The following is a 57,671-nucleotide window of genomic DNA, read 5'->3' as shown; positions in this document are numbered from 1 at the left end:
AAAAATAAAGGAGAAGGCCAGCACCATAGAAGCGTAGCCGATAAGCATGCTGTGTTCCAGGCTCGGGTCGCTGTAACATCTGGCCATAGAAAGTACCATTAAAACAGAGACAATTAAGCCAGCGATCAATCCGAATACAATTACGTTCTTTTTCATCAGTATATAGTTTGTTTTTTAATTGTAATGAAGCTATCATGAGTACTATTCATGTCTGTCTGTGAGCGTTTGCTCATGATGGTTTCATTTGTTTATAATTAAGAGATTAGACCACAAAATTGCTCCCATTATTTGTTTTAACCCTCATACTTTAGGGTGATTTTTAAAAAATAGCGCTATTTTAATACTTAAGTACGAGTTGTTTAAGGGATGATGCTGAGTTTTTTAGCCATTTCTATGGCTTGTGTTCTGCGCTTTACTTCTAGTTTTTCGAAAAGCCTGGCATTGTGTGTTTTGATGGTATTTAGCGAAACGAATAACTTTAATGCAATTTCCTGGTTGCTCAATCCTGCTGCCATCAATTGTAAAACTTCTAATTCTCTTTTACTGATATTAAGCCTGATGAGTTCTTTTTCGTTAAGGATAAATGTTCCCCGTTCGGTAAAAATCTCCTTTTCAATTAATATGGTTTTAGGTTTGGTTAATTTAAGCGCCAGCCATATACCCAAAGCAGTAAAAATAACTGCTATTGAACCCGCATAAATTTCGAAGGCATGGTTAATAATGATAAAACGAAGCTCAAGCCACTTTAATAAAAAAAGTAAAACAGCCAAAAAAACGCCATAAAGGATAATGCTTTTGTTTTTAACCAGAAAATTCGAAATGCCTGCCATGGGGATAATCCTTTAATCAAAAATAAGGAATTTTGCCAGAAGACGAACGTCTAATCTTATCATAGCAAAGCCGAGCTGCAGAAGTTAAAATGCAACTGATTCATTTTGAATTATTTTTTTCAATTGATGCGGTAATTTTCTGGTGACTTTGATAACAGAAAAGCAATAAAGATTATAAATTAGCGAAAAATATATAAATAGCTATACTCATGAAAATTACGCTTTATGCACTCTTACTTTCCGTTGTTTTATTTGGCTGCGGTAAATCAGAAAAAACCTACAAAGCCAGAACATTTGCTGCAACTGACGATTTTAATGTTTTTCCGAAATCGAAGAAAAATGTCCTGACTATCGTAAAAACAGATTCAGGTGCTGTGACTACAGCCGATCGTTTCGCTATTCAATACAAGGATACCACGATTATTGTTGATGACGCGCCAAATGCTGCTGCACAGAAATTTATTGTTGCATCATTCATCAATACACAAAAAACTGCCGTATTGGTTCAGGTAGCAAACGAAACCGGAAAAATGGCGCCGTTTTATATCATTGCTGTTAATGATGGAAAAACCGAAGTGGTAAGTCTGAACAAGCCATCAAAAGGTGCTGAAGATAAAAAATATACAAATGGCTTAGAGGAATTAACCCGTAGCAATATTTTGGTTAATAACGATTTCTTTATCACAACGATCAATTCGAGGGTTTATCCGGTTAAAAGACAAAATCCTGATGAACGTATCCAGGGGAAATTTTTTATGTATTCCAGCGATAAAACAACATTAGCCTTTTTAACCGCTAATTCTTTGTACCAGGTAAATACGGCAACAGGCGAAACTTTTAACCTGCCATTACCAGCAGCATTAATCAATGAACCTGAAACCCTTGTTGGAAATATTCAAAGAGATTATACCTGGGTAGTAAATGCAAATGGTACTTCTTTTTTAAAGAAAGGTGCTGATGACGACCGCATTGTAGATATTAAAGAGTTTAACCACTAATCTAACTGCCATAGTATCTTAAGAACAGATAACAATGAGCTTTTACAACAGGTACAAAAATGGAGAAACGCATCGTGTTTATACAGACATTGAAAAACTAGGAGAAGAGGCATTTTCTCCTAGTTATTATGCTGACGTTGAAAAAGTATTGATTGAAACCTTTCAAAGGGTTAGGTTCAATCTTGAGATTATCTACCAAGAACTTAAAAATATTGATTACGTTTTCTGGAAAGATAAATCGGGAAATGACGAAGCATTATTAAAGCCATTCTCAGATACAGACGAGCTACTTGATATATTGGAGCGAAACATTGAGCCAATCGGAAAGTTACCGATATCAATGAAAATGTTCTATCAGATTGTAGGTTCCTGCAATTTTGCATGGAATTATCAAAGAGATCCAAACATTCTATGGGAGATGTCAGATGCTATCCAGATAGCCCCTTTAACAGATTGTGTTTCACAGGTAACCAATAAATATTGGTTGGAAGAAATGGAAGAATATATTCAAGATGACGATTTTGGTTTTGCTTTTCTGGATCTTTCGGCTGATGATCTTCATAAGGATAACGTTAGTGGGGGAGCACCATATGCTTTGCAGTTAAATAAGGGGAAAAGTATTGATAGTCAGTTTTTAAATGAACCTAATGAGACAACATTTATCAACTATTTGAGAATTTGCTTCGAGAGTTGTGGATTCCCCGGTATGACTTATGCTGATAATAAAGTGTTTCAAGAATTTTATGATAAAGTAAAGCCTCAATTGCAAAAAATATAAGCTTGCAATAAAATTGGTTTATGAATACACAAGTCATGGTGTCCTTAAGGTCGTTAAAGTTTTAAGTGGTTTTAATCGCCAGGACTAAACTACCATTGTTCTAAAGGTGAGGTTTATCCTTGGTTTACTTACTTTTTTCGTTGGCGGAAGGCGGTGCAGCCAGTTCGTTTGCGTTTCATCTTTCATCACCAATAAACTTCCATTTTCTAAAAATAAGGTTACGGTTTCTTTAGTTTGTTTGTGTTTGAAAAGAAATCTTCGCTCGGCACCGAAACTGAGTGATGCAATGGCCGAATCTTTTGCTAAAGCCTTTTCATCATCGCTATGGTAGGCCATTCCTTCATCACCGTTGTGGTATAAATTAAGCAAACAAGAGTTAAAAGTAGTACCTGTTTGCTCCTCTGAGATTTTTTTTAAATCCAGTAATTCCTTTGTCCATGGTAAGGCCATTTTCGATTTATTGGAGTAGGTATAGGAATAGGCTTCATCTCCATACCAGGCTACTTTTCTTTTGGTAATAATGTGTTTGCCCATAATAAAAGCTTCGTCATTCTTCCATTCAATGGTACTCATCAGCGCCTCGAAATAATGATCGGCTTCTGATATTGTGAATAATTTGCCATAGTAATTTACGGTGCCGCCATATGGGAGCAGATTTTGATTAATATCTATTGTGGTGTTGAATAAATCCATTGTTTGTATGCTGTTTTTAAGCAATGCCCGCAGGGGCGGTAGCCATGTTGAAGTACTTCTTCTACAGAACGGAAAAATACACGGTTTTCTTTCTTCATCCGTTTTCCCGAGCTGCATTTAAGTAACCCGTAAATCTTCAATCTGGCATTTCCGCCTAGGCAAATAGCTTTGCTTCTCAAATACTTTTTTAGTTCTTCCGTTGAAATATCGACATGTTTGATCATACAGGGCTAAACATTTGTTTTTGCTGCTTCCCAACCAATCATGGCCGTTTTTCGGTTTAGCCCCCAATGGTAACCGCCCAATGCACCGCTTGATTGTATAACCCGGTGGCAGGGAATGAGAAAGGCTACGGGATTATCGCCAATGGCCGTACCTACCGCTCTGGATGCATTAGGATTATGCAATTGTTTGGCAATGTTGCCATAGGTGGCCAATTTACCCATAGGTATTTTTAGCAAGGCTTCCCAAACTTTTAACTGGAAATCCGTCCCTTTTAAATGTAGTTTAATCTGGTGCAGTTTGCTCCAGTCGTGACTGAAAATGTATAACGCATTTTGCTGTTCTTTATCCAGTATCTGCTGATATTGAGCGGATGGGAATTGGCGTTGCAGATTTGCTAAAGCAATCTTTTCATCATCGTAAAAAGCGATATGGCAGATTCCTTTTGAAGTGCTGGCTACGATAATGTTGCCGAACGGACTTTCTGCAAAACTATAATTGATATGAAGGTTTTCACCGCCGTTTTTATATTCTCCAGGTGTCATCCCTTCGATGTTTACAAAAAGATCGTGCAGTCTGCTGGTTCCTGATAGGCCGGTTTCTAATGCGGTATCGAATAAACTTTGGTTTTCTTTCAGCATTTCTTTGGCATAACCAATGCTAATGTATTGCAAAAAACGTTTGGGCGTAGTGCCTGCCCATTCGCTAAATAATCTTTGGAAATGAAAGGGGCTTAAATTTACTTTCTCTGCAATTTCTTCTAAACCAGGCTGTGTTTTAAAATTCGCCTTGATGTAGTTTATGGCTTCTGCTATCCGGTTGAAATTGATTTCTTCTTGTGCTTTCATGATCTTGAATAATTTATATCCAAAAGTAGTTTGGAAAGAAAAGGTAAACTACCCGAAACTTGCTAAGTTTAACCGTGATTTTAAAACCCGGTTTATTTAATTTCATTTCCAATTAATTTTTTCGCCCTCGCAAGATCGGTATTTCCATTGAGGTCTATCTCAATAAAATATGGTACCTGCCATTGCTGGGTTTTTTCGGCCTGTTTATTTGTTGGCGTATCCCAGGGAGGGTAAACCCTAATCCCGCTTTTACCTTCTACTCCATTTTTGGTAATCATTTTATGTGCTACCAATATGGTTTTTGGAAAAATAAACTGGCCAGCTTGGCCAGCGCTTTTCGCTGATATTATTAACAGGTCGAATTCATCCTGATCGTTAAAAGGTGTTGTAATGCCTGCTTCATTGCGCTTCCATATGGTTACAAATTGTCCGGTTTTAGTTGGGGTGATTTTCGAAAGGCGGTGTCTGATTTTTAAACCGTTTAATTCAAAGGCACAGGCTGCATATGCCTGACTTTCATTTTCTAATTGTAAGTTATTTATTTGATAACCCAAAGGACTATAAACTAAATTGGATGCCGTTAGTAATATCGATGGTAATTGGTTTATGGCACTTTCTTTTGGAGGCATATTGACTGGTAAAATAGGAGGCGAAAGAAATTGGGCGAAAATAAAGACTTTTTATCTCAATAACTTTTAGTGTTATTAACAAATCTGGCATTATTGTCCTTCGATCGATCTCCCGATGATGGGTTTAAATGCTTGTTGTTATCGTTTATCATAAGCTGATAAAGCTAACCATCTCCTCCTGAATAAAAAAATCATATGCTTAGCCTTCTGCAAATTTTGGGTGATTAAATCTGATCAATGAATTGTGTAATGGCTATTCATTTTCCACCTGATCGCACAGATTGCGCGACGTAAATTACAAATCAACGCTTTTCTGCGAAATTTGCGGGATAGGCACGAGTAAGCGAAAGTGTTTTAAATTAGACTAGCCAAAGCTTTTCTTCCCTTTTTACCAACAAGTATCTGTCATCGTTTAAAATCAGATAACCATATTCATAGCAGAAAATGTAGGTGTTCCCATTATGGGTTTCATAACTATAGGTATGGTATTCAAAATTAAAGCCTGCCGTAATTAGCTTTTTACGGGTAATCTTGGTTTTTCCAGTCGGATTCAGACCAGCAAGTATCGCACGATTCTTTTTTAATATGCTATTTACCCGTTTGATCACAAGATTGTCTTCAACCTTTAAACGATTGTTGTAATTGTTGCGACAAGCGTCGTCGCAGTATTTTTTATCGGCCCTTCCTCTAATCAGGGTTCCGCAGTCTAAACATAAACGTTCCATAATAATTTCTTTTTTATTATGGGATGATGACCTAATTTATAAAATAAAACGATGGAATAAAAAAAATATAAAACATCTCCTAGAGGCTTTAAACGCATGTTTTCCGTGTATAAACGTTTATAAACGACTATAAATGTTTACAATCCGACTAATTTTTGATTCTCGTGGCAATTTTGTTCTGTCAGTTGTCGTGGTGACCGCTGTTCGTTAAACATTTAGAAACTTAAAATTTAAAGATCATGGAAAGTGCAGTTAACAAAGTAGTATTGAGCGGATTTGCCGGAGCAGATGCAGATGTAAAGACTTTTGGAAATCAAAAATTAGCGAGGGTTAACCTTGCGATAAATGAAACCTACAAAAATGCTGCGGGTGAAGAAGTTAAAAAAGTACAATGGTTTAATTTAATTTTTTGGAACGCAAAAGCAGATTTGGCCGAAGCCCAGATTAAAAAAGGTACAGGATTAACTGTAGAAGGCAGATTACAGGCAAATAATTATGATGGTAAGGACGGGAAAAAACGTTATGCCGTAGAAATCGTAGTTGGTGATGTAGTAATTAGGGAAAATGAAAAACAAGCTGCCTTTTAGCTTACGAAAAAATCGCATCATGTAAATTTGATTTATGTGATGCGATTTAAAATTACAATTTAATAGATAAGCCTGTGTAAAAATTAATTCCTGCAGCCGGGTTAAAATACCGTCCATTTGCGGCGTTTAAATCGTTGCCCAAACTGTAATTAACATTTAAGAGATTGTTTAAACCTGCAAATAAATCAAGGCGAGTGTTACCTAACCTTAGGTTTTTTATTCCAGCTTTTACTTCCAGCAGATGGTATCTTTTAGAAAAAGCGGTATTGGCATCATTTAGCGGAATAGCTGAGGTATAGTTGTGCTGGGCAAAGAGGTAAAATTCTTTCCAGAAGTTAAATTCGAGACTATTCACCCAGATATTTTTTGGAACACCGGTAAGCTGATTACCCGCATAATTGTTAGTGCCGCTTACAAAATCTTCAAATTTAAATTGGCTCCAGGTATAATTGCTCCTGAGTTGTAATCCGGTTAACCATGAATTATTGTTTTTGATAATCCATAAGGCTGTTTCCAGTTCTATGCCTTCTTGTTTTGTCCCGCCTGCATTGATGAAATATTCAGTGTCATTTTGATTTAGCCTTCTTACAATGGCATTTTTTAACTGATAATGGAATACATTCCCGTTGGCATAAAAACGGTTATCCGCTGTTTTATACCTTAAGCCCAGTTCATAATTCCAGCCTGACTCAGCCTGAAGGTTATTATTGATGTTATTATCAGACGATCTTACCTCTGCGATAGTAGGTGTCGAATAACCTTTACTTACCGAGGCCCTAATCGATAGATCATTTGAAATTAAGTAAGATAGCGCAGCCTTTGGCATAAACTGCGTATTAAATTTACGCTCTTTTGTCGCAATGACTGCAGGGAAGTAACTTTCATAGTTGTAGCCAAAAAAGTTTAAACTTGAAGCAAGTTCGATCAGGAATTTATTGGTGATATCGAAGTTTAACCTGATGTAAGCAAAATCCTGACTGGCTTTTAAGCGATCTGAAGCTTGCATGGCAGTAGCTTCACCGCCATTATTATTAAAGTTTTTAATCTGACTTTTGGTGGCAGCGCTTTCTAACCCAATTTGCGCATTAAATTTAATGTTTTCTTTGGCCTGCGCATATTCTAAAAATGTTCTGAACCCGAGCGTACTTTCGTAGCGCTTTTCGTAATTGGTTATAAAGGGGTTCTTGAAGTCGGTATAAGAGGTGAATAAAGCAATAACATGTTTTAACTGCCTGTTAATCTGATAGGAATTAGCTATTCCCCCGAAAATGGTTTTATTGTAAATGGCAGCTTGCTGCGAAATGGCTCCAGGTAAGGTTGCTGTTGCCGGACGGGCCAGTTTAGGATCCTGATCTAATTGTGCAGCCGTTAATCCACCTGGTGTTTCGTAATTTAAATCGCTGTAAAAAGCAAAAGCCTTTAAACTGCCTGCATTGCTATAATTCCATTGCTGCAAAGTTTGAAAATACTTTCTGTCCATTGCACTGTTTTGCCGATATCCGTCACTTCGCTGATAGGCTTCGCTAAAACTGAAACTGTACTTTTTATATTGCTGTTTGATGGATGCTGTTTGATGAAAGAGACCATAGGAACCTCCAATCGCTGAAATATTAATTTCATTGTGATTCATGGCGGGCGGATTAATCAAAATCGCACCGCCTGTGTTTGCACCAAAAATACTGGCTTCAGGCCCCTTGTAAATTTCCATCATACCTACTGCAGAAACGTCTAAGGCATTGAGGTAGGTATTTCCACCTGCATCAGTTAGTGGGAAATCATCAATGTAAATTTTAATATTTCGGATGCCAAAAGGAGAGCGTAATAAGCTCCCACGGAGCGATAGGCGATAGCTACCTGGCGAACGTTCTTCCATTCTTACACCAGGAACAATATTTAAAGTGCTCACTAAGGAGCTGCTCTGCTGATTTGCGATTAAATTGCTGTCAATCAAATTTACAGCTGATACCGATCTTAATAAAGAATGCGAATTGTAATAACCTTTAACGGTAACTTCTTCAAGTTTTTTTACGGAATCAGGTTTAAGGACCTGCGCAAAGCCAGTAAGTGAAAGAAGGATAAACAGTAAGGTAAAGTTCGATTTCAAAGGGGAAAGGGATTAATAGTTTAGCCACAAATCGGCAGATAAATTTACTGCATATTCTGCTAATCTGTGGCTAATTGATAAACTATTTTGCTGCTACTTTCCAGATTGTACCACTCACATCGTCGGCTAGCAATAAGGCGCCATCTGGTGTTAGGGTAACGCCAACCGGACGGCCATAAACTTCTGCCTTATCCTGATCGGCGATAAAACCAGTTAAAAAATCCTCGGGTTTTCCAATTGGTTTGCCATCTTTAAAAGGTACAAATGTTACTTTATAGCCAGAAATTACCGACCTGTTCCATGAGCCATGTTGACCAATAAATGCACCACCCTGATATTTTTGCGGAAATTTAGTGCCTTTGTAAAAAGCTAATCCTAAAGAAGCGGTATGTGCGCCTACGGCAACATCAGGAGCTATAGTTTTTTTAACCAACTCCGGGTTTTTACCTTTTAAACGGGGATCTTCATTTTGTCCAAAATAAGCGTACGGCCAGCCATAAAAAGCACCTGGTTTAACACTGGTAATATAATCTGGTACCAAATCGTCGCCTAATCCGTCGCGCTCGTTAACAGCTGTCCAAAGCATATTCGTTGATGGAGCCCAATCTATTCCCACAGGATTTCGCAAACCACTGGCATAAATGTTTTCTCCGGTCCCGTCGGGGTTTATTTCTAATATATTGGCCCGTCTTACTTCATTTTCCATTCCATTTTCGCCAACGTTGCTGCCTGATCCAACGGTAATATAAATTTTGCTTTTATCTGCATTGGTAATTAGATTTCTAGTCCAATGATTGTTGTATCCACCGGCGGGTAGGCTTAGGATTTTTTTTCCTGTAGCGGTGATTTTAGTGTCGCCGGTTTTATATGGATATTGCCATAAGCCATCGGTATTGGCTACGTAAAATGAATTACCAATAATCAGCATTCCGAAAGGTTGATTAAGACCATTCAAAAATGTAGTAACGGTTTCAGGCTTGCCATCTTTATTTTCATCCCGGTATAAGAGAATGGTATTGGCACTTTTTCCTGGTACTTCTGATTTTGCTTTGCCTGTTATGGTATTGGCAACTGCTTCTACAGTGCTTCTTTCCGAATTAGAAAGCGCCACCAATACATCGCCATTTGGGGCAATATAAGTATGGCGTGGACTTTTAATGTTCGAAGCAAATTTGGTTACCACAAAACCTTCAGGAGCAATAGGGGTTTTACCTTCTGGCCAACCGATAACTTTGCTAAATTTGCTTTTGGCTGCATTGGTATCGGGTGCGGGCAAATCTACAGCGCCATTTTTAGTCGTAACGGTTGTATCTTCTCCCTGTTTTTGTGAATTAGAATTGGATTGACATCCAAAAAGGACCGCAGTAGAAAGCATTGATGCGTAAAAAATATTGTTTTTCATGTTAACCGGTTTTTGATTAAGAACTTATCTCAAAAAATATAACATCGAAAACGGAGAGAAGTTTTTAGCCAGGGCAAAATTGCCACAACCCTAAAACCGTAAAAGGAAAGTACCCTGTGAGTACCTTCCTGGAGAGCGCATATTATTTTCCCTGGCGTGATGCGATGAGGATTAACAGGGAAGTACTATTATATAATCTTTTAAAATTGAAATATTACTTCACAACGAAAATCTGACCACAGACAAGATGATTTACTTTTAAGTTAGTAGGAGTGGAGAAAAGGAAGTTGAGCATAATTTCGAGTTGTTAATTTGAAAAGCGATTCGTTAAAACTAAATTACAGTATTACACCTAATTTTTTAGTTAAATTTTGTTAAATCGTTTCGCAGCTTAAAGCCGGATTATTTCTGGTCTTTATTTAACCAGATTTTCCTGTAATTTTTTCTCGATGTCTTTGGCGTTTAATATCAGTGCAGAGAATTGTGGGTCTGATTTTACCAGTAAAAACTTTCCGTTCGGAAGGATGATTGCTGAGGTTCCACACGAAGTGGCCTCTTTAAATAATAATTTCTTAAGAAAGCCCGAATCGGTTTCTATCTCTAAACCTTTCGATTTAATCGGACTGAAACTTTTTCCTACCTCACGGTATTGGTAAATGGCAACTTTTGGCCTCGCCTCGGCTTTTTCGAGAATGTTTTTCTGAAAGGCCCACCTTACATTGTTCAGGAACTCTGGGTTCTGATAACTAAGGTCTTTCCAGCAGTCGTCTTTATTTAAATAGTATTTAATGATAATGGTATCTTTTAAAGCAAGCCTTTGGTTTTCTTTTAAAAAAAGATGCAGGGAATCTACCTGTAAATCGGTTAATGTTCCTGCCTGATAGCGCTTAGTTTCATCCAGATATAGTTTTGGTGAACAGCTATATGTCGCAATAGCAATAACAATTAAGGCAAATAACTGCAGTTTGATTTTGTTAAGGTTTTTCATTTGTGTGAGCATTAAAGTTGAATTCTCCTGGTTAAATTTAGTCATTCAGCCAGGAAAATTCTTAAGACATAAATTTATAACTAAAATTTAAGTCTTAAACTGTTTTGATATTTTTTTATAATATTATCACTTAACCTTTTAATATTTTGGTTTTTTCGGCATCAAATTCTTCCTGTGATAAAATACCGGCATCCAATAATTCTTTCAGATCTAACAGTGCCTGTTTTTTTGATGTGATATCATTTTTAGCTGGTTCTGCACTGTTTTCAGCAGGTGCTGCACCCTTGATTGGCTGATTAGAAATGTTTGAGGGGCCAAATTGTAACAAGAGTTCGGTAATTTCATTAAAACCCTTAATGTTAGAATAATCTATTGCTTTTTGTTCCTTTACATTTACAATGGTAGGGTCTGCTGATTTTTCGAGTAAAAATTTTACCGCATCTTTTTTACCATTGGCAGCCGAGTAATGTAAGGCGGTATTCCCGCTTTCATCCTGGATATTAACATTGGCACCTTTTTCTGTTAATAGCTTTAACATACTTAAATGTCCGCTTTTGGCGGCTACATGTAACATGCTTTCGCCGCCGTAGTTGTAATTATTATCGAAAGAGAAGCTGGCCGATATGGAAATGTTATTGGCGGTTTCTACCCATTCTAAATACGAATACATCGAATCATCCTTACCCGAGAGTGGTTTTGCATAGTTTACATCTACCCCATGGCTTAGAAATAAATCGACAATTTCTTTCTGGTTATTGGCGCAGGCATACCAAATGGGAGATAAACCATCTTTTGAAGAAACAAATACATCTGCACCTTTTTCTACCAATATTTTGGTTAACATCCGGTTGGCATCATAACAGGCAATTAATAAGGCCGATTCTCCGGCGTGATTAACATGGTTGATATTTCCACCCTTATCGAGAATAAGCTCAACCATAGGTGTGTTTTTAGATTTAACCGCAAAAATTAATGGTGAATCGCCGTGTTTATTGGTGGTGTTGATGTTGGCGCCAAATTCCAGTAATTTTTGAACAACTTCCTTATTCCTCCAGCTTGCCGCAATAAGCAAAGGGGTTTCTGCCTCGTTATTTTCACCATCCACTTCAAGGCCTTGATCGATCAGTTTTTCCAATACTTCAATTTGTCCGCTTTGAGCGGTGAGGTGTAATAAACTATTGCCTTTAAAATCTTTAATATCCACCCTTGCACCTTTATCCAGAAGAAACAATGCGGTTTGTTTCTGTTTTTGTAAACAGGCAAAGTAAAAAGGTGTTTCGCCGGCATGATCTTCATAATCTAAAGCTGCCCCACGATCTATTAAAATCTGCACGAGGTCTAAATATCCACGATGGGCAGCATAGTGAAGTGCTGTTCTGCCTTTTTCATCTGTATACCCTACCTCTACCTCTTGGTTGGCCAATAAAAGTTCGGCTATTTTGCGCTTGCCGCTCTCGCAGGCAATAATAAATGACATCGACATATCTTAAGATTGTTTCATGAGCAGTTCAACTGTTTTTATTTTCAGGTTATCATCAGCGGCCAGCATCAGTGCGCTTTGATCCTGATCATTTGTAACCGCAATATCTGCACCGTTTTCGAGCAGGAGTTTTACTTTTCGGTAAGTTTCTTTTGCTTTTTCTGCTTCGTAGTTTACATTGTAGGCACAAACCTTATGCAGCAGGGTATTCCCTTCATTATCTGTTCTGTTCACATCTACTTGCCCGCTTTCTAAAACGGCCTGTAAAATATCAGCCTGTTTTTCGGCAATGATATCCAAGGGAGTCGTGTCAGCGCCATACCAGGTACTGGCCTGATATAAATCGGCGCCGTCTTCAATCAGTTTTTTAAGGAAGTTGATGCCACTTTCACTATTCGACATCATCCGCACGTATTCGAATAAAAGTGTTTCGCCGTTTTTATTGATCTGATCGAAAGCTGGTGTGGCATAATTACGCAACGTATCGTATATTTTTTCGCTCTGCAAATGTGCCACTGCATAAAAGAAGGCTGAATTTCCATCACGGTCGGTATGATTGGGATCGGCACCATTTTCGAGGAGATAAGCTATTAAGTCTTTCTTGTTAAATTTTATTGCGGTAATTAGTGGGCTTTCCTGCACCACATTGCCTTCATTAATATCTACCCCCTCGTTTAGGAGGATATCGATATAGCCCTTAAGCAGATCAGTAGTCTGCTCATCGTTCAGGTTATAACGGCGGAAACTGCTTTTCACTACCTGATGGATGTAGTTTTCTTCTGCGTTGTTTTTGAAATTAGCCCTGCAACCTGCATTAATACATGCTTTGATTACCCCTAAATTCACCCCGTTTTCGAAGAGATAACTTAATAGTGTTTTCGTGTTTACCTCATCATTTAAGTTGTCGAAATGGGTAATAAATTCATCAAAAAATGCGATATCTTCATCGTCATGCCCAAGGCTGCGGGCAATGGCCTGAAAAATGCTTTTGTCAAAACTGTCGAATTCGTAAATATCGGTTTCGATGGTTTTATCCTTTAACATGAATTGGAGGATTTCGTATTGTTTCGCTCCGACCAGGTTGTCGAATATGGATGATCGATGGTGTTCTTGTAAGCTTTTGGAGAGTTTTTCGCCATTCAGCATAAGGCTTTTAGCTTCGTCGAATTTGCGGGCGTTTAACTGTTGATCTAAAGTAGGTTCGGCCATTTTCAATTAAAAAGTTTAAAATAGATAGATATATAGTTTTAAGGCTACAAAAGTTTAGCCAAAGAAATGGTTCACAAAAAAATATTGGGATATTGCACTAAAGACAGATAAAACTATACCTAATTATGATATGGTCGTGTTTTTTTTTGAAAAGCAATCGCAGTATTCCATTGGTTAATTTCTTACTGCTCTACCTTTCCCGATAAAAATCCTATCGTATGGACACATGTTTCTTTGACTGGATTTTTTAGTTTCTTTGTCTAGAGTGATCGTCATGCTGAACTTGTTTCAGCATCTTTTTCGCTATTAAAAACATTCTGGCCCAAAAAGAACTACCGTTTACGTACGAGTATTAATTTTTTCCGCTCTATGCCGCGGGGGCATACTACTTTGGAGCGCCAAAGTAGCCAAAACGCTTTGTCAATCCAGCATTGTGGCTTCTCACTACCCCATGCTCATCAAAAAACAGCGGCACTTTGTTTTGCTCGGTTCTGCTAAATGAAAGTTGATGAAATATGTTCACAAAACCACTGCGTTTGAGGTTTGTTGGTGCCATTTGGGCTATTCTGCAACTGTTTTTTTGATTCTTCGGCCACTTGGGATTGACGGCGTCCTTCTGTAAGATTTGTGTTTTATTGAAGTTTGTTAACAAAAGGCCTATACTTATCTTAATTATTTGAGTCCACACGCAAAGCCTTATCCCCGGACTTTTCGATCAGGTTTAGTTACGCTATTTTTCTGCTAATATTCCGGTTTTCTGTGCTACAGGCTCAGGTGCATAGCCCTGATCGAAGCGGCATCCCCGATATTTCATCGGGATAAAGCGGAGAGCAGGACTAACTTTAAATATAGTAAATGACTCTGCGCTCCCTAAATACAATGGTATGTTACATTATTATTTCACTACTAAGAAGATTATCGGTTTTTAATAAAATGAATTGCTGATCCAAACCAGAAATAACATTGTGATGTTCCTTAATTCATTCGATTATTTTATCTTTAGGCGATTTTAAGAAGATCGGTTTACCAACCTGGAAACCCATTGAATAATTAACCTTAATAAGCAAAATCAATATAAACATGTCAAATACATCAAAAATTATCTACACCAAAACCGATGAGGCGCCAATGTTGGCAACCTATTCACTGTTACCTATCGTACAAGCTTTTACCGCATCAGCAGGTATTGATGTAGAAACCAGAGATATTTCTTTAGCAGGAAGAATTTTGGCAAACTTTCCTGAGTATTTAAAAGACGATCAAAAAATTGGTGATGCTTTAGCAGAGCTTGGTGCATTGGCTACCACTCCAGAAGCTAACATTATCAAATTACCAAATATTTCTGCTTCTATCCCGCAATTGGTAGGTGCAATTACGGAGTTACAATCGCAGGGTTTTGCCATTCCAAATTATCCTGATAATGCGCAGAGCGATGAAGAAAAAGCAATTAAAGCTAAATATGCAAAAGTTTTAGGCTCGGCTGTAAATCCGGTTTTACGTGAAGGTAACTCTGATCGCAGGGCGCCTAAAGCGGTTAAAAATTATGCAAAACAAAACCCACACTCGATGGGTAAATGGTCTGCAGATTCGAAAACCAAAGTGGCCAGCATGACTGAAGGCGATTTTTATGGTTCAGAGAAATCTACAACGGTTGCTGAAGCAAGTCAGTTTAAAATAGAATTTGTAGCTGCTGATGGTACGGTAACCGAATTAAAAGGTTTATCGCCATTAAAAGCAGGAGAGGTCATTGATAGCTCTGCATTGAGCTTATCGGCATTGAAAACTTTTGTAGCCAAAGAAATTGCTGAAGCTAAAGCCGCAGGCGTATTGTTATCTGCACACTTAAAAGCTACGATGATGAAGGTTTCTGACCCGATTATTTTCGGTGCTATTGTTGAAGTTTACTTTGCAGATGTTTTTACTAAATATGCCGATCTTTTCAAGGAACTGAACATCGACACCAGAAATGGTTTAGGCGACGTTTATGCAAAAATTGCGGGCAACGCTAAACAAGCAGAGGTTGAAGCCGCTTTGGCTCAGGCCATCGAAAACGGACCAGCTTTGGCTATGGTAAATTCTGATAAAGGAATTACTAACCTTCATGTGCCGTCTGACGTGATTGTTGATGCTTCTATGCCGGCAATGATCCGTACTTCGGGACAGATGTGGAACGCAGCTGGTAAAGCACAGGATACCATCGCTTTAATTCCAGATCGTTCGTACGCGGGTGTTTATACCGCAACAATTGATGACTGTAAAGCAAATGGTGCTTTTGATGTAACCACCATCGGTTCAGTACCAAATGTTGGTTTAATGGCTCAAAAAGCTGAAGAATATGGTTCGCATGATAAAACTTTCCAGGCTACCGGTTCAGGAACTATCCGTGTTACTGATGCAGATGGCAAAGTATTTTTCGACCAGAAAGTAGAAAAAGGCGATATCTTCCGCATGTGCCAGACTAAAGATGCTCCAATTCAGGATTGGGTAAAATTAGCGGTGAACAGATCACGTTTATCAGAAACGCCAGCGGTTTTCTGGTTAGATGAAAACAGAGCACACGATAGAGAAATCATCACTAAAGTTAATACCTATTTAAAAGACCACGATACTACAGGTTTAGACATCCGTATTTTAGCGCCGATTGAAGCGACTAAGTTTACTTTAGAGCGTATCCGCAAAGGTTTAGATACCATTTCGGTTACCGGTAACGTATTACGTGATTATTTGACAGATTTATTCCCGATTTTAGAATTAGGAACCTCTGCTAAAATGTTATCTATTGTACCTTTAATGAATGGTGGTGGTTTGTTCGAAACTGGTGCTGGTGGTTCTGCTCCAAAACATATTGAGCAGTTTATCGATGAAGGTTATCTGCGTTGGGATTCATTAGGTGAGTTCCTGGCACTTCAGGCTTCTTTAGAGCATTTATCTCAAACACAGAACAATACAAAAGCGCAGGTATTGGCCGATGCTTTAGATGAGGCTAATGCTAAATTCCTGGCCACTGACAAATCTCCGGGTAGAAAACTGGGTACAATTGATAACCGTGGTTCTCATTTCTATTTAGCTTTATATTGGGCTGAAGCTTTAGCTGCACAAACTAAGGATGCTGATTTGCAAGCGAGATTTGCGCCATTGGCTAAAACTTTATTCGCAAACGAAGCGAAAATTAACGAAGAGTTGATTGGTGCTCAAGGTAAACCTCAGAACATTGGCGGTTACTATAACCCTAATGATGAGCTGGCAAGCAAGGCAATGCGTCCGAGCGAAACATTAAATACTTCTTTGGCTTCTTTATAAGCTAAATTGAGTTGTCAACTTTAATATGCTTCTAGTATGGAAGTTAACAACTCTTAAAATACTTTGGCGTCCTGATATAAAAATCTGGACGCTTTTTTTATGCTGTAGGTTTGTCAGCTTGATTAGTATTTTGTTAGGCGTAAATATTTTTCATTTGGAAAGCAGATGCAGAAGCTTTTGGGTTACAACAGTCCCGCTCCCGCTTCTGCTCCCGATGAAATATCGGCAGCATCCCGCTTTGATAGGGTTTAACGGACTTAAATGGTACAGCTATTTCGGGTAAAATAAACCCGACTAACCACATCATTGCTTTACTGAAATAAAATAGATCCCAATATTTTACCTAAACTTCTTTTCTCCAGTCAAGTAATTAATTTGTTTCGGTATTAACCGTTACCGTACCTCCTAAACTTGCCTGGGTATTATTTTCGGCCTGCGTGAGGGATAGAAATGGAAAGCCCGCATCCCGATTTTTCATCGGGGAGGACTTGCAGTGTATAGCCCGACCCTTGCGTAGCTTGGGGCACGCCCTAATAATTGGAAGATTCTCTGCTGGAAACAAACCTTATCAATATCATTTTGTTATATTCATATAAATTAATAGGAGACCCATATCATGGCAAATAACGAGAATAAAGGATCGCAGGATAAAATACATAGTACGACAGAAAATAGCGAAATTAATAAAGAAAACCTGGCTTATGATGAACGTAAGCAGAGTTACGAGCTCGATGTGAAAGGTACAGATGCAGATTACGACCATCCGATGGGTTACCAAACCGTAGCTGCCGGTGCTAAAGATGACGATTCTACTTACGATGAGGCCAATCCTTATGTTGGGGATGAATATGCCAGAGATGAAGATATCGTAAACGATGAACTGGAAGAACTGGGTATGCACGTAGATAACGGAGAAAGCGTAAAACTAAGCCCCGAAGATGAAATTCTTGCCCGTACACCGGAGGATAACCGTGATGATTTAGATGAAGAAGGATACCCGATTAACGATACACCGAAGAACATTTAGCAGTTTGCAAGCGGCAGTTTTTAACCGCCAAGAACTGAAAGCTGTTAACCGAAAACTGGCTAAGGATTGATATCTAAATTAAATCTGCGGCGCAATTCGTCCAGCTTTGGGTTTTTGTTAACCAGATAATCATACTTTTCGCGGTTACCGTAAAGCCTGTTTTCTATCTTGCGCTCCATGAGTTTATAGGTAACCTCAACACCAAAGTTCCGAAGCTCGTTCCGTAAGAAATTTAAAAGTTCAACCGATTCTTGTTGTACAAGATGTTCCTGTGTTTTGCTCTCTACCGAAATCTCAATCAGCTCAGGATTTAAAAGTGTTGGCGCAAAATTATTTAAGATGGTGAACAGATTAATCCTATCGGTAGCCTTCATCCTTTGGGTAAAGGCATTCCACACTTCCAGTAAACGATCGTAACTAAAAGGTTCCCGGGCTTCGCCGGTAACTTTCTTTGGTCCTTCATCATCATCTCCCTGGGCTACACGTTCCAGATCATTTAATGAAGGGATCAGTGTGCTTACCGCATTTGCTTTCGGGATATTGATACTGATGGAAGTGGCAGATGGCGGCGGACCGACCCTGGGTGTTTCTTTAGGTTTTTCTGCTGCAGGACCAGTGGATAAAACTGTACTTTTAACAGCAGGCGCTACATCCTGAACCGTAATTGGGCTTTCAGTATGTGGCTTTGGGGTTTCGGCCTGCCCGGCTACGACATTAGTTTTTTTTTTATCCTGATCTACGTCAGTTGCTGTGTTATTAGGGCTTAAAGGCTGTTGTGCTAAATTGACGACCGACCGGATATGGCACATTTTTATCAGTGCCAGCTCTACCTGTAAACGTTGGTTTTTAGAATTTTTGTAATTCAGATCGCAGGTATTGGCCAGGTTTAATGCCGTTAACAAAAACGATAATTCTGTTTGCCTGCACTGATCAAGGTATTTTTGTTTAATGTTTTCGCTAACTTCTAATAGTTTAATCGTCGATGCATCTTTACCTACCAATAAATTACGGAAGTGTGAAGCAAGGCCATTTATAAAGTTATTACCATCAAAACCGTTATTTAAAATTTCGTCGAACAGGAGGAGGGTTTGGCTAACTTCTGCTGCGGTTAAATAAGCGGTGAGTTTGAAAAAATAATCGTAATCTAAAATATTAAGGTTATCGATTACCGCCTTATAAGTAATGTTCTTGTTTGCATAACTGGCAATCTGATCGAACATCGAAAGCGCATCACGCAGTCCACCGTCTGCCTTTTGGGCAATAATGTGTAAACCATCGCTTTCAAAAGCAATATTTTCGCGCTGGGCAATAGTTGACAGGTGACTGGCAATATCTTCCACCTGGATCCGGTTGAAATCAAAAATCTGGCAACGCGATAAGATGGTGGGCAGGATTTTATGTTTCTCGGTGGTGGCGAGGATAAAAATAGCATATGAAGGCGGTTCTTCCAGTGTTTTCAGAAAGGCATTAAATGCACTCTGCGATAACATGTGAACCTCATCAATGATATAAATTTTATATTTTCCGGCTTGTGGTGGTATCCTAACCTGCTCAATTAAGCTACGGATATCATCAACAGAGTTGTTTGAAGCCGCATCTAATTCGTGAACATTAAATGAATGCCCGTTCTGGAAAGAAAGACAATTGTCGCATTGGCCACAAGCTTCCATTTCTGCTGTAGGGTTAGTACAGTTAATGGTTTTTGCAAGGATACGTGCGCAGGTTGTTTTACCCACTCCACGAGGCCCGCAAAATAAAAATGCCTGGGCAAGCTGATTGTTTTTAATGGCATTTTTTAACGTACCTGTAATATGCTGCTGGCCAACAACGGTTTCGAAGGTGGCTGGGCGGTATTTACGGGCAGAAACGATAAAATTTTCCATCGGCACGAAAATAGGAAAAATTTAAGTGTTGTAAGGTTGAAAAGTAGAAATGTGGAAAAGTTGCAAGGTTGAAAAGTTGGAGGGTTTAGTTTATAGTAGGATAAGACCTGAGGCAAAAGTTTGAGGTTAAAGGAATAACGTTATTGATGATATTTGTAAAATAGCTTATACCTTTCCTCAAACGAGTTAAAGCTACCAAAAGTAAGTTCAATCGCTTTTTCGGTATCGTAACCCTGGGTGTTTAATTTTATTATTTTTTTGAGCAGGTCTGTTCTTTTGGATTTTATAAAAAAGTAGATCACACTATAGGCCGTATTGTAATTGTCGTCTATATCATGACCATAAAATGAACCGCTGTATATTTTAAAGAAATTTTTTAACCTTTCGGTGTCTTTTGAATCTATCCCAGCCTTTATACTTTTAATTCTACCGCTTTGTGGATAGGAGTATAAATTCCCCTCACTGTCGAAATCCAGTGTTTCGAAAAACTCTGCAAGCCCTTCGTTTAGCCATTTGGGCGATTTTTTAAAATTAAACTGGAAAATACTATGACTAGCCTCATGGAGTGCTACCGAAATGAAATCGCTGCTCTTGTAAACAAAGGCTTCGTTAATGGCGGCAATGTAAAATCCGGTACTATTTACTGGTGCACTATATGTTTTTTGCGCAGCCCGGTAATCTTTACTTTTTCCGTATAGATTTATTTTTACCGGGGCCGTAATGTTTTCTCTTGTTTCGAAAATTTCGTTACAAAACATGCGTTCATAGGCAATCAGTTTCTCAATTTTCTTTTGCTCGGTTTCACTTATTTTGCAGTTAACAAAATTAATATCCACATACTGGGCGTAAAGAGACAGGCTGATGAGGTTTGAGAATATCAATAACAGGAATTTGTTCATATTCATTTATTTAATCAGCGATTTAAGTTCGTGACGGTATTCGGAAGCGCTTTTGCCGGTAAACTCCTTAAATAATTTATTAAAATGGCTAAAGTTGTTAAAACCGCTTTCGTAAGAAATATTGGCAATGCTGGTCGGTTTTTCGGCCAAAAGTTTTGAGGCGTGGACAACGCGGTATTCGTTTACGAAATGTGTAAATGTTTTCTTGGTGATTTTTTTGAAATAACGGCAAAATGAAGGAACAGTCATACTCGACATTTCCGCAATATGTTGTAAGCTGATCTGCTCCTGGAAATGATCTTTTACATAGTTAAAAATCATATTAATGCGGTCGTTATCCTGAACCTGCATTTCCATCGAAAATCCATCGGCGTTTAAGATCTTGTAATCTTTTGCATGTTCAAGTTCTTTTAATACACTGAGTAAAGTTAAAAGTCGTTCAAAAGGCGGCAGATCGTCCATCATTTCTATCCTGTCGCCCACTATTTGCATGGTTTCAGGGCCAAAGGCAATTCCGGCCTTCGATTTATCGAACAATTCTTGTATGCCTCTGATTTCCTGCAGGCCCAAAAAAATGCTACCCAAAAAATCGGGTTTCATCTGGATAACAGTTTCGTTTTTGTTTCCGGTATTGGTATCGGTAAAGCCACAATGGGGGAGGTTGCTGCCAATCAGGATCAAGTCGCCTTCGGTGTAATAGGAAACGTGACTGCCAATCTGCCTTTTCCCGGCACCGCCATTCACAAACACCATTTCAATTTCGGGGTGGTAATGCCAGAGGTGCGCCATATTGTTGGCGTTCTCTACATATTTCGAATAATAAAATGAACTTCCGAAAGAAGGTTCAACAACCTCAAAACTAGGCTTCATGGTTTGCTAAATTATTGTTCTAAAATACGTAAAAAATATGCTTTATTATAGCTTTTGTTAAAATAACAGTTAACCAGGGGTAATATAGCATAGATATTGGAAAATATGCAATCACCTATCCTTCAGTTAGTGCCGTACCTTAGTGGTGTCATATAATTATTAACTCTTTAAAAATATTGGTTATGAAAAAGTTCTTAAAAATCGGTTTAATAGCAGCGTTATTTTTTACTGCTACGGGTGTACACGCTAACGATGATGATTTTACTTTAAAAGTAAAAGGTGAAAAGGAAAAATTTATCCGCTTTTCTGTAGATAAGGCAGAGAACGTTAATTTATCGCTAATGGATGCTGATAATGAAGTTTTATTTCAGGAGGATATTCATGCTTCAGCTTTCTCTAGCAAAATTTATGATCTGAATGAGCTTCCTGACGGAAAATACACACTTAAAGTGGAGTCGGATATAAAAGTTGCAAAATATAATGTCGTAATTAAAAACGGGGAGGCACTTGTTTCCGAGCCGAAAGTTTCTAACGTATTTAAACCTGTTTACACTAAAAAAGATCAGGTTATTACGCTTAACCTCGAAAACCTGGAGAATAGTCCGGTAGAAGTTAAAGTGTATAACGAATACAATGATGAGGTTTATAAAGAGGTATTCAAAGATAAATCGCAACTGGTTAAAAAATTCAATATCGGTAAAACAGACTCTAAAGAATTAACTTTCGTAGTGAAGTATAAAGAAGAGAGTTTTGTTAAAACGATAGAAACCTATTAAACACTAACAGCTAATTGATATGGGGAGATTGTCGGATAGATAGTCTCCCTTTTTTTATAGGTAAGATGGGAAGATGTGAGATGGGGGAGGTAAGATGGATAATGTATTATGCATGGTTTTCATCACAGATTTTCCATTTTCCTTTTTCCATCGTCCATTGTACCTCTTCCATGATCCATCTGCCACTTTAATTAATCATTTGATTTTAAGAAGGTAAGATGGGAGAGGTAAGATGGATGATGTAGTGTGCATGGTTTTCCTTGCAGACCTTCCATTTTCCTTTTTCCATCGTCCATTTTACCTCTTTCATTATCCATCTGCCATTTTACATTACTTTTTCCATCTACCATTTTACCTCTTTCATGATCCATCTTCCATTTTACCTCATTACATTTGCTGCATAAAATCTAATTAATCATTTGATTTTAAGAAATATATTGTTACTTTTGCATCCCCGTAATATACCTCGGGATTAAAAAATTAAAAACATAATTTATAACAATGAATCAGTACGAAACTGTTATCGTTCTAACCCCGTTGTTATCAGAAGAGGCTGCGAAAGAGGCATTAGCTAAATTCAAAGCAGTTCTAACTGATAACGGAGCCGAAATTATCCAGGAAGATAATTGGGGTTTGAGAAAATTAGCGTATCCAATTGAGAAAAAATCAAATGGATTCTTCAACTTAACTGAATACAAAGCTTCAGGAGATTTGATCGCAAAATTAGAGCTTGAATTAAAACGCGATGAGCGTGTGTTGCGTTTCTTAACTATCCGTTTAGACAAACACGCTGTTGCTTACAATGAGAAAAAGCGTAGTGGTGCTTTTAACAAAAAAACTAAGGAGGTTGCAGCGTAATGGCAAGAGAACAAATACAATACGTAACTGCCCCTAAAGTAGAGGATAACCGTAAAAAATATTGCCGTTTCAAGAAAAACGGAATTAAATACATCGATTACAAGGATGCAAATTTCTTGTTGAAATTTATTAACGATCAAGGTAAATTATTACCACGCCGTTTAACTGGTACTTCGTTAAAATTCCAACGTAAAGTGGCTCAGGCAGTTAAACGTGCCCGTCACATCGGTTTGTTACCTTTCGTTGCTGATCAATTAAAATAGGAGGCTAGAGATATGGAAATTATTTTAAAACAAGATATTAAAGGCCTTGGTGAGAAAGATGATGTAGTTACAGTAAAGCCAGGTTATGGCCGTAACTATTTAATCCCTCAAGGATTTGGCGCATTGGCTACTTCTTCTGCTAAAAAAGTTTTAGCAGAGAACTTAAAGCAAGCTGCTTTTAAACAAGATAAAATTAAGAAAGATGCTGAAGGTGTTGCTGAGCGTTTAACTGATGTTAAACTTTCAATCGGTGCTAAAGCAGGCGAAAGCGGAAAAATCTTCGGAGCGGTTAACACCATCCAGATTGCTGAAGCATTAAAAGCACAAGGCTTTGATGTAGACCGTCGTCGTATTACTTTCGAAACTGAACCTAAATTTGTTGGCGAATATGTTGCTAACTTAAACTTACACAAAGAAGTGAAAGTTCAGGTTCCTTTTGAAGTAGTAGCTGAATAAGCATTCTTTAAAGAGTCATATAAAGAGCCTTTCGATGCAAATCGAAAGGCTCTTTTTTTTATACCAAAAAATAAGGATGGAAGAAAGAAGGTTTCGATAGGATTACAGGTTTTGTTCTATTAGCCAAGAAGCATATTCTGCTATACGTGTTCCCAGATAGTATGGGAGGTTTAATAAAAGATAAGGCTTGCCTGTTGGTGTATTTGTTTTTTCTAGCCTAAACTCGCCTCCATATACCCGAATGGCAAAAGGATGTGCTGAGGCATCAATGAATTGATGAAGAGATCTTAAGCTTCCTGTACTGCCCGATTTTATTTCAATCGGTATTACAAATTTTTTACAGGCATAAATTAAATCAACTTCTGCATCAGACTGTTTTTTCTCTCTTACCCAAAAATTAGGTTTATGAGAAGATATACGCTCAACTGATATCAGTTCCTGAGTAAATAAATGTGGAATAACGGCTCCTTTATAAGCTGAACTTAAATCATCTAAAGCAAGCATTTCTCCTTGGATACCCAATGAGTAGTTGACTAATCCTGTGTCTAAAAATTGTAGTCTAGGCGATTTTTTTAAATCAGGAATAATTGGAAGTTCGGTATTAGTAGATGGGTATATTAACCGGATGATCTTTGCGTCATCTAATATCCTAAAAGCTTCTCCAACCTCTCTCGATTTATAGTTCGAATTGCCGAAACCTTGAAAAACAACACGCTTATCGAGAAAAAGATGGGCAGTACCCATTATATGGTTAATAGTTCTTCTCGCTGTTTCATTCTGGGTATATTTTTCTATGTCATTTTTGTAGGTTGCCCAAATGCTTTCGTAAACAATAGACAGATCTGAAAGGTTATGTTCTTCTAAATCGGTTTTTATTATTTCTGGCATGCCTCCGATAATGGCATATCTACGAAAGGCTTTTAATAACAATTTGTGCGCAACAGCTTTTACAGGGGTTTGAAGCAGATATTTTAACAGATCATCTTTTTGGTTAGCTTGAAGGTATTCTTGAAAATTTAAGGGATATAAGTATAAGAATTCGACCCTGCCTACCGGAAAACTTTTTACTTTTTGTAATACAAACTCCAAAAGGGAGCCAGCACTGATTACATGCAGGTCAGGAATTTCTTCGTAAAAATACCTTAGCATTTGTATAGCTTTCGCACTTTCCTGAATTTCATCAACAAAGAGCAAAGTTTCGGTTATCTTATCCGATTGAATCCCATGTCCCAGCAATAGTGCTTCAACAATATTGTGTACATCGTCAAAATCATCAAAATATTGACGGTGTGCAGGTTTCTCCAGATTAAGAAAAATAGTATTAAGATAGTTTTTCGCAAAGTCCTTTATTAGTGTTGTTTTTCCTACCTGACGTGCCCCTCGAATAATTAGAGGTTTCCTGTTTTTGCTGTTTTTCCATCGGGTTAAGTTCTCTTCAATGGATCGTTTAAATGCCATTATTTTCTATTTTGTAACAAAGTCAACCCAAATATAGGTTTTTGTTGTAACAAAGTAAGGGTATATTTTATTAAAATTTGTAACAAAGTCAGGGCATTTTGTTGCGTCGATAGTGATAATATGATGGATGCTGGCTAATAAAATGCTTAATGGAGGCGCTGAATCAGCAAATCTGTGGGAAATCTTTATAGATCCCCACAGGTTTTAATGAGCTGAGTGGGTGTTTAAACATAAGATTAATCTTCCACTACCCCTTCGGCGTAGTTGGCCTGATTTCTACCTTACTCGGCAAAGTTCTTGCTGGCATGGCCAATAAATCAACAATCAGTTTACCCATATCTTCTGGCTGGATTTTCCAGGCATCATCTTCAACGTTGGGCTGATGATCGTTAAAATGACTGGCTACCGATCCGGGCATAATGGTGCTCACCTTTACGCCGTACTTTCTTAAATCGAGCATAACCGATTGCGTAAATCCTGTTAAACCAAATTTACTGGCATTATAAGCAGAACCTCCTGCGAAAAAGTTTGTACCGGCTAAACTCGATATGGTAAAGATATGCCCCTGGTTCTTTTTGATCTCATCAACCGAGGCTTTAATGCTGTAAAAAACGCCTGTTAAATTGGTATCGATGGTTTCTTTCCATAAATCGATGTCCAGCTCGTCAATAGGCGCAAAATGCCCAACGCCTGCATTGGCGATCAGTATATCCAATTGTCCCCATTTTTCGATTATCAGGTTTACCGCATCCTGCTGAGATTTAAAATCCACAACATCTGCTTCAATGGCCAATACATCACCATGTGCCACCAAATGTGATGCAGCCTGGTTCGCGCTGGCAATCGTCCTGCTTGTAATGGCTACTTTATAACCTGCTTTCAAAAGGGCTTCGGCAATACCGAAACCAATTCCTTTGCTTCCTCCTGTAATTAATGCAACTTTCATGTTGTTGTAACGTATGATATCGAAAAATGTTTAATTAGATTTTTTCTTGTCATGGTGCGGGAGCTCCATAATCTGGATATCCTTAAAATCTACTGGCTGTCCTTCACTTTGTAAGGCAATAAAACCTTCAGTAAGCGCTTTTCCATCAATTTTAATTTTCGGATCAAAACGGTTAGCTACGCCTCCGCCAATTTGTGGTTTGCTGTATTGCAATACGGTATCACCATTAATAATATGTTTAACGATCGAATCGCCCATCACAATCAGTTCGGCTGATACCCACTGGTCGCCGTCGTATGTTTTCGATTTAGAATCCAGACAATGGCCCGGATACTTACTGCCGTTATAAAAAATCTCTGTACCTGGCGAACACATGTTTCCGGTAGGGCGGGGACGGCCATCACTCAATCCACCTAAAAACTGCATTTCGATCGAAATTGGCCAATCCTGTTCTTTAGGCATTGTTTTCGGATCCTGAGAATGGAACATCACTCCACTATTACGTAAGGTATAACTCGGCGCACCTTTTTGCAGTTCGCCAACAAAACGGTATTTTAATTTTAGATGATAGTAAGAGAAGGGTGTTTTATAATAAAGATGGCCAAACTGATCATTGAAATCGCCGTATTGATCGTATCGCACTTGTATTGTTCCATCTTCAACCCTAAAGGTATTGCCGAAATTTACATTGTAATCGTGGTGGTGGATTTTAACGTTCCAATCTTTAATGTCTTTCCCGTTAAAGAGTGTAATCCACTTTTCAGACTTGTTATTGATGTTTTTGGTTGTACTGCAGCTCCATAGGGTAACAGCAAGAAAGAGATAGCCTAGTTTTTTCATTTGGTTAATTTTGTTTTGCCCTCTGTTTAAAAATGTGAGTCACAAAATACATAAACAAAGTGATTTTAAGGTACATTAAGGCTTTACCACGAGAATTTTGCATTTCGACTTTATTTTTGCACATAAAAAAAAAGATTTTTTTGGCGTTATTCCACACCGCTTCATTTTCCATCTTCCGTCTCTTTAATTACCTTTGCGCCATGGCGAAAACGCGGACAAGCAGAACTAAAAGCAAAGCAAAACATCCCCTTCTAAAAAAGATTACCAATATTGCTACGAAAGTATTTTTATATTTTCTGCTGGTTTCTGTGTTTTGGGTAATTGCCCTGCGTTTTATCAACCCACCAATTACCCTTTTGATGGTACTACGGAACATTGAGCGTAAAGCCGATGGAAAGTCTTTTAAAACAGAGAAAAAGTGGGTGAAATTCGAGGATATGTCTGATAATATGAAAAGGGCTGCAGTATCTGCCGAAGACCAGCTCTTTTTAAAACATATCGGTTTTGATATGAAAGCCATTGAAAAAGCTTTTGCCAGTAATGCCAAAGGGAAAAAGGTAAAGGGAGGAAGTACCATTTCGCAACAAACGGCTAAAAACGTTTTCTTGTGGCCTGGCCGCTCATGGATAAGAAAAGGTTTTGAAGCTTATTTTACCTTACTGATTGAGCTCTTTTGGAGCAAAGAAAGAATATTGGAGGTTTACCTGAACGTAATTGAAATGGGCGACGGGATTTATGGTGCTGAAGCGGCTGCCCAGGAATACTATGGCAAATCCTGTACAAAACTGACTAAGAAACAAGCCGCTTTAATTGCTTCTTGTTTTCCAAATCCGAGAAGATGGACACCCAAAAATGCTACCCCATACATCAGGCACCGTCAATACCTGATTTTAAGGAATATGAATAGGTTAGGGCCGTTGGATTTTTAGTCCGAAGCCCAAAGTCCTGAGTCTTCAGTCTATTAATCGACTAAGGACTTTTGACTCCAGACTTAGGACTAAAACTAGTCGTGATCCTTATTCCACCTGATTTTTATTCCGCCTTTTTCGTCATCTACCGCCTTTAAGTGCAATACGATACCGCGCATGCGGGCTTCTCTTTTTTCAGATTTAGTGAGGTTTTCATCTCCCTTTGGATTTCTCAGCGGGATGTCCATTTCTACGTTTGTGCCATTTCCTAAAGCATATGTGCCTTTTACATTAAAGTTTAAAGCGCTTGAGTTTACCTGCATCGGACTAATTTCTACCTTATCGCCACGCACGTTTAGTGTTCCATTAAGGTTTTTGATTTCTACGTTTGATAGATTCCTGTTGGCAAAGGCAAATTTTCCTACTTTAACCATTGGATCGAAATTAACCAGGGCTGCATTGTTTAGATTAAACACAACTTTACCATTAATCGATCGCGGAAGAATTTTTCCGGTATGCGATATGCGTCCGGAAATATTAACCAATGAAGATAAATAACCTTTTAAATTTTTGTTGGTGATGGTGTTTTGTCCGAAGTTATCAAATGAATAAAAGAAATCTTTAACACTTACATGGCTGATTTTTGAATTGATTTTAAAGCTATTTGAGGCAGTTTCCTGCATAATATTCCCGTTTAGCGATAACTGGCCTCCTGCGTGTGCCACACTTATTTTGTTGAAGAATATACCTCCGCCACGCAGGGAAATATCAGCATCGAGGTTTTTGGCCAGAAAATTTTCATAAATGGCTTTACCAACCGTTAAGCGGATATTCATTTGTGAAAGCTCCAGTACATTACTTAGCTCTTTCGAAACCACTTGTTTATTTCCGCCAGACTTTTTCTTTGCCGTTCTTGGTCCTAAGAAGGGTAAAAATTCTTTTAGGTAGAGCTGAGGGCTCGACATTTTTAAGTTGACCAATATTTTCTCAGGGGCAGTATAATACAGATTGGCAAAATTGGCGATGCTACAACTTACATTAAGCTCGCTTTTGCCCAACTGGAAATGCCCGTTTTGTATCGATAAATCGTTCTGGTTAAAGTTGATATTGAGCGCACTTTTTACCAGATGAAGCTTTCTGGGGATATAAAGGATGTCGGCATCGGCAATCTGTATCTTGCCCGATACAACTGGTTTGGTAAACCTGAAATGATCAATATCAGCCTTACAATATAATCTTAAGTTGGCTGTTCCGTTTTTAAATTCAAAATCGTTTGTGCCTAGTGAGTTGTTTAAATTGGATAGGGGAAATTGCGAAGTGACCAGTCCGGTGGCAATTGGGCGAGATAAATTATTCACTGTGAAAGTGTCGATTTTAAGCGGTGCATTAAAATATTTTGCCGTAAGCCTGTGGAACTTAATGGATGAGTTTTCATCACCAATAATGCCACCAACGGTATCCCGGTTGGTAAAAGAACCATCAAAGTTACAAGCGGTTAATTTGCCCGCTGGGATAGAAACCACATTATCTCTAACTGTTATTCCAACCTTGATTAAAGGATCTCCATATTTCCCTGATCCGTCATCAACAATATTTCCTCGGATATCGATCGGTTTTTCTATCCCGAACTTTAAGAGTTTGGAAGAGATATTGGGCGATAGCAATAAAGCGACATCTCTAAATAAAATATCATCAACGGCTATGCTAATGGCAAAAGCAGATTTATCTAATTCTATTTTAGCACCGATTTTAAAAGGATGGCCACCAATGTTTAGTATTTCAGGACTCAGAATTACCGCATCCATATCTCGGCTATAATGTGCATTTAAAGTCCCTTCTAAAGTTTTGTCTTTCAAAAAACTGCCTTTTCGGGTATTAAAGGCGAAACTGTTTACCTTAGTTGCCAGTTTAATTTTACCTGTCCAGCCGCTATCAGGGTATTCCATTCTGCCCTGGATCTGATCGATATCGAAATTGAATAATTTGAACCTTTTTTTGTTATCCAATACCAAACTAACCTTATTAAAATCAATTTTCTTAACTTCTAATGCTGAGGATTTTGATGACGATTTCTGCTCGGTTTTAGGCTTGCTCTTAAAAATACTGGTATTGCTGTAGCCTGTAGAATCGGTGTAGATATAAATGGAGGCGTTGTTAATGGCAATCTGTTTAATATTGATATTGCCTACAATAAGCGAAAGTACATTTAGCGATACATCTATATCCTGTGCTTTTAAAAGATCGTGTTTATGCTGGTTCCATAAGCTATCTCTCAGTAAAACACCATTTAAGGATACGGAAACACCCGGGAAACTTTTAAGGAGCGTTGGCTCCATGCTGCTAGCGGTAATTTTTCCGTTTAAATTTTTATTGAGCTGTGAAAGGATAGAAGCCAGTACTTCTTTTTTATTTCTGCTGATATAAAATGCACCGGCCAGCCAGGTGAGGATAATCAGTACAACGATAACAGATATAATTTTTAAAGAGATTTTGAGCCAGCGCTTCATAGACATTATTTTGATTTAACCAATATAATGTTTTTTGCCAGCTAATTGTTTGAGCAAGAGCGAAAATAATGTAGAATACTACTGACGGTTTTAAGAATTTATTTTCCCAAAAGTGATTCGAGATCAGGATGATATTGTGAAGTTAAGAACTGGGTAATGGTGAAATCGGCCAATCGGTTGATGTAAAACGGATCTTCCATCAGGATTTTTTTTAAGGCCGCTTCATCCTGGGCAAGGGCTAAGATGATTCCACCGGTACGGGGTACTTTTCGGCCCGACGCTACAAAAATATTTTTATCGTAGTATTTTCTTAAAAATTGAACATGAGCCTTCATATGCTCATCCAGTTCTTCCAGTGGAACAATATATTTAAGATCTACAATGAACATCCTTATTTATAATAAATGGGCAAAAACAGTTGAATGCCAGCTATTTTGAAATGGTACTTCCCATTTGTTATCCAGTTCTGCCAGGTTTTGAACCATATTGTTAAACACGATGGTTTCTGGTGTTACCTGTTTAATATTTACCAGCGTTTCAAAATCTTCTTTGCTGTTTACCACAACTTCGCCATTTACTTTGTAGGCAATGTTGAAACGGTTAAAAAGATCTACATGGTATTCCTGCTCAATTTCTTTAATTAAGCGAACAGAGCTATCAATAGAGCAACCGGTAACACCCGCCTGACTTTCGTCGACCGTTAGGATAATAAAAAAGCCATAGCGGATTTCTGCTTTTGCAAGCAATTCATTTCCATGTGCTTTCCACTGGTTAGTAAAAGCTGCTAATTTATTTAAGATCTCATTTTCTTCAGTAGAAGTAAATTTGCGATCGCTTTGGTATATCCAAACTCTTGATTGTGGAGAAAAACTCATATACAAATTTATGATTTTAATTAAATTGGTGTGTTTAAAACGCTAACCTGATGAAAAAGTTTACACTCTGCTTGAAAATATCCCTTATTTCGGCTTTTTGTATGTTTTTATGTGCTTTTTCCGACCCCGAATCTGTCGCGCAATCTCTTAATTATCTACAAAAAACATTTACCGATCATTACGATAACAGTCAGGAAAGCGACCAGGTAAAGCGTTATGAGCTAAATGTTACCAACAATGGCTTTTGCCGTTACAAGCGGTATTTTAATAACGGTAAAACCGAGTATTTCGCATTTAAGTTATCGAAATTTAAAGATATGGATTATTACGGCACAACTACTTCTGGTAAATTGTATATCCATACCAAAGGTGATGATGTAATTGTGCAAACCTATAAAGACAGGGGAGGCGATGTAGATTCGATGGCGACACAGCTTGTTATCCCCTTAAAAAATATGGAGGCTGAAGATTTAAACCTGATCCGCGATAATTTGAATAAAATAAATGCGCAGGTTTCTGCTCCATAGAACGCATAATTAATGATGATTTTCCTGCTTTTGCCATGTATGGGGTGAAATTCCTGATTGTATAATTGAGGTGTTAAATTTTGGAGACTGACTTAAAACACTTATATTCAGTTACATTTAAACCATCTCATCTTGAAACGTAGAAACTTTATTTATTTAACTGGTGTAGGGGCTGCTGCGGCCATGCTTCCTGCCATTCCAGTTTTTGGGAAAGAAATTTCCCCCGAGCAGGCTTTGGAGTATATTGATCCTGCCGCTAAAAAAATCATGTCTGATGTGGCCTTAAATGCGGCACGCTCAAAAGGGGCCACTTACACCGATGTGCGTGTAGGCCGGTATCTTAACCAATATGTGGTTACACGCGAAGATAAAGTAGAGAATATTGTTAATACCGAATCGTATGGAATTGGTATCAGGGTAATTTCGAATGGCAGCTGGGGTTTTGCGGCCACCGACAAAATGGATAAAGACAGTATTGCCAAAGCAGCTGAACTGGCGGTAACTATTGCCAAAGAAAATGCCCGTTTGTTAAGAGAGCCTGTACAACTGGCACCACAAAAAGGCTATGGTGAAGTTAGCTGGAAAGCACCTATTGAGAAAAATACTTTTGAAGTACCTGTAAAAGAGAAGGTAGATTTATTGTTGGCTGTGAATGATGCGGCTATGAAGGGCGGTGCAGATTATATCAACTCCATCTTATTTGCGGTAAATGAACAGAAATATTTTGCGTCAACTGATGGTTCATATATCGATCAGGATATCCATCGCATTTGGCCGACTTTCTTTATCACCAAAATAGATAAGGAAACCGGTAAGTTCGAAACCAGAAATGCATTGAGCGCGCCTACAGGCAAAGGTTACGAATATTTAAATGCAAGACCTCAGGATAAAATACAAACTGCATCGGGTACGCTTTATAAAGGCCGGTACGATATGCTTGAAGATGCTACACAGGCAGCCAGGCAGGTAGGCGAAAAGATAAAGGCAAAATCGGTAGAACCAGGCAAGTATGATTTGGTTTTGGATCCTTCGCATTTATGGTTAACTATTCACGAATCGTGTGGTCACCCAACCGAGCTCGATCGCGTATTGGGCTACGAGGCCAATTATGCAGGAACCAGCTTTCTGACTTTAGACAAATGGGAATCTAAAAAATTTAATTACGGCAGTAAAGAAGTTAATATTACGGCAGATAAAACGGAGGTAGGTTCCTTAGGTGCAGTTGGTTATGATGATGAGGGGGTAAAATGCGGAAAATGGGATGTGATTAAAGATGGCATCCTGGTAAATTATCAGGCCATCAGAGACCAGGCACATATCTTGGGGCTAAATGCCTCACAAGGCTGTTGTTATGCCGATAACTGGAGTAGTGTTCAGTTTCAGCGCATGGCCAATATCTCTTTGCAGCCGGGTAAGGCCAAATTGAGTATAGCCGATCAGATCAAAAACGTAGAAAAAGGCATTTACATTGTCGGTGATGGAAGTTTTTCTATCGATCAGCAGCGTTATAATTTCCAGTTCGGCGGTCAGCTTTATTACGAAATTAAGGCGGGGAAAATAGTGGGTATGCTTAAGGATGTCGCTTATCAGGCCAATACGCAGGAGTTCTGGAATTCGTGTGTGGCCATTTGCGATCAAAGCGATTACCGTTTAGGAGGCTCTTTCTTTGATGGTAAGGGGCAGCCTGGGCAGGTAAGTGCTGTATCTCACGGATCGGCAACCACACGTTTTAATAAAGTTAATGTTATCAACACCGCTAGAAAAATCTGATAGAAATTATGCCAATCTTAACAAAAGCAGAAGCAAAGGCACTTTTAACTAAAGTACTTTCTTACTCTAAAGCAGAACAATGTGAAATAAATTTAAATTGTTCGGATAGCGGCAACCTGAGGTATGCCAGAAACGCCGTTTCTACCAGTGGCGGAATTAGCGCTAACAGTTTGGTGGTGAGCTCAGCCTTCGGGAAAAAACTCGGTACAGCAACCATAAATGAGTTTGATGATGCTTCACTACAAAAAGTAGTGCGCAGGGCAGAAGAACTTGCACAACTTGCACCAGAAAACCCTGAATTTATGCCTTTTCTTGGTCCTCAGGAATATGGTGCCGATTCACCTACATTTTCTCCGGCTACAGCAGCCGTTACCCCAAAAGACCGGGCCGATGCCGTACAGGCCAGTTTAAAACAGGCAATGGATAATAAACTGAATGCTGCAGGATTTTTATCAAACAGCGTGGGTTGTTCCGCAATGATGAACAGTAAGGGTTTATTTGCCTACAATACTTCAACCGATGTTGCTTTTAACATTACGGTAAGAACTGATGATGGTAAGGGTTCTGGTTATGCCACAAGGGGATATAACGATTTTAGTAAACTCAATGCAAAGGCCGATACAGCTATAGCAGCTAAAAAGGCAATGTCGTCGGTAACGGCAAAGGCCATAGAACCAGGAAAATATACCGTTATTTTAGAACCAACTGCCGTGGCGGTAATGCTGGAGAATTTATTCTTCTCGATGGATGCCAGACAGGCCGATGAAGGACGGAGTTTTATGAGCAAAACCGGAGGTAAGACAAAATTGGGTGAACAGCTGGTAGATGAAAGAGTGAATATTTATTCAGATCCCTGGAATCCTGAATTGCCAACTGCTACATGGTCTGGGGATGGAAGGCCACAGCAGAAAGTAAACTGGATAGAAAAAGGAGTAGTTAAAAATTTATACAGCTCGAGATACTGGGCGCAAAAAACCGGGATTAAAGCGATCCCATTTCCGGGTGGTGCCATTATGCAAGGTGGAACCAAAACTTTGGAAGAACTGATTAAAGGAACAGAAAAAGGTATATTGGTTACACGTTTGTGGTATATCCGTACGGTAGATCCGCAAACCCTCTTGTTAACAGGGCTGACCAGGGATGGCACTTTTTACATCGAAAACGGCGAGATTAAGTTTCCGGTTAAGAATTTCCGATTTAACGAAAGTCCGATTATTATGTTGAATAACCTCGACGAGATCGGAATAACCGAAAGAACAGTAAGCGCCGAATCGGAAGCCAATTATCTGTTGCCGCCGTTAAGGATCAGGGATTTTACCTTCACTTCTTTATCTGATGCGGTATAGCAAAATGGTAATGAACAACATAACAAAGCCTGAGCATCGTCGATGTTCAGGCTTTGTTTATTTTAGTTGAAATGGAGAAAATTAAAGTCCGTTTGCCCTTGCGGTGATCTCGGCAATATCCAATACCTTAACTTCCTGTTCTTTATCTTTTAATTTAATGCCGTCACTCAGCATCGTCATACAGAAAGGGCAACCAGCAGCAATCACCTGTGGGTTGGTTTGTAAAGCCTCGTCAATACGTTCTACATTGATATCTTTATTCCCTTTTTCAGGTTCTTTAAACATCTGTGCGCCACCGGCACCACAGCATAAGCCATTGCTTTTGCAGCGTTTCATCTCCACCAATTGAGCATCAAGTACCTCCAGGGCTTTTCTAGGTGCTTCGTAAATGCCATTTCCACGGCCCAGGTAACACGGATCGTGATAAGTGATTTTTTTGCCTTTGAAACTTTCACCACCTTCGGCTTTTAGTTTGCCTTCGTTAATCAGGTCCTGGATCAATTGGGTATGGTGAATCACCTCGTAAGTGCCACCTAAACCCGGATATTCATTTTTAATGGTGTTGAAGCAATGCGGACAGCCTGTTACAATTTTTTTGATGTTGTAGGCATTCAATACCTCAATATTGGTCATGGCCTGCATCTGGAACAGGAACTCGTTACCAGCTCTTTTAGCAGGATCGCCTGTACAGCTTTCTTCTGTTCCTAAAACAGCATATTTTATACCTACATGATGTAAGATCTTGCAAATGTCGCGGGTAATTTTCTGCGCTCTTTCATCGTAACTTCCAGCACAACCTACCCAAAATAATATTTCCGGTTCTTCGCCTGCGGCCATTAACTCGGCCATTGTAGGGACTTTAAATTCCATTTGTCTATTATCTATTATCAAGTATTAAGACCTGATGTAATTATTCTTTTAATTCAATGCCAACTGAAAACTATCAATTGCTAGCTTTCTTGTGCCCAGTTAAAACGGTCAGCCGGAGAGTATTTCCAGGGTGCCTGGTTATTCTCAATATTTCCCATCATGGCATTAATACTTCCCGGTGCCTGCGACTCTTCCATCACGGCAAAACGGCGAAGCTCTGTAATAATCTGTAAGGGATCAATATTTACCGGACAAGCCTCTACACAAGCGTTACAGCTGGTACAAGCCCAAATTTCTTCTCTGCTGATGTAATCATCCAATAAAGATTTTCCATCCTGGTGTTCTGCACCGTGTTTATCAATATTTTGTCCCACCTCGGTAATACGGTCGCGGGTATCCATCATGATTTTCCGCGGCGATAACAGTTTACCTGTAATATTTGCCGGGCATACTGAAGTACATCTTCCACATTCTGTACAGGTATAGGCATTCATCAGGTTTACCCAGCTTAAGTCAGTTACATCTTTGGCGCCAAATTTACCGGGTTCGGTTTCTGCCGGAACAAAAGAAGGATCAAGCATGGCCTTTACCTCATTGGTAACGGAGGCCATATTGGTAAACTCGCCTTTAGGCTCCAAATTAGAAAAGTAGGTGTTCGGAAAAGCAAAGAGAATATGAAAATGTTTAGAATAAGGCAGGTAATTTAAAAAAGCCAAAATACCTATAATGTGGAACCACCAGCAGCTGCGCTCTATCACAACCAAGGCGCTTTCTGAGGAAGGCAGGATATTGATTAAATACTGGCTTACCGGAAATGCTCCTGCATTAACGTAATGACTGGCACCTAAAAGCTGTAATTTTGCATCGGCTGCGTTCATTAACAAAAAGGCACTCATTAATAAAATCTCGGTGATGAGGATATAATTGGCATCAGATTTTGGCCAGCTTTTCATCTCTACACCACTAAAGCGTTTCAATTTTAGGATATTTCTGCGAACCAGAAAAATCGCGCAGGAAACCCAAACAGTAAAGGCCAGAATTTCGAAAGAGCCGATCAGAAAATTATATAAACCACCCAAACCATTAAAAATACGGTGTGTGCCAAATAAACCATCGATGATGATTTCCAATACCTCAATGTTAATGATCACGAAACCGATGTAAACAAAAAAGTGGAGAAAGGCGGGGATAGGCCGAACAACCATTTTAGATTGACCAAAGGCTACGCGAAGCATGGTCATTAACCTTTTTTGCGGCTGATCTTGTCGATCTACCGGTTTGCCTAAACGGATATTGCGAATTATTTTACGCAGATTAACTGTAAACAGCGCAATTGCTGCAAGTGTAAGTACTAGAAAAAGGATCTGTGCTACCATGCAATATTAGATTGTTACGCTAAATTAGGATATTAATCTAAATAAATTACTATGCATGCATAAAAAATATAATAAAATTGTTTGTTTGTACTCATTCTAAGCAACGATTAAGGCCTTTTTTAAGAAAGGTGAAAAATTAATTAATTGATAATCAGAGCAACAATGAAATAATCGAAAAAAAGTTTTGCTTTTGAAAAAAGAACGCTACATTTGCAATCCCAAACGGATGGTGCCATAGCTCAGTCGGTAGAGCAAAGGACTGAAAATCCTTGTGTCCCTGGTTCGAATCCAGGTGGCACCACAAACGTCAAAAGGTCATTTTCGATTGAAAATGACCTTTTTTATTTTAGCTTCTTATCCGGATAAATAATATTTTCCCTTTCGGAGTATACCCAGTAAATCAATGCTGAAGCTTGCTTTGCGCGGCCTGTTTGATGCACTCCGCATGGTAAGCCGCTGAAAAGATATCGGCCACCTCATACTGGTATTTTGCAGAATCGAAATAAACTGCAAAGTTTTGTGGAATAGTATCATCTGCATCGTTAAGATACAAACCGCTGCCTGAAAAGGTGGCTCCCCCTGAAACGGTCAAATATTTTCCGTCAGCCTTATTTCTGATTTTGAAATAACCATCATTTTGCGGATAAAATTCCCATTCCTGGCTCCCTTTCACATTGACTTCATTTAATCTCAAAGTATTAAAAACAGATTCCAGGTATTTTCCGCTTTTAAGATCCTTCAACTTAAATACCGAGGGGTTTGCAGTAGGTAAGAATTGAAAGCTAAGATTGATATTGTCGTCATCATCGGCGATCGAAAATCCGTTCGCAGGTTTTGATACCAGGCGGTTGGATTGTTTTTCCAATAAACTGTAATTATTATTACCGATAATCGCCTTGGCCCGTTTATAACGATACATCGCATTGAAAATGCTTAAGTCCCAGCTTTGATGCCAGGTTACAGTAGGGTAGCCTGACCGCATACTAATGGGCAGCCATACATATCGTGATGCCCCAAGGTCTTTGGCATCCCATCGGTCACCATAATAAACGAAGGCATTCTCTTTTCCGCCCACTTTGAATACATAGGCGCTTTGCGACTGATAAGTCAGCTCTTTCATCTGATCTACCGCAAAATTTGAGCCTATGCTCCAATTTCCCAGGATGTTCCAGCTATAGGCGCTCCTTCCGGGATTTGGATCCCAGCCGGTAGACCCGGAGAATAAGCCAAAATAAACATCACCCACTTTGAATATGGCCGGTGCTTCCGCACGTTCGCCAATCAGGATTTTGTTCTCAGTGGGGCTACCTTCAAGGTAATCGGGCCTCAAGCGAATCACGTTGATACTCTTGTTCATATCGGTCGCGCTGAAATGATAAGCGGTTCCGTCGTGATCTTCAAATAGCGTCATGTCTCTCGAATCATGATCATTTGGCCGGAAGGTTTTATACAATTGATAAGGCCCTTCAACTTTATCACTGGTTGCGACCACCACACGCGCAGCCTCATAACCGTTCTCTTTTTCCCAATGCGCCCACATCACCCATTTTTTGGTGGTTTTGTTGAAAATCACCTTTGGACGTTCCAACTTACGCCCTTGCGCCAGATCATTCAGATCTGCCTGAGGAAGACCGGAAAGCGTTAGTGCTAGTCCTAACCGCTCCCAGTTATAAAGGTTTGTTGAGCGATAACAACTAATTCCATTAGATTTTCCGCCCGTGCGGTTTTCACCAAACCAATAATAGGTTCCATTATTGTTGATCACGCAGCCGCCGTGTGCATTTATTGCCTTCCCATTCTGATCTTTCCAAATCTCTCCAGGCTTAAAATTATTTTGGGCATTAACCATGCCCGATACGAGCAATAGTATAATTAGCAGATAAAATTTCATAAACTTATGATTGGTATATTATTCTTTTACTTAGCTTTTCCTACAGAAATGTTTATCTGAGGATTTAGGTTAGGCGCATAGGCCCCGGTAGTATCGAACGTAAAATAGTCTATACCTGTGGATGTATTCTGGAATCCTGCCTTTGCTGCATAAGTCCTTGATTTTCCGGTCAGCTTCACGTTATCCACCTCCAGCGGACTAATCGTGGCGCCCCATTTATCTCGTTCCAGGTAGAAAAATATGCGGATTTGCTTGCAGGTTGCAGAGGTGGTGTAGTCAAGAGAATAGGTTTGCCAGTTGTTATCGGTCACATCCACGGAGGTTCCGAGTGAATTGTCCTGTACTTCCTGGATCTTGATCACCCCCATGGTGGGACCCTCTTTTTTGATACCGCCGCGTACCAGTGCCGAAAGTGTATAAGTTTCATTAGGTACAACATCTATTACCTGCCCGATCTCGGAGGCAGACCAACCATCTGCCCATTTATAATTGTTCATGCTTAAAATATGATTGTCAAAATCCTGTTGGTTGTTGATCTCCTGATTTTTGATAAATTGCTCGGAATTATAACGGTCACCGATCAGCACATCCCAGCCTTCTATCTTGGTTGCGATATGGTTATCGTAGGCCGTATTAAATTCGCCTTCAAAGTTTGGATTCTTCAGCAGGTTCTCTACCATATCGCCGTTTCCGACCGCAAACTCAGGCTGGGTGCCATAATCTGTAGCACGCACGCTGTCAATCAGTAAGTTGTCCTTGAAAATGATAATCCGATTGTCTCTGGTAAACGAATAGCGGTATGTATGTGATCTTTTATCATCATTGTAAAACTGGCCAAGACCGCTTTCTTCATTGATTGTGGGGTTAAACAGCTCTTTTTTGTCCAATCCGTTATACAAACCCATCCCCTTGGCATTAATATAGGCTTTAAAACCAATTCCTTTATTCGTAACGGCATAAGGATAAAATTCCTTTAAGCTATCTGTATTTACTTTGAATTCCATAGTAAACCCGTTGACATCAGGATTGAAGCCCTCTTTTTCACCAAAGGTTATTTCGGCATCTCTACCACCTGCATATTTTGGGTTATTGGTCATTGCTTTGGTGGTCATTTTGCTTCCATAACCTTTTAAGTTTACATAAGATCTGGTAGCACCGCTTCTGAGGATCACATGCCCAAGAGTCAGTTTTTTGGTGCTGTTTAAGGTAACCGTTACGGTGGTGTTTTGTGCATTAGCCGGAATTACCTGGGGTTTTACAGAAAAGCCTGAAGTTGCAGTAATATTGATCGGCTGATCGCTTTGCAGGTCGGATGCACTAACAGTAAATGTAGCTGTAGGGTGCGTATCATCAAGGTCCAGCCATGGACCTGATTTGAGTATCGGGAGGTTTTTTATCACTTTATTTTTGCCTGCATCTTCCGCAGGAGGCCTGTCGTTAGAAGGATTATTACCTTCAGTTTGCTGAACTGATGCTTTTAGAGCGGAAACCGAAAGTGTTATCATAGCTACCAGAGCCCATTTCATGGATATTTTTCTCATCTGTTTCTTTTTTTCTTTTTAAAGTGATTGATTTTTTATTTAGTGAATTGTATTTGTTTCTCCAGGATTATGGTTTGTTCGAAGCTAAAGGCAGCCCGATGCGTTTTTGCAAAAAGGGAAGGTCGCATACCAAACAGTTCGATAAATTTTTCGCGGAAATATTTAATATCTGAGATGCCAACCTTAAGTGCGGCTTCCTGAACTTTACACATGCTGCCGAGCAGTAAATGTGCTGCTTTACATAGTCGTATATATCTGATAAAGCCGTTTACAGAAAGTCCGGTAGCCGCTTTCATTTTTTTAAATAAACTGGAATAACTCATTCCAACCAGTTCGCATAGCTGATGAATGGTAAAAGATTGATTCAGGAGGTGCTGTTCAATGATTGCGGTACACACTGCTACAAGCTCCTGATACATAAAAGGAATGTTTTTCAGCTCATTTCCGCACACCTCCCGATAAAAATATTTTTGAAGCAGCTGTCTTCTGGCCATTATTAATTCGATTGCTTCAGCTACTGTTTCATCTGATTGGGCTGTATACCGGTAATAGGGGACGTTAAGGCCTGACCAAATATGCTTGGAGATTTTGCCGTTCCTCGAGGCAATGATAACCGGGATGTGGTTAAATATGTGGACCGACTTGATAGCCGCCGCCATCGCTGTTACCGGAGTTGCTTCGGGGTCGGCAAGGCAAATGATGAGTTCTGGTAGCTTACTCTTAACCTGCTCAAGAAGATCTCTAATATTTTCCCGATAGGAAATTACACTGAAAGTGCAATGGTTGTGCTTAAATAACACATGAGGTGCTTCGTTGGACTTAATTACCAGGACAGATGTAATACAGTTGAATGGCAGATCTAAATGGCGCAAATGTTCAGATATGGCGGTTTCAGCTATGGCATGATAGGTTGAGCCCAAGCCCCTCATGTACGATGTTTGTATTTTTTTATCGGTAAACATCATCTCGAGGCCGCTTGTTGTTTGATGTAAATTAAGTGTCCAGTTTTCTTCTGAGATGTCTGCCGGGGAACTGGACTTTCGTATTACCGGAAATTGTCCGAGCAGAAAAGCGATGATTTTGACGGAAGAATCCATTTTTCCTACATTTTCCGTTCTGTTACTGCTCGAGCCTATAGAAGAAAAAGAAACGCTGATCTCGGCCGCTCCAGCTTTATCCGTTACTGCCAATACAATAGTGCTTTTTGGAAGCGCCAGGTTGATGGAGGTCGAAAGCATGATATATAATAGTACTTCGATCTGGTGAAGACCTGTCTTTTGAAATTGGGTGTCAGTGCCGGTAAGCTTTAAATCGACTTCAATGCCCTTATGCTTCGCCTGGTCGGTTAAACCCGAATAAGCCAGTTGTGCCAGACCGATAATGTCCAGATCGTTTTCCTGAAGATCATGTGAATGTTTTTTTTGCATATGGTACGGCAACCTGAATGCTTTTGGTTAGCGGATGTAAACCTATAGATATACGACCGATCTAAGCGGGTAGGGAATCATAATTTTAGGGGTCGTTTCTCGTATAAAGCCGCTCTGGGTGTTCAGGTGCTGTTTTTTCCATGAAGTGTATTCGACAAAGGCTTTTTATTTTGGGCGGGAGCTTAACAATACTTTCTTTTTCTTTTAAGTCAATCATCTCTTGTGCCGGTCGACTGCAATCGGGCAGTTAAAAAAACCTTCTGATTCATATCCCTGGTTAAAAGGCGTAATCTTTATCATCATTTGATGAGGGTTAAAGCTACCATGGACGGGGAATACCGATTTACCTCCCCAAAATTATGATTTCCTACCTGTGTGGTGCTTTAGCTAATTTCTACGTTTATTTCAGATTTGCAGAGCTCAGGAATTGCGTGAGCAGAATCAATGTGGCGTGCAGGGTATCCTGTGCTGTTTGCAATCAGAGATGATCTATTTAAACCAATTATTACTTAATAAAGAGCTGTATGTATTTATTTAACACAATCAGAGCGGTAATACTCGCTTTACTTTTTACAATCCCCGTTTTCGCGCAGGAAACACACACTTTCGCCCTTGGTGATGATGCTTTTTTACTTGATGGTAAACCATTCCAAATGATCAGTGGTGAAATTCATTATCCGAGGATTCCACGAGAAGCCTGGCGGTCAAGGATGAAGATGGCAAAGGCAATGGGGCTTAATACCATCGGAACTTATGTCTTCTGGAACCTTCATGAACCCCAAAAGGGCATCTTCGACTTTAAAGGCAATAATGATGTGGCCGAATTTGTCAGAATAGCTAAGGAGGAAGGTTTGTGGGTTATTTTAAGGCCAAGCCCATATGTATGCGCAGAATGGGAGTTTGGTGGTTATCCCTATTGGCTGGAAAACGAAAAAGGACTTGTGGTGCGGAGTAAGGACCCGCTTTATTTAAAGGAGTATGAAAAATACATCATGGAGGTTGGCAAGCAGCTTGCACCATTACAGGTCAACCACGGTGGCAATATATTAATGGTCCAGATTGAGAATGAGTATGGCTCTTATGGCAGCGATAAGGAATACCTTTCGATCAATCAGAAATTATTTATAAAAGCTGGTTTCGATGGCTTGTTATATACCTGTGACCCTGCACCTGACCTCACCAATGGTTATCTTCCGGGCCTGTTGCCGGCAGTTAACGGGCTTGATAATCCCGAAAAGGTGAAGAAACTGATCGCAGATCATCATAACGGAAAAGGGCCTTACTACATCGCTGAATGGTATCCCGCCTGGTTCGACTGGTGGGGAGCTCCTCATCATACCGTGCCGGCAGCCCGATTTACGGGTAAATTAGACTCGGTACTTGCCGCCGGAATTTCCATTAACATGTATATGTTTCACGGGGGTACAACACGCGGTTTTATGAACGGGGCGAATTTTAAAGATGAAACCCCTTATGAACCGCAGATTAGTAGTTATGACTATGATGCCCCTCTGGATGAAGCAGGCAATGCCACAGCGAAATTCCATGCATTTCGATCCATTATTCAAAAGCACCTGCCTGCCGGAACAACGCTGCCACCCGTTCCCAATCCTAAACCAGCCATACGGATACCAACTATAAAACTTGGGCTTACGGCATCATTAACGGGGAATCTTTCTAAGGGAACTTATCACGATAGTCCCCTCACTTTCGAGGAACTCCTGCAGGATTATGGATTTGTACTTTACAGAACAACACTAACCGGCGGTATTAAAGGCACATTGAAAATCAAAGAGCTGCGCGATTATGCATTGATCATGGTTAATGGTAAGCAGATCGCTACGCTTGACCGCCGTTTGAACCAGGATAGTTTAAATATAAGTCTTCCACAAGGGAAGGTCGTATTGGATATTCTGGTAGAAAATCTTGGACGGATTAATTTCGGGAAATACTTATTGCAAAACCGTAAAGGAATAACGGGGTACGTAAGCTTTAACAATCGAAAAATTAAAGGCTGGACAATGTACCGCTTTCCTTTCAACGATCTGTCAAAAATCAAATACCAGTCAACCGTTAAGGCCGGAAATACGCCTGTTATTAAAAAGGGCACGTTCAACCTCACCGCTATTGGCGATACCTACCTTGATATGCGTAAGTGGGGGAAAGGAATGGTATGGGTGAATGGCCATAACCTGGGTAAGTATTGGAGCATCGGTCCACAGGAAACGCTTTACCTTCCCGCAGAATGGTTACGTAAAGGTGTTAATTCGATCGAAGTACTGGAATTACTCCGACCTAATCAGAACGAAATAACAGGGATAGACCATCCTTTACTCGATGGAATTGACCATTCCGTACCCGACCATTTGCCGCGTAAGATCGATTAAATTATACCTATTTTTAATTTCACTATGTATTTTCACAGGTATAAAAATATACAGAGTTGAGATATATACGGGGATGGCTGCACTGCATAAAAAGGCCCTGGCAAGGCATGTCCTTATAAATTTACAAACCTCTAAAAAAATCGTTCATTTGTAATTGATTTTATATCGATTACTCCCTGGCGAGGCCTTGGGATCGGAACCTTTAAAAAAATAACATGAAAAAAAATTTTCGTTACTTATTTTTTTTAATCATACTGATTATCAGGTTTACAGACCTGCATGCACAGGATCTGTTCTCCCATTTAGGAATCGAAAAAGGGCTCTCCAATAATTCGGTTAATGCGATATATAAAGATCATTTTGGCTTTATGTGGTTCGGAACAGATGATGGCCTGAATCAATACAATGGTTACAGTTTCCGTATTTACCGGAATAACCCCAATGATAGCTCATCACTTGTCAACAATCAGGTTATTGGTATGGCGGAAGATGGCTCAGGGACGCTTTGGATTGCTACAAAAAGGGGAGTAAGCGTGCTGCACAGTTTCCCTTCCAAATTTGTCAAACCTATATTTAAAGCTTATAATGATAAAAAGGCGAGACCTATCGATCAGGAAATTTATGCCATTAAAGGAGGAAACCATGGTGATGTGTTCATCGGCGCATCTGATCTGGGGCTTCTGGTTTACGATAATCACTCCCGGGAAACGCGTCAGGTATCTTTTCAACCCGGTGAAAAAGTGCTGACCCCTTATTCCATCCGTGCCATCCGGCCAGTTCAGGACAGGGCCTGGCTGATCAACCCCGCGAAAGGACTGGCTTATTACGACTACCGTTCAAAGCAGATTTCTTTGGTGAGTAGCAATGGGGATATCCGGAATGCAAATTCCATTGAGGCCGATCAATCGGGAAACCTGTGGATTGGTACAGACCACGGACTTTATCGCTATAACATTTTAGCTAAAAGCTTTAAATGGTATAGTGTAGCCCCCGGTCAACTTCTTGCTCAACGCATTCTCAGCCTGGCATTTGATCGCAGGAACCGGTTGCTGATCGCGACAGATGGCGGTGGAATTAATATTATGGATACGGAAAAGGAAAGTTTTTCTTATCAGACTGCAGGTGAAAGCCCATCCTCATTGAACAGCAATGCGATAAGTGTTATTTTAAAAGATGAAGAACATCGGATCTGGGTTGGCACACTGCGTGGTGGAATCAATGTCCTGGATCGCAAGCGAAACGAATTCAAGCATATTTACCGTAATCCGCTGAGCCAGCAAAGTTTGGTCAGCGATTTTATATTATCCTTCTGCGAAGATCGTGACGGGAAAATCTGGATCGGAACGGATGGCGGAGGAATCTCGCTCTGGGACCGGTTGAAGGGTTTTAAAACTTACCGTCATGAAAACGGCAACCCACAGTCGTTGAGCAGTAACAATGTGACCAGCATTGTAAGGAGCAATAATGATGTGATCTGGATAGCAACATTCGGTGGGGGTATTAACCGTTATAACCGGGGCTCAGGCACATTCAAATATTATCCCTGCGCCAACAGTTGGGGTAAGGATGAGAATGTCTGGAAACTTTTTATAGATAAAAAGGGTGGGATCTGGGCAGGAACCTGTGTTGGTGTCGGGCTTTTATATCACTATAATGTTGCCTCAGATAGATTTGAGCCATTCAATAATGAACACTTAAAGAATATCATTGCCATTAATGAAGACAAGCTGGGTAATTTGTGGTTCGGAAGTTTCAATAAACTCTATAAGTACACAGCTGGGGGGAAAGTGATCACTTATGATATCAGATACCCTATTCGGTCGATATTTTTTAATAAATCGGGAGATCTTTTTGTCGGGACGCAATATGCCGGACTTTTAAAGTATAATTCCAAAAACGGAAGTTTTCAGGCCTTTACAGAGTCTGACGGGTTGAGTAACAATACTGTGCTTAATATTGAAGAAGACGATCACGCTAATCTGTGGCTGAGTACCTTCAATGGTTTAACGAAATTTAATTACCGCAATAATACTTTTAACAAATTTTATATCGAAAACGGGCTCCAGTGTAACGAATTCAATTATAATGCATCGGCGCACCTTCGTTCAGGACAACTTCTATTTGGCGGCATCAAGGGATTTAATATTTTTAATCCTGACAGCATTATGAACAATTCTGCGTTTCCGCCTTTGCGTCTGACAGATTTAAGGGCTTCAAACGAACCGCTGATCAGCGATGCGGCCTATTCGGCCAGCCTGTACGATACTAAGGAAATCAAAATCCCTTATGACAGGGCCCTTCTTTCTTTTGATTATAGTGCACTGGAATATTCGTTCCCCTCCAGGATTTCCTATAGCTATTACCTTGAAGGTCTTGAAAATAATTGGAACAATGTCAGAACAGCGAGGAGTGGTAATTACTCCCGGTTGCATGAAGGTACCTATGTACTTCATATCAGGTCAACTAATGGGGAAGGTATCTGGAATCCTCGCCAACTTACTTTAAAGATCATCATATTACCACCATGGTATCGTTCGTGGTGGGCCTATTTAACCTATTTAGCCATCATTTCCTATTTGCTGTACCGGTTTAACAGGTATAAGTCAAATCAGGTCAGGCTGAATTACCAAATCGAAATGGCCACAGCAAATGCAGAGAAGGAAAGAGAATTAAATGAACGGAAGCTTTCGTTTTTCACCCATATTTCACATGAATTCCGTAGTCCGCTAACGCTGATCATTAATCCCGTAAAGGAGCTGCTCTATAGCTCAGGTAAAAATATAGATGTCAGCGATTTATCCATTGTATATTTAAACGCTAAACGTTTGCTTAGCCTCGTAGACCAGTTATTACTGTTCAGAAAGGCAGATCACGAAGAAGATGACCTTAAAATCTCAAAACTGAACATCGTATTAGTTTGTAAAGATGTTTTCCTGTGTTTTACAAGTCAGGCACGTTTGAAAAATATTGATATTACATTTGAGTCTGCTGAAGAATATATTGAAATTTTTGCTGATCGGGAAAAGATAGAGATCGTACTTTTTAATATCTTGTCTAATGCTTTTAAGTTTACGGAAAAGAATGGCAGTATCCATGTTAAAGTCGAGGATTATGACGGCCGCATAGCGATCCTGATTCAGGACAATGGGCGGGGTATCCATCCCGAAATCGGAGATAAACTTTTTGATAAATTTTATCAGGCGCCAAAAAGTTACAACGTTTCGGTTAAGGGTTTTGGAATAGGCCTTTATCTCGCTAAAAAATTCATCACTTCTCATAAAGGTGAATTGACTTATCACAGTGAAATCGGAGAGGGAACGGTCTTCCGGATTGAACTGCTTAAAGGACTGGAACATTTAGCCGGTATAACCGTGCACCATGAAGATACTGAATTTATCATGCCTGATCTTGACCTGGCGGAAGAAGAAGCGGAAGAACCGGTAACCGCTATGGAGCAACCTGATTCTGGGGAATTGGATAATCTGGTATCCGAACAACCGGCAATACTGATCGTTGATGACAATGAACTTTTCCGGCAGTACATTAAGCGGATATTTAAAGAATCGTTTATCATTTATGAAGCCGTAGATGGTGAGGATGGTTTGATCAAGGCAAAAAAACAACTTCCCGATATCATCATCAGTGACGTGACCATGCCCGTAAAGGACGGTATCCAACTGTGTACAGAGATAAAGGCTGATCCTGCCATCAGTCATATCCCGGTTATATTGCTGACCTCGTCGACATCATCGGAGATCAAGCTGAAAGGCCTGGAGTGCGGGGCGGAGGATTATATTACCAAGCCCTTTGAGGCTGAACTGTTAACGGCAAGGATCAATAATATACTTAAAAGCCGCAATAGTTTGCAACGCTATTTTTATAATGCAGTGACTCTTCAAGCCGATAATCAGAAAATATCGCCCACCTTTAAAGAATTCTTGTCGAAATGTATCTCCATTACAGAGCGGCACCTTGATAACCCAGACTTCAATACTAAAGTACTGGCCAATGAGGTAGGGATGAGTCATTCGGCATTATATAAGAAAGTTAAATCCATTTCCGGTAAATCGATCAATGAATTTATCAGGTTCATCCGCTTGAGAAAAGCAGCGGAACTATTGATCCAAACGGACAGCAGGGTAAATGAAGCTGCCTTTCGGGCGGGCTTCAATAATCAAAAATATTTTCGTGAGCAATTCACGAAATTGTTCGAAATGACGCCTTCAGAATACATTAAAAAATACCGCAAAACCTTATAAGCTTGTTCAAAAACAGACTAGTTTGGTGTCGGTAGTCTAATCCCTTTGATGGAGCTCTCTGGCAGCAATAACCGCACAAAAGGCGTTGTTGCCAGCTGGTGTAATATCAGCCCGCTATTTCCGGATCTTACCGGGCAGCACTGTTTTTAAAATTTCGCGCTCCAAATTACTTTTGATGTAAACCAATAACAGGCCTGAGCAGCATTCTGATAATAAATCAGTGATTGTTTTCCCAATTCAATGGAGCGCATAACCTCTGGCTGGCTGTTGCTGGATTTCCATAACGAACTTTAGCCAGCTATAAATCTGTATTCCAGAAACGAAATCGAACGATTTGCGGCTCCTTAAGGGCAAATTTACCGATCTCTACCCCTATAAATCTTATTTTGTACCTAACCCTCCGCTTTGAATTGCACTTTCTTTGCTTCTGTTTTACGACTAACCAAATGAGAGAAAGTTCAGAACAAAATAAAGTCTGCGCATAGTAAGCTGTGCGACATGACCGAAGATTTAATGCACGCTGTAAACCTTCTATTTAGTATAGTTTTTTAAAAGTGAACGGCATTCCACTGAAAAGATGCCGCCTGCAAACAAACCAATATAAACCATATTGAGCCAGTATGATTAAACTTTTACTTCGTCAAGTTACGATTTGGATGCGCTATTGTGCGCTGTTATGCATTTTTGCTAATTCTCCTGCATGGGGAAGTAATAGCGTTTTCAGGTCGTATCAGCAAGTTCCGGTCAAGCCACTGGTTACACAGGATTCGCTGCGCAAAGACAGTTTGAGAAAAGATGCTATAAGATCGCTCAAACCTACTGATACCCTCAAAGTACGTTCATTTCGCGATCGGGTAGAAAATGTGGTTCAGGGTATAGCGCATTCCGACCATATTCAGGCAGGCCAATTAGCACAAACACCGTTTACAACCATTCAGCAAATGTTGAAGGGAGAATCGGCTGGTTTATACGTGCAGGAAAAGAGCGGAGAACCAGGTACGTTACAAGCTATGACCATCAGGGGGTTAACCTCACCACTGATTACTAATAAAGACCGGTATGGTAATCAACCTGCTGTGTATCTTAATGGCATCCCGCTTATAGGTGATCACCCCTTCGTTTACAACATTCAGGGTTATGACTTTAATCCGATCGGCCCTGCAACTAACCTGCTTTCCCAGTTCAGTGTTAATAATATCAAATCGATTGATGTGGTAAAAGACCCTGCCCAGCTTGCCAGATTAGGTCCGGAGGCTGCTAATGGCGCCATTTGGATCGTGACTAAAAACGCTAAGTCAGGTGAAAAACAGATCGAGGTTAACAGCTATTACGGTCAGGCAACCAAACCTGCAAATATTTCGACGACCAATGCGGCTTATGAAAACGATTTTAGAAGGATGTTTTATGATAAATATGCTACTGCAGGACAAAAGGCAACCTACCCTGCATTTTTATATGACCAGACCAATGCCAGATATTATGGTGCCTCCCAATGGTCTGATCTTTATTATCAAAACAATCCATTGCTGAATGTCGATCTCAGCATCACGGGAGGTAATGATCGCGCAAATTTCCGCTTTTTCGGGTCGCATACATCAGATCGCGGTTCTGCAGATCAAAGTTCCCTTGATCGATCAAGCGCCAGCTTTTTTATTAATATGGTGCCTTTTAGCTGGTTAACCGTTTCGAGTATGGTAAATGCCACCCGCTTAAACAGGAAACCAAATAAAAACCTCCGCGACCGATTTGCCGAGATGGAATATATACCCGATATCAATATACCCATTGCACCTTCCGGTGATACTTATCAATCCCTCCTGTCAATTTATGACAATGCCATAGATGAAAATATTAATAGTGCCATTCAAGGGTATGTGGCTTTGAATTTTCTGTTAAAGAAGATCCGTTATACCACTAAGATATCTTTCGATTACAACGAAGGCCTGAGAAATACATTTTACCCTTCAACACTGATGAATGGGATCAACTATGCTTCCGGGTATTTCGGTTACAATCAGCGCGCAATATGGAGCAATACCGCAGATTACAATTTAGAACTCAATAGCGATCACAGTTTTTTATTCTCGGCAGGAACCATGATACAATCAGATATCCACCGCTATAATTACTCGCAGGCCTATCATGGTGCTAATGATTTTATCAAAGTGCCCAGCACCGGTGCAGGCTTTATTATTCATGGATATACCGACAAGGAGACAATGACACTTATGTCCTCATTTGCCTCAGTTAAATATGATTTTAAAGACTTTTTAAGCGTAAACGGTACTTTCAGGGTAGATGGTAGCAGTAATGTGCAGCCAGATCATCGCTGGCTTCCAACAGCTGCCTTGAGTATCAACTGGGACTTGAAAAAGTTTTTACTGAAAGACAACAAAAAGATAAATAACCTTGCCGTAAACCTATCTGCCGCAAGGATAGGTAAATTAATTACTTACGATAAATTTTCAGAAGGCCCGCAGTATACTGTAGACCTGGGTTATAACAATAGTCCAGACATATTTTCCTATAACGCTTCGGCAGTATTGTCGCGGCCTTATTCAACTGGTTGGGTAGGTTATCAGCTGGGCTGGCCATATAGCGATCAAATCGACCTTAATGTTAAGGGAACGATATTGAACCGTGTTGACTTTTCTGTCGGGATTTATCATAAACAGGATAAAAACCAGATCATCGCTGTACCGGTTCCGGAAGAATTGGGCTATACGCAAACGTGGAAAGACGGTTTGTCGGTCACTAATCGAGGTATAGAGGCGGCTGTAGGGGTTGCTGTGATTAAAGGCAGTAAAAAGCTGAACTGGTATTCTTCAATTAATGCTGCGGTTAATCAAAACCGGTTAAGTGCACTTCCTGATGGCCAGCAGACACTGGTGTTGGGCAACCGGAAACTGCAGGTCGGTAAATCTATAGACCAGTTTTGGCTGCTGGAGAACAATGGTATTTATACAAGTGCCGGAGAGATCCAGGTAAACCCCGTAAACAACAAGCCGTTGAGTTATTACGGCCTTAGTTTTTCTGCCGGTGATCCGAAATGGAAAGACCAGAACGGTGATTATGTGATTGACGATAATGATAAGGTACTGAAAGGCCATAGCATGCCTGCGCTAACCGGTGGATGGAACAATCGTTTCAGTTATAAAAAACTCGAGCTGAACGTTAATGTCGTTTTCGCCTTAGGGCAGGATGCGTTGAACAGCCGTGCGTCGAACAAATTCAATTTTGCCAACCTCACCGCTACAAGTGATATCCGCGGGGTGCAGGAAATATTTTTCTGGCAAAAAGATGTAATTATTGAAAAGTACCCGGTTTATAATCCCTGGAGCGCTGTGATCCCTTACCAGTTGAATCAGGATCTTTTCCTGGAAAACGCATCCTACCTGAAACTTCGCGCTGTTACCCTTAGCTATGATTTTACAGACATGCTTTTTAAGAAAGGTTCGAGTAAGCTAAGGAATGCTGCTTTATATGTAACCGGCGCCAATCTGGCAACAATCACTGGTTTTAAAGGCACTGATCCTGAGCTGATCGACTTTAACGGTCTGTATAGCGGATACGGGTTGCCAATCCCCCGTTCGTTCATTGTTGGTTTTAAATTGAATTTATAGAAGCTATGTATTCCTATATAAAAAATAATCTGATAGCGAGAGCGGCTGTATGTACAATGCTCACCATAATGCTGATGGCGGGAATATCCTGCAAGAAAGCACTTGACCAGTCCTCAACACAGGTTTCGCCTGAAAACCTGCAATGGACCTCGATTAACGACAGTAGGTCTGCGTTGATGGGCGTATATGGCCTTTTTCGTTCAGCACTTGCCAATAACTATGCACAATGGGTTTATGGCGATCTGCGCTTCGGAGATTTCAGTTCTTACAATAGGCCTGATCTGGATGCCGCTATCAGGAATCAACTGAATGCTTCATTTCCAATGATCAAAGATTTGGCTGACTGGCGTCGTTTTTATGCCGTGATTAACAGTGCGGCCGTATTTATTGAGCATGCACCAGCCGTGGTTAAGGCCGATCCTAAATATTCGCAGGCCAACCTGGTTCTCGATATTGCGCAGGTCCGTGCGCTTCGGGCCCTGGCTTATTTTTATCTGGTAAGGATTTGGGGTGATGTACCATTAGTAACCTATGCTTATGATAATGGTACATTTCCGGCGATAGGCCGTACAAGTGCGACAACAGTTTTAGACTACGCTCAAAGGGAATTACAGGCCGCAGCAATCGATCTGCCTTATTATTATGGCGTTTCACCACAAACTTATTATGGTTTTAATCAGTCAAATTGGACGGGCGTATTGCTCAATAAAGTTTCAGCCTACGCGATTCTGGCTCACATGTCTGCCTGGCAGGGCAATTATGTAAATACCGATGTTTATGCCGGGCTGGTTATGGACAATGCCGCTAAAGCAGGCATCACTGCCTCTTCTATAGGCTATCTTACCGCAGCTAACGGCATATTTCAAGGTCGTCAGCCTGCACAACTTGTGGCCTTCGGCGCAATAGATTTTAATGGAGAATCCAGCGGTGCAGGCCACCTGGAAGATCTCACGCTTGCCCAGCCTTTTGTGGCGCGGGTGAAGCCACAGATTTTTGTGAGCAGAGATACTTTGAGCAGCATCTTTACCGACGCTTATGATTTTCGTTTTGGCACGGATACCCTGGCCAAAACATTCTGGACAAATTATATTACAGGTTATAACAGTAGCACTCCGGTTTTCAGTAAGATAAAAGTGATTAGAGATGGTGTATCAGATGGTAGTTATCCGGTTTTCGGGTCGGCAATGCTTATTTCACGCCTGGAGGATATACAGCTTTTGCGGGCAGAGGCAATGGCTGCCCTCAACCGCCGGGATGAAGCAATCAGGTATCTGAATCTGATCCGGCAAAACCGAGGGGTGCCCTTATTTTTACAAACATCAACAGCAAATATTGTAGATGCCATATTTGCCGAGCGCCGGCGCGAACTAATGGGCGAAGGCTGGAGGTGGTATGACCTCATCCGCTATCATAAAATCCGCCAAAAGGATACAGCCTTCAGCAGACTTATTCAAACGGGCGGAATTTATTGGCCGGTTTCAACCAGTGTTTTATCGGCTAACAGCCTTATTCAGCAAAACCCTTATTGGAAATAATCCGAACGCACATGAAAAAGACATATAATTTTCTCATCCTGGTTCTTACGGTCGCGTTTTTGGCAGGCTGTAAAAAAGGTGATGATACGTATTACAATTTTGAACCGGTAACCATCAATTACAAGGGCACGGCACTGGATTATCTGAAAACCCAACCTGGTGTTTTTGATTCCCTTATGCTCGTGGTTAACCGCTTCCCTGCTTTAAGTGATAGTTTAAAGGTTAGTAACCTGACCATTTTTGGCGTAACCAATAAAAGTTTTGAGTATGCAGTGAAAGGATTAAACAGGGAGCGGGCATTTCAAAAGAAAACCCCGCTTTATTTGAGCTCGATAGATGGCCCCACCTTGGATACAATCATTTATAGGTACATTCTGAAAACGCCATTAACCAGCGATTATGTTAAGACCCAGTCCAATGGAGTGAATCAATCTGCAATGAAGTATGCCTACGATATGCATGTACAATATGGCAACCTGAACGCTTCGGGATTAGTTGGAAACGGCGAACAGCAGCTGATTTTTTCAGACATGAACAATTCGGCAGTCGCTTCAAACTGGGTTAATGCGAATACTGCTGTCATCAACGTAAAAACGCAGAATGCGATCATCCACGTGCTCAATACCGACCATGTTTTTGGTTTTAATCAATTTTTGTTAAAGTTTAATAAATAGCCATGAATAATAGATTTCACCGCTGCGAATACTGGATAATGATTGTGTTAACCAGCAGTATCCTGTTCGGTTGCACAAAATATTTACCTGATAATACCGATGCTTTTGCTAATGATAGCCGCTTTACGCAGACGGTATATCAACCAATCCTGGGCCGAAACAATCTGTTTGCCAATAATTTTAATGCGGGGAGTTCGACCCAGCCGCTAGACTTTGAAATCGTTAATCTTCGCCGTACCGCCGATGGCTCGCCGGCGCCCGAACTCACCAATAATTACCCGGTAAAAATATGGACCCAGGCTTATACAGGTACTGAAAAAACGATTGCCGAAATTGACAGTAAAAGAACGATACAGAACCAGCCTTTATTTTCCGTACGTAAACATAACGGTGAGTTTCTAATGTGGGCGGGTGCGCAGTCGGGCATAGTAAGGGCACAACCCGATTCGGGCTATGTTTTTGATGTTAAAGTGAGTAATACCGGAGGCAGTAAATATTTTAGGAACTTACGCCTTATACCGCAAAGAGAGCGGGCTTATGAGCCTTCTAACTACGATCCGGTTAATGGAATTGCGGCAAATTCATATGTTAACCCGCTTTCTATTAACAATGTAATCGGGCAGAACACCAAACTGGATATTCCACTGAAAGATGTACGGATATTTTTCTATAAAAATCCAAACGCAACCACTACAGGAGGAAAAACATTGACTTTCCGTTTCTATGATGCGGGCTTTAATGTAATTGATCCCAATAAATTTAACCAGACCGTATGGGCTACGCTTGTACACGGTTTCAATATGGAAAAAACCTCAGCTTATGTAAAGTATGATGTGGCCTATCCGATTCCTCTGGTAACCTTTCAAACGCCTTATACCAATGTAGCCGGAACCCAGGCCCACACTGTTTTTAGCTATGACCGGCTTAATTCCGGCGGATTCCGCGAAAGCTCATCAATTGTTTTCGATTTCGCAATCTACGAAGAAGGCAACTGGGAAATTATTATGGTCTTTTCTGGCGATACGCCATTGTTTAATTAATCACGCTAACCGACGCTGGAATTATGAAGAAAATATTTACCCTCATTATTATACTCGGATTGATTGTCCTCAATCACAGTGTTTTTGCGCAAAGCATTACCATATCCGGAACAGTACTGGAGCAGCCGAAAAACTTAAGTATCCCTTCTGTTAATATTTATATCAAAAGCGGAGCAACTTTAAAGGCTGTCGGTATTACAGATAATAAAGGGCACTTTATCGTCAAAGTTGCAGACGGAACAGATCTTTTATTTCGTTGTGTCGGCTACCAGGATGTTACCCAAAAAGCACATGCCCGTAAGGAAATGATTGTTTATATGCAGGAAAAGGTAAATAATATGAACGAAGTAGTGGTGGTAGTGGGCTATCAGGAAAAAAGAAAGGAGCTGTCTACGGGATCTATTAAAACCTTAACGGCCAAAGATATTCAAGATGTGCCGGCGGCTAATATTGTAGAGCTGCTCCAGGGAAAGGTGGCCGGTTTAAACATTCAAAATAATAATGGTACACCGGGCATGATGGGGACCATTGCCCTGCGTGGTATATCAAATATAAATGTAGTGGGCAGCGGGAGCAACGCTTATCTAACGCCCAGTTCACCACTTTTTGTTGTTGATGGCATTCCGGTGGATATGACCACAGGTGCGAGATACGGATTTGATCAGGCCGGGCCAGGGATCAGCCCGCTGGCGCTGATTCCAACCGAAGACATTGCCGAAATGCTGGTTTTGAAGGATGCACAAGCAACCTCACTTTATGGTTCGAGGGGAGCCTATGGCGTCATTATTATCAACACGAAGCGGGGTAAATCGGCAATTCCAATTATCAGTTATTCAGGTAAGTTTTTCGTGAGTACCGTGCCGGGGCTGCGCACTGTTATCGGTGGGATTAGCGAACGTGCCATGCGTATCAACCAGGTGATGAAATTCGATACGGCCTATTATCATGCGCTTAATACGGTCAATTCTACCCCTTTTCTGGCCGACAGCTTGAATGCTTACTATAATAACTCCACCGATTGGCAGAGTTATTTCTACCGCACGACTTATAATCAAAGTCATGACCTTACCATGTCTGGTGGTTCTACGGTGTTTAACTACAAAGTAGCTACCTCCTTATTTGATCAGAAAGGGATTATTGAAAATACCGGCTTCACACGCTATAATCTATCTATGAACATGCAATATCAACCGTCCAACAAATTCACGATGGTTGCATATATCAATAATTCGCTGACGAAAAACAGCAAGGGAAGTGGCAATGCACTTGTACAAAGAGGTGTTGCGACAGCCGGCAATACATCTTCACTTTTGCCGGCACCTTCCCTGTATACCGCCAGCAATTCTGCACTAGCCGCGGCAACTGTGGATGATGCTTCCAAGATTGCGGGCATTAACACCAATCTGCAGTTAACTTATCGGCCGCTCACCGGGCTTTCGGTTTCCAGTCAGTTCAGTTATAATTACAACGATCAGACAGAAAATACTTTCAGCCCGGCTATTTTAAATAACAATAATAATAGGGTTTACGCCTTTAGCGCTCAAAACTCTTCTCTGTATTCCCGAAGCAGTTTTCAATATGTTTACCGCTTACATGACGCGCATGAATTCAGTGTATTTGGCTTTACTGAATTATCGATAGGTAAATCCAGGTATAATATCATTAACTACAGCGGTACACCAAACGACCAGATTCAGGGGCCTATAGGATATAATTACCTTTTGTCAGGCACCTCATCGTCCTATACCCCAGATAACCGGTCGCTGGGATATTCAGGAGCATTCTCATATAATTATAAGAAAAAATATGTGCTGGATGTGAATTACCGGATTGATGGTACTTCGACCAATGGCACCGACAATCCCTGGAAAAAGAATCCTGCAGGCGGTATAAAGTGGAACTTTAACTATGAAGATTTCATGAAAGACCTGACCTGGTTAGATTTCGGTTCAGTTAGGGCCAGTTGGGGGCGAACAATTGTTCCATCAGGTACAATTTATGATGTTTACGGAAAATACCTGTCCTCAGGGAGTTATAATAATGTCA

The 57,671-nt window shown here is 40.1% G+C and carries 47 protein-coding genes and 1 tRNA gene (2 of these 48 cut by a window edge); 21 read left to right on the top strand and 27 right to left on the bottom strand.

The window, feature by feature from the left end:
- Together AC07YT_RS08295 and AC07YT_RS08290 are read right to left on the bottom strand one after the other, a co-directional pair.
- Window positions 1-156 carry the 5' end (the start) of a DUF4199 domain-containing protein gene (locus AC07YT_RS08295; RefSeq protein ID WP_086545052.1) on the bottom strand. It extends 393 nt beyond the left edge of the window, so the window shows 156 of its 549 coding nt (coding positions 1-156); the start codon lies at window positions 154-156; the stop codon falls past the left edge of the window.
- 203 nt (window positions 157-359) lie between these two features.
- Window positions 360-830, bottom strand: a complete 471-nt coding sequence (locus AC07YT_RS08290; protein WP_086545053.1) for a response regulator transcription factor — start codon at window positions 828-830, stop codon at window positions 360-362.
- 209 nt (window positions 831-1,039) lie between these two features.
- Between AC07YT_RS08290 and AC07YT_RS08285 the strand changes: the two genes are divergently transcribed.
- Together AC07YT_RS08285 and AC07YT_RS08280 are read left to right on the top strand one after the other, a co-directional pair.
- Complete coding sequence (locus AC07YT_RS08285; protein WP_086545054.1) at window positions 1,040-1,828, top strand: hypothetical protein; 789 nt, start codon at window positions 1,040-1,042, stop codon at window positions 1,826-1,828.
- Between the two features lie 34 nt (window positions 1,829-1,862).
- Entirely contained in the window at window positions 1,863-2,606 is a 744-nt protein-coding gene (locus AC07YT_RS08280) for a hypothetical protein (protein WP_086545055.1), read from the top strand.
- Window positions 2,607-2,690: 84 nt separating this feature from the next.
- Here AC07YT_RS08280 and AC07YT_RS08275 read toward each other — a convergent pair whose 3' ends face one another.
- From AC07YT_RS08275 to AC07YT_RS08255, 5 genes are all read right to left on the bottom strand, one after another.
- The gene (locus AC07YT_RS08275; protein WP_086545056.1) at window positions 2,691-3,299 is read right to left on the bottom strand and encodes an alpha-ketoglutarate-dependent dioxygenase AlkB family protein; all 609 of its coding nucleotides are present in this window, start codon (window positions 3,297-3,299) and stop codon (window positions 2,691-2,693) included.
- On the bottom strand, window positions 3,275-3,523 hold the full coding sequence (locus AC07YT_RS08270; RefSeq protein ID WP_086545057.1) for an Ada metal-binding domain-containing protein: 249 nt from the start codon (window positions 3,521-3,523) through the stop codon (window positions 3,275-3,277). Before AC07YT_RS08270 ends, AC07YT_RS08275 begins: the two co-directional genes overlap by 25 nt.
- A 6-nt stretch (window positions 3,524-3,529) precedes the next feature.
- Complete coding sequence (locus tag AC07YT_RS08265; protein ID WP_086545058.1) at window positions 3,530-4,369, bottom strand: methylated-DNA--[protein]-cysteine S-methyltransferase; 840 nt, start codon at window positions 4,367-4,369, stop codon at window positions 3,530-3,532.
- A gap of 92 nt (window positions 4,370-4,461) precedes the next feature.
- Window positions 4,462-4,998 (bottom strand): MepB family protein, encoded by a 537-nt coding sequence (locus tag AC07YT_RS08260; RefSeq protein WP_086545059.1) that lies wholly within the window; start codon window positions 4,996-4,998, stop codon window positions 4,462-4,464.
- Window positions 4,999-5,357: 359 nt separating this feature from the next.
- Complete coding sequence (locus AC07YT_RS08255) at window positions 5,358-5,723, bottom strand: hypothetical protein (RefSeq protein ID WP_086545060.1); 366 nt, start codon at window positions 5,721-5,723, stop codon at window positions 5,358-5,360.
- Between the two features lie 239 nt (window positions 5,724-5,962).
- Between AC07YT_RS08255 and AC07YT_RS08250 the strand changes: the two genes are divergently transcribed.
- Complete coding sequence (locus tag AC07YT_RS08250) at window positions 5,963-6,310, top strand: single-stranded DNA-binding protein (protein ID WP_086545061.1); 348 nt, start codon at window positions 5,963-5,965, stop codon at window positions 6,308-6,310.
- Window positions 6,311-6,362: 52 nt separating this feature from the next.
- Here the strand turns inward: AC07YT_RS08250 and AC07YT_RS08245 are convergent, their stop codons facing one another.
- From AC07YT_RS08245 to AC07YT_RS08225, 5 genes are all read right to left on the bottom strand, one after another.
- Entirely contained in the window at window positions 6,363-8,414 is a 2,052-nt protein-coding gene (locus AC07YT_RS08245) for a TonB-dependent receptor (RefSeq protein ID WP_086545062.1), read from the bottom strand.
- Window positions 8,415-8,496: 82 nt separating this feature from the next.
- Window positions 8,497-9,816: a PQQ-dependent sugar dehydrogenase gene (locus AC07YT_RS08240; RefSeq protein WP_086545063.1), complete on the bottom strand. Its 1,320-nt coding sequence runs from the start codon at window positions 9,814-9,816 to the stop codon at window positions 8,497-8,499.
- Between the two features lie 415 nt (window positions 9,817-10,231).
- Window positions 10,232-10,804, bottom strand: coding sequence for a hypothetical protein (locus tag AC07YT_RS08235; protein ID WP_494945270.1), 573 nt, complete (start codon window positions 10,802-10,804; stop codon window positions 10,232-10,234).
- Window positions 10,805-10,934: 130 nt separating this feature from the next.
- On the bottom strand, window positions 10,935-12,287 hold the full coding sequence (locus AC07YT_RS08230; protein WP_086545065.1) for an ankyrin repeat domain-containing protein: 1,353 nt from the start codon (window positions 12,285-12,287) through the stop codon (window positions 10,935-10,937).
- 3 nt (window positions 12,288-12,290) lie between these two features.
- Window positions 12,291-13,493: an ankyrin repeat domain-containing protein gene (locus AC07YT_RS08225; RefSeq protein WP_086545066.1), complete on the bottom strand. Its 1,203-nt coding sequence runs from the start codon at window positions 13,491-13,493 to the stop codon at window positions 12,291-12,293.
- 1,080 nt (window positions 13,494-14,573) lie between these two features.
- On the opposite strand from AC07YT_RS08225, the gene AC07YT_RS08220 reads away from it, so the two are divergent.
- The gene (locus AC07YT_RS08220; protein ID WP_086545068.1) at window positions 14,574-16,793 is read left to right on the top strand and encodes an NADP-dependent isocitrate dehydrogenase; all 2,220 of its coding nucleotides are present in this window, start codon (window positions 14,574-14,576) and stop codon (window positions 16,791-16,793) included.
- Between the two features lie 616 nt (window positions 16,794-17,409).
- The gene (locus AC07YT_RS08215) at window positions 17,410-17,820 is read left to right on the top strand and encodes a hypothetical protein (RefSeq protein ID WP_086545069.1); all 411 of its coding nucleotides are present in this window, start codon (window positions 17,410-17,412) and stop codon (window positions 17,818-17,820) included.
- Between the two features lie 59 nt (window positions 17,821-17,879).
- Here the strand turns inward: AC07YT_RS08215 and AC07YT_RS08210 are convergent, their stop codons facing one another.
- The 3 genes from AC07YT_RS08210 to AC07YT_RS08200 all read right to left on the bottom strand — a co-directional run bounded on the left by AC07YT_RS08210 (window position 17,880) and on the right by AC07YT_RS08200 (window position 21,472).
- Window positions 17,880-19,703: a DNA polymerase III subunit gamma/tau gene (locus AC07YT_RS08210; RefSeq protein ID WP_086545070.1), complete on the bottom strand. Its 1,824-nt coding sequence runs from the start codon at window positions 19,701-19,703 to the stop codon at window positions 17,880-17,882.
- Between the two features lie 140 nt (window positions 19,704-19,843).
- Window positions 19,844-20,602, bottom strand: a complete 759-nt coding sequence (locus tag AC07YT_RS08205; RefSeq protein ID WP_494945269.1) for a DUF1570 domain-containing protein — start codon at window positions 20,600-20,602, stop codon at window positions 19,844-19,846.
- A 6-nt stretch (window positions 20,603-20,608) separates the two neighbouring features.
- Complete coding sequence (locus tag AC07YT_RS08200; protein WP_086545072.1) at window positions 20,609-21,472, bottom strand: AraC family transcriptional regulator; 864 nt, start codon at window positions 21,470-21,472, stop codon at window positions 20,609-20,611.
- Between the two features lie 182 nt (window positions 21,473-21,654).
- Here AC07YT_RS08200 and AC07YT_RS08195 point away from each other — a divergent pair, with 182 nt between their 5' ends.
- Window positions 21,655-22,248 carry a T9SS type A sorting domain-containing protein gene (locus tag AC07YT_RS08195; RefSeq protein ID WP_086545073.1) on the top strand — a complete coding sequence of 198 codons (594 nt, stop codon included), beginning with the start codon at window positions 21,655-21,657 and terminating at the stop codon, window positions 22,246-22,248.
- Between the two features lie 191 nt (window positions 22,249-22,439).
- On the opposite strand, the gene AC07YT_RS08190 is transcribed toward AC07YT_RS08195, so the two are convergent.
- Entirely contained in the window at window positions 22,440-22,619 is a 180-nt protein-coding gene (locus tag AC07YT_RS08190) for a hypothetical protein (RefSeq protein ID WP_086545074.1), read from the bottom strand.
- 130 nt (window positions 22,620-22,749) lie between these two features.
- On the opposite strand from AC07YT_RS08190, the gene rpsF reads away from it, so the two are divergent.
- The 3 genes from rpsF to rplI are packed head-to-tail and all read left to right on the top strand — an operon-like array spanning window position 22,750 to window position 23,825.
- Window positions 22,750-23,106, top strand: coding sequence for a 30S ribosomal protein S6 (rpsF, locus tag AC07YT_RS08185; protein ID WP_086545075.1), 357 nt, complete (start codon window positions 22,750-22,752; stop codon window positions 23,104-23,106).
- Window positions 23,106-23,369, top strand: a complete 264-nt coding sequence (rpsR, locus tag AC07YT_RS08180; protein WP_010599582.1) for a 30S ribosomal protein S18 — start codon at window positions 23,106-23,108, stop codon at window positions 23,367-23,369. The genes rpsF and rpsR overlap by 1 nt, the downstream gene beginning before the upstream one ends.
- A 12-nt stretch (window positions 23,370-23,381) precedes the next feature.
- Window positions 23,382-23,825, top strand: coding sequence for a 50S ribosomal protein L9 (rplI, locus tag AC07YT_RS08175; protein WP_029277406.1), 444 nt, complete (start codon window positions 23,382-23,384; stop codon window positions 23,823-23,825).
- A gap of 102 nt (window positions 23,826-23,927) precedes the next feature.
- Here the strand turns inward: rplI and AC07YT_RS08170 are convergent, their stop codons facing one another.
- From AC07YT_RS08170 to AC07YT_RS08160, 3 genes are all read right to left on the bottom strand, one after another.
- A complete protein-coding gene (locus AC07YT_RS08170) occupies window positions 23,928-25,283 on the bottom strand; it encodes an ATP-binding protein (protein WP_086545076.1) in 1,356 nt (451 codons plus the stop codon).
- A 247-nt stretch (window positions 25,284-25,530) separates the two neighbouring features.
- Window positions 25,531-26,229: an SDR family oxidoreductase gene (locus AC07YT_RS08165; protein ID WP_086545077.1), complete on the bottom strand. Its 699-nt coding sequence runs from the start codon at window positions 26,227-26,229 to the stop codon at window positions 25,531-25,533.
- A 30-nt stretch (window positions 26,230-26,259) separates the two neighbouring features.
- Window positions 26,260-27,069 (bottom strand): 3-keto-disaccharide hydrolase, encoded by an 810-nt coding sequence (locus tag AC07YT_RS08160; RefSeq protein ID WP_086545078.1) that lies wholly within the window; start codon window positions 27,067-27,069, stop codon window positions 26,260-26,262.
- A gap of 200 nt (window positions 27,070-27,269) precedes the next feature.
- Here AC07YT_RS08160 and mtgA point away from each other — a divergent pair, with 200 nt between their 5' ends.
- Entirely contained in the window at window positions 27,270-27,998 is a 729-nt protein-coding gene (mtgA, locus tag AC07YT_RS08155) for a monofunctional biosynthetic peptidoglycan transglycosylase (RefSeq protein WP_086545079.1), read from the top strand.
- A gap of 74 nt (window positions 27,999-28,072) precedes the next feature.
- Here mtgA and AC07YT_RS08150 read toward each other — a convergent pair whose 3' ends face one another.
- The 3 genes from AC07YT_RS08150 to AC07YT_RS08140 form a co-directional block, all read right to left on the bottom strand.
- Entirely contained in the window at window positions 28,073-30,484 is a 2,412-nt protein-coding gene (locus AC07YT_RS08150; RefSeq protein WP_494945268.1) for an AsmA family protein, read from the bottom strand.
- A 98-nt stretch (window positions 30,485-30,582) separates the two neighbouring features.
- The gene (locus AC07YT_RS08145) at window positions 30,583-30,873 is read right to left on the bottom strand and encodes a YciI family protein (protein WP_086545081.1); all 291 of its coding nucleotides are present in this window, start codon (window positions 30,871-30,873) and stop codon (window positions 30,583-30,585) included.
- Between the two features lie 6 nt (window positions 30,874-30,879).
- Window positions 30,880-31,359: an ABC transporter ATPase gene (locus AC07YT_RS08140; protein WP_086545082.1), complete on the bottom strand. Its 480-nt coding sequence runs from the start codon at window positions 31,357-31,359 to the stop codon at window positions 30,880-30,882.
- A 50-nt stretch (window positions 31,360-31,409) separates the two neighbouring features.
- Between AC07YT_RS08140 and AC07YT_RS08135 the strand changes: the two genes are divergently transcribed.
- The 3 genes from AC07YT_RS08135 (at window position 31,410) to AC07YT_RS08125 (ending at window position 35,002) form a co-directional block, all read left to right on the top strand.
- Window positions 31,410-31,886 (top strand): hypothetical protein, encoded by a 477-nt coding sequence (locus AC07YT_RS08135; RefSeq protein WP_086545083.1) that lies wholly within the window; start codon window positions 31,410-31,412, stop codon window positions 31,884-31,886.
- 132 nt (window positions 31,887-32,018) lie between these two features.
- A complete protein-coding gene (locus tag AC07YT_RS08130) occupies window positions 32,019-33,656 on the top strand; it encodes a TldD/PmbA family protein (RefSeq protein WP_086545084.1) in 1,638 nt (545 codons plus the stop codon).
- A gap of 8 nt (window positions 33,657-33,664) precedes the next feature.
- On the top strand, window positions 33,665-35,002 hold the full coding sequence (locus tag AC07YT_RS08125) for a TldD/PmbA family protein (protein ID WP_478358724.1): 1,338 nt from the start codon (window positions 33,665-33,667) through the stop codon (window positions 35,000-35,002).
- Between the two features lie 81 nt (window positions 35,003-35,083).
- Here AC07YT_RS08125 and AC07YT_RS08120 read toward each other — a convergent pair whose 3' ends face one another.
- Together AC07YT_RS08120 and AC07YT_RS08115 are read right to left on the bottom strand one after the other, a co-directional pair.
- Entirely contained in the window at window positions 35,084-35,872 is a 789-nt protein-coding gene (locus AC07YT_RS08120) for a (Fe-S)-binding protein (RefSeq protein WP_029277013.1), read from the bottom strand.
- 80 nt (window positions 35,873-35,952) lie between these two features.
- On the bottom strand, window positions 35,953-37,248 hold the full coding sequence (locus AC07YT_RS08115) for a 4Fe-4S dicluster domain-containing protein (protein ID WP_086545086.1): 1,296 nt from the start codon (window positions 37,246-37,248) through the stop codon (window positions 35,953-35,955).
- A 228-nt stretch (window positions 37,249-37,476) separates the two neighbouring features.
- Between AC07YT_RS08115 and AC07YT_RS08110 the strand changes: the two genes are divergently transcribed.
- Window positions 37,477-37,549 (top strand) — tRNA-Phe (locus tag AC07YT_RS08110).
- A 99-nt stretch (window positions 37,550-37,648) separates the two neighbouring features.
- On the opposite strand, the gene AC07YT_RS08105 is transcribed toward AC07YT_RS08110, so the two are convergent.
- The 3 genes from AC07YT_RS08105 to AC07YT_RS08095 are packed head-to-tail and all read right to left on the bottom strand — an operon-like array spanning window position 37,649 to window position 42,107.
- Window positions 37,649-39,139: an RICIN domain-containing protein gene (locus tag AC07YT_RS08105; protein WP_086545087.1), complete on the bottom strand. Its 1,491-nt coding sequence runs from the start codon at window positions 39,137-39,139 to the stop codon at window positions 37,649-37,651.
- A gap of 26 nt (window positions 39,140-39,165) precedes the next feature.
- On the bottom strand, window positions 39,166-40,680 hold the full coding sequence (locus AC07YT_RS08100; RefSeq protein ID WP_494945267.1) for a carbohydrate binding domain-containing protein: 1,515 nt from the start codon (window positions 40,678-40,680) through the stop codon (window positions 39,166-39,168).
- A gap of 35 nt (window positions 40,681-40,715) precedes the next feature.
- Window positions 40,716-42,107 (bottom strand): helix-turn-helix transcriptional regulator, encoded by a 1,392-nt coding sequence (locus AC07YT_RS08095; RefSeq protein ID WP_086545089.1) that lies wholly within the window; start codon window positions 42,105-42,107, stop codon window positions 40,716-40,718.
- 524 nt (window positions 42,108-42,631) lie between these two features.
- Between AC07YT_RS08095 and AC07YT_RS08090 the strand changes: the two genes are divergently transcribed.
- The 7 genes from AC07YT_RS08090 to AC07YT_RS08060 form a co-directional block, all read left to right on the top strand.
- Window positions 42,632-44,494, top strand: coding sequence for a glycoside hydrolase family 35 protein (locus AC07YT_RS08090; protein ID WP_086545090.1), 1,863 nt, complete (start codon window positions 42,632-42,634; stop codon window positions 44,492-44,494).
- 215 nt (window positions 44,495-44,709) lie between these two features.
- Window positions 44,710-48,753, top strand: coding sequence for a two-component regulator propeller domain-containing protein (locus tag AC07YT_RS08085; RefSeq protein WP_086545091.1), 4,044 nt, complete (start codon window positions 44,710-44,712; stop codon window positions 48,751-48,753).
- Between the two features lie 620 nt (window positions 48,754-49,373).
- On the top strand, window positions 49,374-52,376 hold the full coding sequence (locus tag AC07YT_RS08080) for a SusC/RagA family TonB-linked outer membrane protein (protein ID WP_086545092.1): 3,003 nt from the start codon (window positions 49,374-49,376) through the stop codon (window positions 52,374-52,376).
- Between the two features lie 74 nt (window positions 52,377-52,450).
- Window positions 52,451-53,911: a RagB/SusD family nutrient uptake outer membrane protein gene (locus AC07YT_RS08075; RefSeq protein WP_494945266.1), complete on the top strand. Its 1,461-nt coding sequence runs from the start codon at window positions 52,451-52,453 to the stop codon at window positions 53,909-53,911.
- An 11-nt stretch (window positions 53,912-53,922) separates the two neighbouring features.
- On the top strand, window positions 53,923-54,585 hold the full coding sequence (locus tag AC07YT_RS08070) for a hypothetical protein (RefSeq protein ID WP_086545093.1): 663 nt from the start codon (window positions 53,923-53,925) through the stop codon (window positions 54,583-54,585).
- A 2-nt stretch (window positions 54,586-54,587) separates the two neighbouring features.
- Window positions 54,588-55,625 (top strand): DUF5007 domain-containing protein, encoded by a 1,038-nt coding sequence (locus AC07YT_RS08065; RefSeq protein ID WP_145954200.1) that lies wholly within the window; start codon window positions 54,588-54,590, stop codon window positions 55,623-55,625.
- 23 nt (window positions 55,626-55,648) lie between these two features.
- Window positions 55,649-57,671, top strand: partial view of a SusC/RagA family TonB-linked outer membrane protein gene (locus AC07YT_RS08060; RefSeq protein ID WP_086545094.1) — the 5' portion only. Its footprint extends 1,124 nt past the window's final position; 2,023 of the gene's 3,147 nt are visible here — the first part of the coding sequence; the start codon lies at window positions 55,649-55,651; its stop codon lies off the right edge, out of view.

This window comes from Pedobacter sp. GW460-11-11-14-TSB4 (genome assembly GCF_059423705.1).
The sequence above is the reverse complement of the archived record's forward strand: the minus strand, read 5'-3'. Positions and strand labels throughout refer to the sequence as shown.

Bases quoted from the DNA above. Each gene is read 5' to 3' on its own strand.
- AC07YT_RS08290 (WP_086545053.1), bottom strand. From the start codon at position 830: ATGGCAGGCATTTCGAATTTTCTGGTTAAAAACAAAAGCATTATCCTT.
- AC07YT_RS08285 (WP_086545054.1), top strand. From the start codon at position 1,040: ATGAAAATTACGCTTTATGCACTCTTACTTTCCGTTGTTTTATTTGGC.
- AC07YT_RS08280 (WP_086545055.1), top strand. From the start codon at position 1,863: ATGAGCTTTTACAACAGGTACAAAAATGGAGAAACGCATCGTGTTTAT.
- AC07YT_RS08275 (WP_086545056.1), bottom strand. From the start codon at position 3,299: ATGGATTTATTCAACACCACAATAGATATTAATCAAAATCTGCTCCCA.
- AC07YT_RS08270 (WP_086545057.1), bottom strand. From the start codon at position 3,523: ATGATCAAACATGTCGATATTTCAACGGAAGAACTAAAAAAGTATTTG.
- AC07YT_RS08265 (WP_086545058.1), bottom strand. From the start codon at position 4,369: ATGAAAGCACAAGAAGAAATCAATTTCAACCGGATAGCAGAAGCCATA.
- AC07YT_RS08260 (WP_086545059.1), bottom strand. From the start codon at position 4,998: ATGCCTCCAAAAGAAAGTGCCATAAACCAATTACCATCGATATTACTA.
- AC07YT_RS08255 (WP_086545060.1), bottom strand. From the start codon at position 5,723: ATGGAACGTTTATGTTTAGACTGCGGAACCCTGATTAGAGGAAGGGCC.
- AC07YT_RS08250 (WP_086545061.1), top strand. From the start codon at position 5,963: ATGGAAAGTGCAGTTAACAAAGTAGTATTGAGCGGATTTGCCGGAGCA.
- AC07YT_RS08240 (WP_086545063.1), bottom strand. From the start codon at position 9,816: ATGAAAAACAATATTTTTTACGCATCAATGCTTTCTACTGCGGTCCTT.
- AC07YT_RS08235 (WP_494945270.1), bottom strand. From the start codon at position 10,804: ATGAAAAACCTTAACAAAATCAAACTGCAGTTATTTGCCTTAATTGTT.
- AC07YT_RS08230 (WP_086545065.1), bottom strand. From the start codon at position 12,287: ATGTCGATGTCATTTATTATTGCCTGCGAGAGCGGCAAGCGCAAAATA.
- AC07YT_RS08225 (WP_086545066.1), bottom strand. From the start codon at position 13,493: ATGGCCGAACCTACTTTAGATCAACAGTTAAACGCCCGCAAATTCGAC.
- AC07YT_RS08220 (WP_086545068.1), top strand. From the start codon at position 14,574: ATGTCAAATACATCAAAAATTATCTACACCAAAACCGATGAGGCGCCA.
- AC07YT_RS08215 (WP_086545069.1), top strand. From the start codon at position 17,410: ATGGCAAATAACGAGAATAAAGGATCGCAGGATAAAATACATAGTACG.
- AC07YT_RS08210 (WP_086545070.1), bottom strand. From the start codon at position 19,703: ATGGAAAATTTTATCGTTTCTGCCCGTAAATACCGCCCAGCCACCTTC.
- AC07YT_RS08205 (WP_494945269.1), bottom strand. From the start codon at position 20,602: ATGAACAAATTCCTGTTATTGATATTCTCAAACCTCATCAGCCTGTCT.
- AC07YT_RS08200 (WP_086545072.1), bottom strand. From the start codon at position 21,472: ATGAAGCCTAGTTTTGAGGTTGTTGAACCTTCTTTCGGAAGTTCATTT.
- AC07YT_RS08195 (WP_086545073.1), top strand. From the start codon at position 21,655: ATGAAAAAGTTCTTAAAAATCGGTTTAATAGCAGCGTTATTTTTTACT.
- AC07YT_RS08190 (WP_086545074.1), bottom strand. From the start codon at position 22,619: ATGGATCATGAAAGAGGTAAAATGGTAGATGGAAAAAGTAATGTAAAA.
- rpsF (WP_086545075.1), top strand. From the start codon at position 22,750: ATGAATCAGTACGAAACTGTTATCGTTCTAACCCCGTTGTTATCAGAA.
- rpsR (WP_010599582.1), top strand. From the start codon at position 23,106: ATGGCAAGAGAACAAATACAATACGTAACTGCCCCTAAAGTAGAGGAT.
- rplI (WP_029277406.1), top strand. From the start codon at position 23,382: ATGGAAATTATTTTAAAACAAGATATTAAAGGCCTTGGTGAGAAAGAT.
- AC07YT_RS08170 (WP_086545076.1), bottom strand. From the start codon at position 25,283: ATGGCATTTAAACGATCCATTGAAGAGAACTTAACCCGATGGAAAAAC.
- AC07YT_RS08165 (WP_086545077.1), bottom strand. From the start codon at position 26,229: ATGAAAGTTGCATTAATTACAGGAGGAAGCAAAGGAATTGGTTTCGGT.
- AC07YT_RS08160 (WP_086545078.1), bottom strand. From the start codon at position 27,069: ATGAAAAAACTAGGCTATCTCTTTCTTGCTGTTACCCTATGGAGCTGC.
- mtgA (WP_086545079.1), top strand. From the start codon at position 27,270: ATGGCGAAAACGCGGACAAGCAGAACTAAAAGCAAAGCAAAACATCCC.
- AC07YT_RS08150 (WP_494945268.1), bottom strand. From the start codon at position 30,484: ATGAAGCGCTGGCTCAAAATCTCTTTAAAAATTATATCTGTTATCGTT.
- AC07YT_RS08145 (WP_086545081.1), bottom strand. From the start codon at position 30,873: ATGTTCATTGTAGATCTTAAATATATTGTTCCACTGGAAGAACTGGAT.
- AC07YT_RS08140 (WP_086545082.1), bottom strand. From the start codon at position 31,359: ATGAGTTTTTCTCCACAATCAAGAGTTTGGATATACCAAAGCGATCGC.
- AC07YT_RS08135 (WP_086545083.1), top strand. From the start codon at position 31,410: ATGAAAAAGTTTACACTCTGCTTGAAAATATCCCTTATTTCGGCTTTT.
- AC07YT_RS08125 (WP_478358724.1), top strand. From the start codon at position 33,665: ATGCCAATCTTAACAAAAGCAGAAGCAAAGGCACTTTTAACTAAAGTA.
- AC07YT_RS08120 (WP_029277013.1), bottom strand. From the start codon at position 35,872: ATGGAATTTAAAGTCCCTACAATGGCCGAGTTAATGGCCGCAGGCGAA.
- AC07YT_RS08115 (WP_086545086.1), bottom strand. From the start codon at position 37,248: ATGGTAGCACAGATCCTTTTTCTAGTACTTACACTTGCAGCAATTGCG.
- AC07YT_RS08105 (WP_086545087.1), bottom strand. From the start codon at position 39,139: ATGAAATTTTATCTGCTAATTATACTATTGCTCGTATCGGGCATGGTT.
- AC07YT_RS08100 (WP_494945267.1), bottom strand. From the start codon at position 40,680: ATGAGAAAAATATCCATGAAATGGGCTCTGGTAGCTATGATAACACTT.
- AC07YT_RS08095 (WP_086545089.1), bottom strand. From the start codon at position 42,107: ATGCAAAAAAAACATTCACATGATCTTCAGGAAAACGATCTGGACATT.
- AC07YT_RS08090 (WP_086545090.1), top strand. From the start codon at position 42,632: ATGTATTTATTTAACACAATCAGAGCGGTAATACTCGCTTTACTTTTT.
- AC07YT_RS08085 (WP_086545091.1), top strand. From the start codon at position 44,710: ATGAAAAAAAATTTTCGTTACTTATTTTTTTTAATCATACTGATTATC.
- AC07YT_RS08080 (WP_086545092.1), top strand. From the start codon at position 49,374: ATGATTAAACTTTTACTTCGTCAAGTTACGATTTGGATGCGCTATTGT.
- AC07YT_RS08075 (WP_494945266.1), top strand. From the start codon at position 52,451: ATGGCGGGAATATCCTGCAAGAAAGCACTTGACCAGTCCTCAACACAG.
- AC07YT_RS08070 (WP_086545093.1), top strand. From the start codon at position 53,923: ATGAAAAAGACATATAATTTTCTCATCCTGGTTCTTACGGTCGCGTTT.
- AC07YT_RS08065 (WP_145954200.1), top strand. From the start codon at position 54,588: ATGAATAATAGATTTCACCGCTGCGAATACTGGATAATGATTGTGTTA.